The organism is Streptomyces durhamensis, from assembly GCF_000725475.1.
Lineage (GTDB): Bacteria > Actinomycetota > Actinomycetes > Streptomycetales > Streptomycetaceae > Streptomyces > Streptomyces filipinensis.
On the sequence record NZ_JNXR01000044.1, the window covers coordinates 1 to 44,772 of the forward strand.

The following is a 44,772-nucleotide window of genomic DNA, read 5'->3' on the forward strand; positions in this document are numbered from 1 at the left end:
ACGCTTGTGGAGCGCCGGTAAGACGGGCACACCTGCCCGCGCAGCGCGGTGAAGCAGGAAGCCCCCGGAAGGGTCAGACGACCCAGGCCGGAATCCCTGGACTTTAGGCCAGGGAGCACGTCAACTCGCCTGGATTGCAATTGGTGAGCTCGACTTGGTCTGTTCGCAGTGGATCGAGATCAGGTCTGCTCCATGACCACGACGCACCGACACGACCCCGCGGCCACGCCCGAAAGCAGAGGACGCCACCGCGCTGGCTGTCCGCTTCGGCAAGGAGTCCCCGGAGAGCGTCCGGTGGATCCAGGAACTGCGGGCTGAGACCGGCATCCGCTGGGACAAGGCTGAAGTGGTGCCCATGCTGCCGCACATGGCCCGCCCGACAGCGTTGTGCGCCACGCAGCCCACTCCGAAGGGCTGGCGCCTGACGATGGGCGCGGCACGGATTTTGTATCGCCTGTGACGCCACCGATTGCGTGCGCGCTCAACAGCACGCGGCCGGGGCCCGCACAAAGGGGCCCCGGCCGACGAGCCCGACGGCAATGCCATCGGCCGGTCCCGCGGCGGACTGACCACAAAGATCCATCTCGTGTCCGATGCCCGCTGTCGGCCTCTGGTCATTTACCTCACGGCCGGACAGGCTGGCGACGCGCCCGCCTTCCCACCTGTGATGGCCCGCCTGCGAGTTCCACGTCGACGAGGGCGGCCCCGCACCAGGCCAAACCTGGTCCTGACTGACAAGGCGTACTTCTCACGCGCGGTTCGCCTTCATCTCCGCAAGCGAGGGATCCGCGCAGTATCCCAGTGCCGGCCGGTCAACGTAGTCACCGGCTTCGTCGCGCCAGCCGCGGCGGCGGGCCACCGGCATTCGACCGCGACGCATACAAACAGCGGAACACGGTAGAACGCTGCATCAACCGCTTGAAACAGTGGCGAGAAACGGCGACCCGTTACGAGAAGACCGCAACCATCCACCTGTCCGAACTCCCCATCGCGGGCATCTTCCTCTGGTCTGCCCGGTGATCAAACGAAAGGGCTTAGCCAGCTGACCAGCAGCGTTGCAACGCCCCCTCGAATTCGCCGCTGCCCCGGGGGCCGCGTCGAGTGGGTTACCTGAACTTACGGCTGGTCGCCAGGTAGACCTGCTTGGCGTTGGCACCGAGGCGCGGACCGGTGACGAAGGTCCGGCGGTCGCTCAGGGAGTTGTCGGAGACCAGGTACGTACGGCCGTTGTGGGTCATGAACCAGGGACCACCCGAGGCACCGCCGTTCATCGTGCAGCCGATCATGTACTGCGCCGGGTACTTGCTCGGGTAGCTGTGACCGAGCACCGCGCGCTTGGTCGCGCCACGGCAGTCGTAGAGCTTCGAGCCGTCGTACGGGGACTCCGCCGGGTAGCCGCGCACCTTCATGTTCTTGATCTTGTTGGCGGCCGGGGCGTTGAACCACACCGGAAGCGCCGAACCGATCGCCTCTTGGAGGGACTTGTGGCCCTTCTCCGGCTTCACGTGGATCACGGCGTAGTCGTACGCCGAGGCCACCGTCCCTTGATGGGCGCCGCCCTTGATCCATGCCTGGGAGGTAGTGGCCCAGTTCGCCCACCAGATGCCGTAGGGCGAGACGGCGGTGGAGCGGATGCGCTGCCCGGCCTGACGGATGGTGTACCGGCCGGTGTTGTCGAACGACGGAACGAAGGCGATGTTGCGGTACCAGCCGCCGCCCTTGCCCGCGTGCACGCAGTGGCCGGCCGTCCACACCAGATTGGACTTGCCCGGGTGCGCCGGGTCGGTGACCACCGCGCCGGAACACACCATGTCACCCTGCGGCGTGCTGAAGAACAGCTTGCCGACGGGCGCCGCGTAATGGTGGTACGTCGTCGCGACCCGTGTGGCCGACTTCCGCTTCACCGCGCCGTCGGGCGCGTACATGTACGTGCTGCCGCCACCACCGGTGCTGGTGCTGCCCGCCACGGTGACCCCGGGAATGCTTGAGGCGGCCTTGACGACCCGCTCCGGCGTCCAGAAGTCCTTGATGTACGGGTTGGCGAAGTCCTCGGCCTTGGACTTCCAGTGGCTGAAGTCCTTCCAGCCGCCGTCCTTCCACTTCTGCAGGGCCTGGCCGGTGAGGTCGGTGGGCACACCGGCCGGCAGCTTGTAGCCGCCGAAGGACGTCCCGCGGTCCTGTCCGGTGTCGACGCCCGGATCGTTCTGGCTCGCCCCGTCCGACGACGAGGCGGACGCCTTGCCGTCCCCGCCCTTCGTGCTGGCGCAGGCCGTGGTGGTCACCATGACCGCGGCGATCAAGGTGGCAGCGGTCGCAATGCCGTGGCGGCGTATGAATGGCATGGAGCGTGGTCCCCCTGTGGCTGATTCTTGTCATGCTCCAGCTGGCTGGAGCGCACCCCACTATGCACGTGGGCGGACGCGGAATGATCTTCGGGGGGCAGTCGTACACAAGAGCTACATGACCGAAATCGTTCCGTGACGTGACGTCACCTCTCGCGCCGGTCGCATGGTCACGGGGGGCAGGAGAGAGGGACCGGCCTGCCGTTACCCGTCGACGGCCGTACGCCACGTCCGTACCGCCGCACCCTCTCGCCCGAAGCAGCACGCCGCGGCGTGGTATCCGGTCCCGTCCGCCAACTGGCGTCAGGAGGGGCGCCCTTGACCCGCGGGCTGCCCACGCAGCCACTCCACCAGCCTGCGCAACGACTTGTTGGCGGTCGTCACCGGCTCCTCCTGGCGGCCCACAGCCGCGGCGAAGAGCCTGGCCGCTGATCCGGATCGAGAACAGCGCCAGCCAGCTGACCGAGGGCCGGTCGTAGGAGGTAGGCAGCGCCTGGTGGAAGGGATTCGGTGCGACGTGGACGCTCCCGCGACCGATGCTGAGCACTCCCGTAATGGACGCCGCGGTCCGCCCACCTCCGTATGCGTGCACGGGCAGGGCCTGGCGTTCCGCGTCGGCCCGGTGAGCCTGTACCGCCTTGCCGGAAGGGTGCACGGTGTGCTTCTACACACCCGAGGACGTCCGCCGACGAAGTCTCCTGGCCCGCAAGTAGCACCAGCTGGCGGTGCGGCATGTCGTCCCAGGTACGGCCGTCCAGCTCGCGGCCGCCGGCCCTGCGTCGTGCGGCCGCCCTTGCCGCCTGCGCGCACGAGCACGCCTGCGTCCGATGCCCGATGCTGTCGATCAACCCCGAGATGCCGCCTCGGCTCGACGAGCTGGAGGCTGACCTACTGGTCCATCGTCAACGCGCGATCGACGAAGGCTGGCGTGGTGAGGTCGAAGGACTCGACCTCACCCTGAGGTCCTGGCCGGCAAGCGCGTCCGGGCCCACCGGGCCGCCGCGACAGCCAGCGTGGATCGTGGGGTATGCCCCCAGGGTCCGGGGCCCGAGCAGGAACGGACTGAGAACCGGAACAAGTGGGTTCAGGGCCGTGGAAGTGTCTCGATTTGTGCAGCGAGGTCGGGGTGGGTGGTGGTCAGGTGCGGGCGGGTGGCCTCGAGGGGGCGGAGGAGCTCGGCGGGGTCGTCGTGGGCAAGGGCCGCGTGGAGCTGGCTGAGCGGGAGGCCAGCTGCGGGGGGCAGGTCGGTGAGGGCGGTGATCTGGCCAGCGATGCGGCGCAGGTCGGCTGCGTTGCGGCGGGCCCAGGTGGCGGTGGTGCGTTCGGCGGCGCGGCGTTCGCGGGTGGCCTGGACACGTTGTTCGCCGGTGGTTCCGGCGGGGCCGGGACGGCCGCGCAGGTAGCGGCGTTCGGCGGCCTGGCGGCTGGCGACGCCGAGGGGGTGGGCGAGGTCGGCCCAGCTGGCTCCCGCGTCGCGGGCGGTTTCGATCAGGCCGGTCTCCCATCCGGCGAGTCGCTCGCGCACCTGCCGCAGCAGCATCAGGGAGGCCAGCGCCTGCTCCGGCCCGGGGCCAGGCGCATCCGCGGTGTCCGGGGACTCCCGCTGGGCGTCGCGCAGGGCGTCGTCTATGGCGTGCAGAGCCGACGCGGCGGCGAGGAACGACACCGGGCTATGGGCATTCATGCTGGTCGTGGGCGGCTGGTCGGCTGCGGTCACGGGCACCTCCCTCTGTCGTCATCACATAGACGACATCGTGTTTGTCATCCATTGGATGACATGTTACAACGGAGTCAGTGAGGCGCATTGGCAGCAACTGCCTGAACCTGCTGGAGGTGTTTTCACGATGTTGATGCGCACTGACCCCTTCCGTGAGCTGGACCGGCTGGCGCAGCAGATGATGGGCCCGGGCACCTGGTCCCGCCCGTCGGCGATGCCGATGGACGCCTACCGCGAGGGCGACGAGTATGTCGTGGCCTTCGACCTTCCGGGCGTCCCGGCGGACGCGATCGACATCGACGTCGAGCGGAACATGCTCACCGTCAAGGCCGAGCGGCGGCCGGTGGCGAAGGCCGAGGACGTGCAGATGGAGCTGTCCGAGCGGCCGCTGGGTGTCTTCTCCCGCCAGATCGTGCTCGCCGACACCCTCGACACCGAGCACATCCAGGCCGACTACGACGCGGGCGTGCTCACCCTGCGCATCCCGATCGCCGAGCGCGCGAAGCCCCGCAAGATCTCCATCGGCGTTGGATCCGGCCGCAAGGAGATCTCCGGCTGACATCGGCCGGACGGGTGCGGAGGGCGGCCCCTGATCTCCCCCTCATCCTGCTCTCCGCACCCCCTGGGCAGTCCGATGAAGAAGGGGTGGCGGCCGAGATGACTCTGCGACGCGAAGCGTTCCTCGGCCACGTGAAGGAACGCGGCGAGTACGACACTGCGGAGGAAGCCGAGCGGGCAGCCCGTGTGGTGCTCGCCCTCCTCGGCGCACACCTGGTCGGTGATGTCCGCGCCCAGCTGGCGGCGCACCTGCCCGAGACGTTCGCCCTGATCCTGCTCAACCCGCTGCAGAGCGCCGAGCCGCTGTCCCCGGAGCGGTTCGTCCGCGCCACCGCTGCGTGGATCGAAGGCGCCACCGAGCAGACCGCGGCCTGGGACGTCAGCGCCGTGCTGTCCACCGTCGCCGACGCCGTCGGCGGGGACCTGCTGGGCCAGATCCTGCTCCAGCTCCCCGCCGGCTACGACCTGCTCTTCGGCCGCCCCCAGCCCACCTGACCATCCCGCACTCCGGTGCCGAACACCGACCACAGCAAGAAAGGCAACCACCACAGTGTTCTCCGACCGGCACGCACCGTCCCGGCAGCCGTACGGGGCGGCATACGAGCAGATGCTGGAGCAGGTCCGATCCGAGGGCGCCTACCCCTCCCGCGAGAGAGCCGACGAAGCCGTCCGCCTGGTTCTTGCCGGACTGGGGCGCCAGCTGACCGGCGACGAACGCGTCGAACTGGCCCGCTGCCTGCCCCCGGAAGCCGCACGCGTACTGGCCGCGCAGATCCCCGACAGCAAGCCACTGACCGGCTGGGCCTTCGTCAAGGACCTCGCCGCCCGCACCGGCTCCTCCCTGGCCACCACCCGCTGGGACACCGGCTCCGTATTCTCCGCCGTTGCCGCCTACGCCGACCCCGACCTGATCACCCGCATCCTCCAACAGCTTCCAAACGGCTACGCCCTGCTGTTCGGCCGCGCCGAACTCACCCCGGCCGCGTAGACGGCGACGTGTGTACTCGGGGCGGGCGCGTGACCGCTGGTGTTGCCGTCCGCCCTGCGCCCTCCATGGAGAAGGTCTGGTAGGGCTCCTTATGTCTCGGCTCCTTATGTCTCCTTACCTCTCCCGCAAGAGACATCAGTATGCATGTGACACCTTCGTTGGCGTGGGCAGGGGCCACGCGTTTTACGGCGACGGATGTGCCCAGTCCCACCGGGAAGGCCAAGCGCCGGGCAACGGCTTCCAGTTCTGACCTGGCGCGCCCCGCAGTCGTCAGGATGTGACCGCCGACTGTGGCAGTCATCAGGCATCCGTATCCCGCCGGGCCTCGACGATCGGCAGCAGCTCGCGCGCGGTGGGACCGGAAGGGGTGGGGATGTCCGCGAGGCGTTCCATAAGCCGGCCCAGCGCTGCCTGGCCGTCGACGACGGCTGCCCTTTCTTCATCGATCAGAGGGATGGTGGCCTGCATGCGTTGGAGGTTGTCCTTAGCCTCCAGGACCTGGGCCTTGATGAAGTGTTTGGGGCGTAGAAGTCGCAGCGGGCGCAGGCCATGCGGTGCGGGCACTGTTCAGAAGAACGTGTACGTGCAGTAGCCCTGGCCCCGGTCGTGGTGCTGCCACGGTTGCGTTCCGGGACACCTACGGCTCCCGCAACGCCTCCGCCGCGGCCACCTGGCGCTCCCTCGTCTACGAAGCCCGCCAACTTGGCGTCATCCGCCTGGAGCGGCGCCCGTCTCCACAAGAACGACGGCGCCCGCGACACCTACACCTCATGGCAGCCGTTCTGACCCAGCTGATCTGACGCGAGGAGACGAACCACATGCCGTGTCGGCCCGTGACGAAGGAGGAGGGGCTGCGCAGTGGTGTCCGCAGCCAGCTCGAATGGCTCCGGGCACCCATGGGGTGACGACATCGGTGCCGCAACGCACGAGCGCCAGCGCCGTCAACGTTGGAGACGCCTCGGCCAGCAGCTTGCCCGCACCGGGCCGGCCCAGAGCATCGACGGCTCGCGGATCGTCCCGGGAGACGACGTCCGCCAGCACCGTCGGGGTGATCAGCTCGTCGAAGATCCACCGATGTTCGGTGTCGGACAGCCAGTGGGCGTTCGCTGTCGCGCTGCACCGCCACCGCCGGTCCTCGGCCGGTTCGATGTGCACCCGCCGGTCGGTGCGGGCCGGTTCGCGGCGGAACACGGCAGTCTCGGGGTGCGATCCACGGCTGTGATCGCCCCCTACGTACCACCCGCTCACCTCCAGGCAGCCGCCACCAGGGACCGTTCGTGGTGAGCTCGTTGACCTACAGCACGGTGCCGTCGGACTGTCCGACGGTCATCCGGTCGGTGAGCTGCTCGGCTTCGATGACGGCCAGGCGGACAGCATGTTCTTTGCGCAAGTGTCGTGGTGCTCCCACGACACGTACCGCTCCTCTGTGAGGAAACGGCGGTGAAGCCCAGCCGGCTGAGCGCTTCGGCGGTAGCCAGGGCGACCACCTCGCGAGGATGGCGCGACTGAGGATGTCGGCGTGTTCCTGCTCGGACAGCAATGCCGCCATGTTGCCCGATTCCGCCGCTGTGTCCACTCCGGCATGTCCCTGCCCGCCTGATGAGGAGGCGTCAAGGTCAGTCCGAGATACCTCTGATCGGGTTAAAGGAATGGGTTAAATGGCAAGCCGAGTGCTGGTAGGGTCCAGGGTGGAGGTAGACGGATATGGCAACCGAGGAAGAGCTGTTCGCGTCGGTGGACGCACTGCTGGAGGAGGAGGCGCAGCTCCCGCCCCCGCCGGAGCGCGCCCGACTTCGCGAGGCCGCCGGCATCACTCAGGCCCGCCTCGCCACCGCGCTCCAGACCACGACCCAGACCGTGAAGAACTACGAGAACGGCCGCTCCGAGCCGAAGTCGCCACGTCTGGAGGCCTACCAGCGACTCCTCAAGGGCTGGGCAGCGAAGTACCCTGCGCACGGCGCCCCTGCTCCGCCGGCCGCGGTCGCCGCGCCTCTGCCGGAGGTGCCGGAGCAGTTCACCGGCTCGGCTGCCCCCGAGACGGAGACCGCGGTGCCGGTGGAGGCTCCCCCCGTCCCGGCCGTGCCGGAGAGCCCCGCCCATCCGGCCGCGGGTCCGGCGGCGCCGCGCCGCCCTGCAGCGCAGAAGGCCGCGAAGCCCGCCGATGATCCGCGCTTCCCGCACGGCCCGCTCGCCGTGCTGGACGGCGACGGCTCCGCGTACGGCGTCGACGGCATCGTGCTCGACTGCCCGGCCACCACAGTGGTGAAGCTGGTGGAGTGGACGCTGCGCGAGTCCGGCCTCGGCGCCCCTAAGCTCAACCGCTACGGCAAGGACAGCGACCCGCTGATCGTGCTCACTGCAGCGGCCGCCGTGAAGCTCGGGCTACCCGAGCGCCTGGAGGGCCACGAGCAGCGCCGCTCCCTGCGCCTGGCGGAGGACCACCCGGTCGTCAAGCAGATCGCGAAGGCGAAATGGCAGCTCACGCAGCGCGGATTCGGCCCCTGGGCGCGGATCTACCGCAAGGCGCAGGGGCGCGAGCGACAGTGTGTGCAGCTGGCAATCCTGCCCTGGGACGCCCTCGACACCCGGTCGTGGCCCGGCGTCGCCGATATGGAGCCGGCCGACATCGCCCGCGTCCTCGGGGTGTACGCCCAGCGGGTCATCACCCCGCGCGGCTCCACGGCCGTCTCGGGCCTGGAGCTGATGACGGCACTGCGCCCGCCGACGAAGCCGGAACGCGACGAGGAGACCGGCAACTGGGTGTCCGGCTACAACCCGGGCTCGCTGGGGACGGAGCCGATGGACCCGGCGCCGCCGGAGGCCACCCCGGAGCACCCCGTGGTGGTGAACTCCGGCTGGACCGGCGGATTCCTGAACGAGGAGGCGTACCAGTGGGTGCGGTCGGTGGACTCGCTCAGCGATGAGGAGTGCATGCTGCCGTTCGCGGTCGGCCTGGACCTCAACACCGCGTTTCTCGCTGCCGCGGCCCGCCTGGTCGTGGGCCTCAGCGCGCCGGACCACTTCCACGCCCCGAAGTTCAACCCGAAGATCCCCGGGTCCTGGCTGGTCGACCTGAGCCACATCGAGCTGGACCCGCGCCTGCCCTCACCGTTCACGCCGGACGGCACCCGGCCGACGGGCCCGGCCTGGTATCAGACGCACACCGTGGCCTACGCCCAGGAGCTCGGCTACGACGTGCATCCGATCGAGGCATACCTGCGCCGCGAGACCGGCGCGTACCTGGACCCGTGGCACGACCGGCTCAAGAACGCGTACGTCGACACCCTCGCCGACCTCGGTGTCACCCGGGACCTGGACCACCGGCGGTTCCTCGCCGCGATGGAGCAGCACAAGCACGTCGACCCGGCCTTGTCCGCCGTCCTCTCCGCAATCAAGGCCACAGTGAAGGGCGGCGTCGGCAAGCTCCGCGAGCGTCCGCAGGGCAGGTCCTACAAGGCGGGGGAGCGGTGGCCGGCCTTGGAGCGGCCGACCTGGCGCCCGGACATCCGCGCCGCCGTCATCAGCAAGGCGCGGGTCAACATGCACCGCAAGCTGCTGAACATGTCCAGGCTGACCGGGCTGTTCCCGCTCGCCGTGCTGTCCGACTGCGTTGTCTACCCCTCGCCGGGCGACTCGCCACTGGACTTCCTGCCATACGCGGCGTCCGGCAAGCCGCAGCCGGGCGGGTTCCGCCTCGGGCCGACGCCGGGCTTGGCGAAGCTGGAGGGAGTCCAGTCGATGCTGTGGGCCGTCGACCTGATGGAGAAAGGCCTCAACCCGGCCCGCCACATCAAGGGTGGCGACGCCGTCATGGACGAAGGGGAGTAGGCCGTGGAGATCCATGACGCGATCGAGCGGGCCGACCGGGAGGCGTTCACCAAGGAGCCGCCGAAGACATTGAAAAGCCAGATCGGATACCTGCTCAAGCAGTTGGGCAGTGCGAAGGCCGTCGCCCAGGAAATCGGCGTCACCGCCGACTCCGTGAACCGCTACCGGCGCGGTGCCCGCAAGCACCCCCGCGCCGACGTCGCCGCGAAGATCGACGAAGCCGTACGGCAGCGGTGGCAGCCGCTGGTGCGCAAGCGCCGGCAGCGCCAGGCCGCCACCACAGGCGGGATCACGGTGGAGACCCGGGCCCGGTTCGGTTACACCGCGCCGGTCGGCACGACCGATGACGGCAGGTTCCGGCGGCTTACCGTGCACCTCCCTCCGGAGTACGCTCAGCGCCTCTTCGGCGCCCGCGAGGCAGGGGCCAGCGACCAGCAGCTGGCTGGAATCATCGCCGAAGGGTTCAAGGAGGTCTATTTCCAGGACGGCGGCGGTCGCGCTATGGGACTGTCGCAGGTGGAAATCAACGACATCGACTACCTGGATCTCGAATATTAATCCCGGAGCCCTTTATGGCCGGCATCAGTTACTGTTGAATCGTACTGGTGGATTCTCACTGCGTCGCGCGCTGAGCGACGACGTTTGCCGGAAATTCGCACGCCCGGCGGAAGCCGGGTGAAGAACATGTGAGGGGCCCCACGCACCGGGAACGGTGCGTGGGTCGCTGTTTGTCTACGGCTGCTTCAGCAATGGGGCATGGACGTCCAGTGGAACCTGTATGCGCCGTCCATGTACGGCGCGAAGGTCCATATCCACTGATCTGTGTCAACCGTCGAGCCGTTCACGGTTACCTGGGCGGTGCGGTACCAGACGTCGCCCATATTTCCGACGTAGTTGGATTGTCATCGGCTCGGAGCCGTGGTTTTTCGGGTTCGGGTCGGCGGACGCCTGCGAGGTCACGCACAGGATGGATGCCCCGGCCATGGCGAGCGCGGTGAGAATTTTGACCGCTCGGGTCATAGTGTGTTTCCCCCTGATTTCTCCGGCCCCCCGAAGGACCTGTATGCACTGCGAAGCGGCCCTTTCAGTACCGGTCTACACGGGAGGCTGTCGGGCCGCTTTTGACATGCTGACCCGCGTCCTACCCTCTGGCCAGGCCTTGGGTAATGTTGGCCAGTGCCGTAACCGGCGCTCTGACCTCGATGATGCATGACGGCTCGTTGAGGGGTCGTTGTGCAAGATCGAAGCTAAGGGCTGCTGTCCTCGGTCCGTCCTTGCATCCTTCGTACACACCACCAGACTGCTTCGACCGTTGGGACTTTCGCAGGCCGCATGAGACGGCGCCGGGGCGCGGCCACCGAAAATGTGGCTCGGGCCTTCGTCCTGCGTGCTATCCGGGAGGGATGCTGCAGACGGCGGGGGCCTGGGTCTCAGCCGTATGTGCTCTCGACGCATAGGGGGCTGGCCACGAGGGCGGATGCGGTCCCGTGACGCCCGTTCAAGTTGACGGGTACCTGTAGCCCGAAGGTCACCCTGGCGTAGCCGGTGAGGCGAGCGGCGGCCTGGCGCGGCGTCGACTGGTCGAGTCTGAGCAGCAGGTCCGACAGTGCCGAGCCCGGGTCCGTGCCGTCACGAGGAACGCTGCCGTACAGGAGGTCGACTAGAAGCCGCTGCACGCACGCCCAGGCGTCGACCCGCCCGGGTCGCCGACGCGGCGAGCCGTACCCTTGGCCGGCCTTGGGGACAATCCTCTCCAGCCTTGCCCGGAACCCGTCGGTCCGCGGCGCAATGGCTGCCGAAGGGACACCGCGAGCGTAGCTGCGGCGGCCGGGTGAACCCGGATGCCGAGCGCACGGGCGCCAGGTTCGGCGACGATCGCCGGCGTGGCCGTGTAGGTCAGGCAGTGATGAACGCATGCCTTGCGGCCGTCGGCCATGCCGTGGACCGTCTTCTGAACTTCATCGGAGTGTGACCGTCAAGATCCGCAGGACAGCCTATGAGCCACCCGGCCCCTAACGGGCTGACCCGCGACGGATCCCGTGGCGTGTGGGCATGCGGGTTCGGCTGCGTGGTGGATCAGCAGGCGCGGCCGTCTCTGTGTCCCCGCACTCACTGACCAAGGTCAGCCGCAGGTCGGCCCATTAGGGTCAGTGGCATGACAACATCTCTTGCCAGCAGTGCCTTCGACTCGCTCAGCCTCGACGCCGTGTCCGATCAGGAGGCGTTGCGCCGGGTTTACGAACTTCCCAAGGATACGGCCATCCGCAAGCAGATGACCGAACTCACCGAGCAGACTCGGCGGTTGATCGGCTGCTCTTCGCTTGTCCTGGTCGCCAGCGCGGACGCCGACGGCAACTGTGACGTTTCCCCCCGCGGCGGCCCCGCCGGGTTCGTCGCCGTCCTGGATGCACGGACGGTGGCGATACCGGACGCGACCGGCAACAAGCGTCTGGACACTCTCCAGAACGTCGTCGCCACCGGACGGGCTGGGCTGCTGTTCGTCATCCCAGGGCGCACCACGACGCTCAGGGTGAACGGCCGGGCCTGCGTCTCCACTCGCCCTGAGCTGCTGTCGCAGCTGACCGCCGTGGGCAAGCCGCCGGCCAGTGCGCTGGTGCTGGGGATCGAGGAGGTCTACCCGCACTGCCCCAAGTCGCTTCTGCGCAGCGGGGCCTGGAAGCCGGAGCAGTGGCTGTCGGCAGACGCCCAGCCGACCTCGGCCGAGGTGACGCTGGCCCAGCTGCGGATGCCGGAGCTGACGATCGCTGACATCGAGCAGGCGGAGGCGGATTCGCTGAAGTACCGATACGAGTAACGGGCGAACCAGCGACGGCGGCTGCGGTGGCCGTCGGGGGATTCGGAGGCCGCGAGCAGCAGGGCGGTTCGAGCGCGCGCGGGTCAGGTCCGGCCCAGATGAGGCTGGACCAGGAAGCGGGTGCCCGTGCCGCCGGCGTAGGGCTCCGCGGTGACGAAGTGCGGCTCACCCTGGGCGAGCTGGAGCACGTCCTCCTTGATGAACTCGGCCGGGCGCTGGAGGGCGATGCGGTCCGGGTGGAAGTCGCTCAGGTTGACGGCGTGGGTGCGCGTGCCGTGCTGGCGCAGGCTCCAGAGCCGATTGCGCACGATCGTCCCCGGTCGATGCCCACAGCGGCACCGGGCATGGCGTGCGGCTCAGGAGTGGCGGCCTGGGGTCGTCCACAAGGAACGACACAAGCCACCGGCCGCCCTTTTGGGACACCGTCGCTGAACCGATCTCCGCCGAGTGGGTGGGACCAGCGGAAGCGGACCCAGCCCAGCTTGGGCAGCTTGATCCGGCCCCACTTGCGTCCAAGCCGCTCTACCCTGATCTGCTGGGTGTCGGGGAACCGGGCCGGTGGCGACCAATGTGCCTTGGACCGCCACCGCACCTTGAACGTGCCGTGATCCCGGCAGGCCCGGTCCAGGTCCTTGAGTGTCTGCTGCAATGCATGCGACGGTGCCGCCTTCAACCACGGGTGGTCACGCTTGGCGTCGGCCAGCCCGGCGCACTGGGGCGTGTAGTTCATCCACGCCCCGCGGCGCTCGTATTCGCGGCGCTGCTCCAGGGCTGTGTTCCACACCGAACGGCAGATGTCGGCGAACGCCTCGCACACCTCCTCTTGTTCAAGGCGGAGGGCAGCCGGGTGGGACGCTGCGGGTAGCGGGTCCGGGACGCTGTGGACGGGGCAGGCCGATGCGGCGCGAGCGGGGGATGGGCACGAGTGCTCTCCTCCAGCAGGTTGGGAGCGTCACACTGCGCCCGCCGACGTCGGTTCGTCGGCGGGCGCGGGAGTGGGTGAGGCGGGGTGGCCGGGCAGGGCGTCAGGTCTCAGCAGGCGGTACGGGTGCGGAACAGCCGTGCGGCCCTCTGCCGTAGCCGGTACCAGCGGGTGGGGCCGCGTGCCGTAGGGCGCTGCGGTCGCAGTCGTGCACCGTGCTGAACTTGTGGGAGGAGCTGCAGGTGCACGCCCAGGCGTAGGGCTCGGGGCGGGTGCCGTCGCGGGTGGCGGTGATCTTTGCCTGGGTGCCGTCGTGGCGTCCGTGACAGGTGCCGACCCAGTACTCGGTCTGCTGCGGCGTCATGGGGTTCCGTTCGCGTTCGGTGGCGCGCCCTGGTCGGGCGCGCGATAGGGCGGGCGGCACCCGGTGGGGCCGTCGCGGCCGGCGGCGAACTGCACCACGGGATCCGAGGCAAAGGCAGGCAAGCCCGGCGGGTGAGCGGTCGCCGGTGCGGCAGTCGTCGCAACAGAACCGGCGCCCGTCGTATGACGGGCGCCGGTTCTGTGGGAAGAAACCTGTCGGGGTCCGGCGGTCAGGGAAGCAGCGTGGTCGAACGCAGGGCGTGGTGGTCTGAGCCCCAGCTGTTGGCGGAGACCGCGCAGGACGTGTGGCCGGCGCCGAAGATGTAGTCGATCTTCGAGTTGTTGACGGTGTTCTGGCCGTCGCGGGCGCTGGTTGCGTCCTGGAGTTGGGTGCACTCGCGGTAGGTGTCGTAGACGGGGTTCAGGACGTGGTAGCCGTCCCAGCTCCGGGCCGGCGGGTTGACGTTCAGGTCGCCGCCGAACACCACGCGGTAGCCGTTGTCCTTGGCCTTCTGCTCGTCCGTCGTCAGCTCGTCCCGCTGGTACCCGTGGTACGTCCAGGTGGGGTCGTCATAGTTCGTGCCGCCGGTGCTGAAGTGCGCGCCGCAGTACATCACGGCCTTGGAGGTGATGGCCGCGCACAGGGCGGCCCGCTGCTCGACGGGGTAGGTCCCGGACGAATCCTTGGCCGTGGCCGGGGACTTCAGGATGTGCGCCCGGTACCAGGTGTTCTCGTCCGGCACCGCGACGCTGACGCCGTAGGCGCCCCGGTCGCCGTACCCGGTGGCGTCGGCGCACTCCTTCTGCGCGAGGACGGCCGCGCCGCCGCCCGTGCTGACGTTGTAGTAGATCGGCGCGAACCTGACGTCCCAGCCGGTGCCGGTGCGGTTCTCCAGCGCCGTCTCGATCGGCTTGGTGAACTTCTCGCAGGACTCCTCGAAGAAGAGCGCGTCGGGGGTGTAGGTGGAGCCGACGTCGTTGAGCTGGCCGATGACCTGGTCGGCCATGTGGTCGGGCGTGGAATGGTCGTTGCCGCAGCTGGAGTTCTGGTCCCCGCACAGGTTCCAGGTCATGGCCTTGACCGAGGTGGAGGTGGGGGCCGACGGGGCCGGGGGAGTCCCCCAGTGCGTGTAGTCGTCGCTCACGGCGCCCACGTGGCTGCTGGAGTCGGTGACGGGCACCAGCCGGAACTTCTCCCAGGAGCCGAGGGGGGTCGTCGTGGTCCGGGCCCGCAGCACCTCGTAGTCGGGGTAGGTGCCCAGCTCGGCGGCGATGTACGCGTCGGCGGTCACCGAGTGCAGGGCGTAGTAGGCGCCGCTCGTGTCGGTGCCCTGGTACTGGAGCGTGAAGCCTTCCCAGGAGCCGATGTGGTCGCCCTGGGCGCGGAGCTTCTGGCTGTTGTTGGCGTCCGCACTGACGAACAGGCCGTTGCTCTCTGCGCGCAGGCTGATCTGCGTGCCCTTGTCGTCGGTGTGCAGCGTGAACCGCTCGGAGGCGGTGATCGACGTGGCATTGGCGTAGAGCTTGGCGTAGTCGCCACCCGAGCCGGTGTCCGGGGCGGAGACGTACTTGCCGTTCCCGACGTTCAGCAGCGCCCATTTCTGGCCGGCGGACTTGGCCAGCTGATCGGACAACGTGCTGGCACTCGCGGGCGCGGGCCACTGCCACTGGATCCAGATGGTCAAACTGAACAGCACGGCCAGTACGGCCACGAGTCTACGCATGGGCGCCCCTCCCGGTCTCACGGCGCACTCCCCGCACACCGCTTGTTCGTTCGATTCGAAGCGCAGACACTACAGCACCGGATGATCAAATTCCGGTCTCAAAGCTGCTCGGGCAGCACGGCCAGACGCACGACGTCCCAGGAGCTCGCCGACGAGGGCTTCACCGACATCCGCACCGTCCGGCTGCAGATCGCCTGATCCGCACCCGCCCCGGCCCGGTCGCACCATGGCGCCCGGCCCATCCACAGGGCCGGTCATGCTTCGCCGCGATCGGAAGGAACCCTCGCCCATGGCCGGCACAGCCTGGCTACAGACCTCCAGGGCCCGCCTGGTTCGCGTCGAGCGGATCACGAGATCTGCCTGTGGGGTCCGCCGTTCTCGGGGGCCGACGCCCCTCCGGCCCTGGCCGGGGCAGCCGGCGCGGATCGTTGCTCGTCCGGACGGCGATCGGTACACCGAGCTCAGCCGCGCATGTCGCGGTCCTCACGCCGAGGAGGTGCGGCGACGTGAGGGCTTGATCCCCAGCATGCGTCCGAGGTGGTAGGCGCTGACCGCTCCCGTGGCCCGGGGGGCTCCGGAAGCGCAGACCCGGTGCGTGCCGCCTCGTGGGCGAACAGCCGCACCCGCTGTGAGGGCGGCAAGCCGTCGTAGGGGCGTTGGCTGGGATGATCTCCGGTAGACAGGTCCCGGAATTCCCGCCGGGCGTTGCGGATGTCCGGACCGATGTCCTCGACGATCCACAGCGACCAGTCCAGCAGCGCCTCCATGGTCGCGGTGGCATCCGAGGGGTGGCGTTGGAACGGCCCCGTCCCGGCATGTCGGCCGGCTCGGCAAGGGACAGGCGGATGAACCCCTCTTCACGGTTCCGCAGCCTGCCTGGTCGTCGGTCCGTTTCCCGCTCATCACGACGGGGTGAGGGCAGTCCAGGGCCGCGAGGACGAACGCCTTGAACCGCCGGACCAGCGCCTTCGGGGTAGGTGCTCCACAGCAGGTTGATCGCCGGGCTGTGCGAGTCGGTACGGGCAGGGGGCAGAGGCCACACGTCATCGTCGAAGCAAGCCAGCTCGCGGGCGGGAGTGCCTGCGCGCACGGCCCGGTTGGCCCGGACGCCTCTGTCGCCCGCCAGTTACGCCGTCTTCTCGGTCTCGGCGGCTTCGGCCACAGCGTCACGGGACATCATCGAAAGTCCAGCCTTCCGTCCACGAGGTCGTCCACCATCTGCCGTTGCCGGTCGGTGAGTTGCTGCCTCGCCTGCTCCCGGTCGGCGTCGTTGTAGTGCCCGATGAGGTCGGCCAGCTGCGCCAGCGGCCGTTCGAAGCGCAACCGCCACACGGCCGGGTCCATGTGGGAACGCAGGGCGCCGAGCTGCTCCTGCAGTGCGTTGATCCTCTGCCGCAGCTTGTCCGGGATCAGCCCGGCACCTCGGCCGCCGCGATACGGTCCGTGCGTGCCTTGGCGACGAGCGGGGGCGGTGATCACGGGACTCTTGCGGCGGACCCGCGTCTTGCCCACCTCGGCGCGCAGTGCGTCTCCCCCGACGGTGCGGCTCTCGCGTTGCACATCGGGGCTGCGCTTGAGGGAGTAGTCGTTCATCGTGCGCCGGGTCTGCGCGACCGGGCAGCAGTTGTGCTCGACGCCGGCTGTCAGATCCTCCGAGCCTCCACCGGCGGCGAACCCCTGGGGGAGACTCCCCGGTGGGGAAGCCATGCCGAACCGCTCGCTTGCCGATGCAGGACGCGTGCACGCCTTGCGGCCACAGGGGGCTTCGAGCCGGTGGGCCGCGGGGTGAACCGGCTCAGCGCCAGGGTGCGCCCGCCAAGGCGCGAGCAATTGTCAAATCTTGTGGCTGGGCAGTGTCTGGTGAAGAGGTAGCTGCCGCTCGGCGAGGAGAGTCGGCAGCTCGCGCATGTCGTAGAAGACAATGGTGTCGCGGCCTTCGAGGCGTTCGGCCGGGGTGAGCCCTCCTGCGTAGCCGAAGGCTCGCATGCCGGCGGCGCGGGCAGCGTGGACGCCGGGTTGGCTGTCCTCGACGACCACGCACGCTTCGGGATCGACGCCCATCTGCTGGGCGGCGTGCAGGAACAGGTCGGGCGCGGGCTTGCCGCGGGAGACTTCGGTGGAACTGTAGATGCGGCCTGCGAAGCGTTCGTAGAGCCCGGTGCGGCCCAGGGTGTGCCGCATCTTGTCGTGGGAGCCGCTGGAGGCGACGCATGTCGGCAGAGTGAGCGCATCGAGTGCTTCCGGCAAGCCGTCCACCGGGGCAAGCCCTGCGTCCACGGCCTCCCGGTGGAGGTGCTCGAACCTCTCCGACCAGATCACGGCCGTGTCCGGGCCGAGTTGAGCGGCGACCTGCTCGTGGATGGCGGCGTGCGAGCGCCCGATGAACCGGTCCACGACCTCGTCCTCGGTCAGCGGCCAACCCAGCTCGGCTCCGAGGGCGACCTGGACACGAGCGGCGATGCGCTCGCTGTCGACCAGCACGCCGTCGCAGTCGAATATGACGAGCTCAATGGGCTTGATCATCCCAGCAGCATAGGCCCTGCTCTTGACGCTGCGGCGACCTCCTCGCGCTCGACCAGGACGCCGTTCTTGAACGTGGCGCCGGAGCGAAGCAGAGCGACGAGGGAGGCTCCGGTGATGGCCCGTCAGCGTTCCTGGGCGGATTCGACCAGCTTGAACACCATCGCCAGCGCGGCGGCCGGGCTGCCTGCCCCGCGGGTGACCTTCGTGCGGAGCTTGACGGTGGAGAACGTGGACTCGATCGGGTTCGTGGTCCACAAGTGGATCCAGTCCTCTGCCGGGAAGTCGTAGTACGCCAGCAGTTCCTCCTGGTCCTCGGTGATTTTCGCGACGGCCTTGGGCCACTTCACCCCGTATGGCTTGGCGAACGCCTCGATTGCCTTCTCGGCGTGGGCACGGTCCTGGGCGTTGTAGATCTCCCGCATCGCCTTGGTCGCGCCTGGCTGTGCGGACTCCGGAAGACAGTTCATCATATTTCGGGTCTTATGGACCCGGCGGCGCTGGCGCTGAGCGGTGGGAAAGACCTCGCCCAGAGCCTGCCAGAGCCCCATCGCGCCGTTGCCGACGACCAACTCGGGGCCGCGCATGCCACGTCGGCGTCAGTCTCGCAGCAGGTCCGCCCACGACTCGGTGGGCTCGCGCAGGCCCTCCGCGGGCGCGATCAGCTCCTTGGCGCCGTCCAAGCGCACCCCGAGCAGGACCAGCACGCAGCTGTGTGCCTGGCCGAGCCGTACCTTGGGGTGAACCCCGTCGGCCAACACGTAGACATAGTCGCGATCCGCGAGGTCGCGGTCCTGGAAGGCGGCGTGGTCATCCTGCCACTGCCTGGTCAGCCGGGTTACCGTCGCCGGCGACAGCCCGGCCGTGCCGCCGAGGAACTGCTCCAGCGCCGGAACGAAGCCCCCAGACGACAGGCCGTGCAGGTAGAGCAGCGGCAGCACCTCCGAGATCTTCGGCGACTTGCGGCACCACGGCGCCAGGATCTTCGAGGAGAACCGCTTGCGCTCGCCGGTGACCTCGTCGACGCGGCGGTCGTTGACCCGCGGCGCCTGCACCTCGACCGGGCCGGCCGCAGTGACGACCGTGCGGGGCCGGTGGTGGCCGTTGCGGACCGCTAGACGGTGCCCGCACTCGTCGCGCTTGGAAGCCAACTCGCCTAGTACTCCAGCCGTAGATCGTGATCTTGCTCGTTAAAGCCGATGCGGAGACAGGTGCGGTACCCCGGTGATCATCGTGAGTTGTGTGGACAAGCGAAGATCCGGCGGTGGCCGCGAGCCACAGTGCAGCCCCTGCCCGGTGGCGGTCGATGTTCGATCAGACGATGGAACGCGTCGCAGGACGGTTCGCCCGAGTCGAACCACGACGTCGGACGCGGGCATTGGTGCTCGGTCTGCTGTCGGACCTGCCGAGAAAGAACTGTTGGACCCTCGCTGAGCACGCCGGTGACGCGACCCCGGACGGGATGCAACACCTGCTGCACCGGGCGAAGTGGGACGCCGACGCAGTCCGCGACGATATCCGCACCTATGTGGTGGAACATCTGGACGACCCCGAGGCGGTGCTCGTGGTCGACGAGACCGGGGACCTGAAGAAGGGCATCGCGACCGTCGGTGTCCAGCGCCAGTACACGGGCACTGCTGGCCGCATCGAGAACGCCCAAGTCGCCGTCTACATGGTCTATTCCGCTGCCCGCGGGCACGCCGCGATCGACCGGGCCCTGTACATAGCACGCTCGTGGACTGAGGACCCGGACCGCTGCCGGGCCGCTGGTATCCCAGAGAACCTCGCGTTCGCGACCAAGCCTGTTCTCGCCGCACGGATGGTCGCTCGGGCACTGGACGCGGGAACCACAGCGCGCTGGGTGGCGGCCGACGAGGTCTACGGCAACAATCCTCACCTTCGCTCCGCCCTGGAAGGCCGCCAAATCGGCTACGTCCTCGCGGTCTCCAGCACCCACCAGGTAGTTATACGCGCAGGTCGTATGCAGGCCAAGGCGCTGGTCAAGCATTTCCCCAAGCGGGCTTGGCAGCGTCTGTCCGCCGGGGCCGGCGTGAAGGGGGAACGATTCTACGACTGGGCCGTGACCGACATCAGCGGCCCAGCCGAGCGTCCGGGCTGCTGGTGGCTACTGGTCCGTCGCAACCGACGTACCGGCGAGCTCGCCTTCTACCGCTGCTTCTCGCCCCGCTCGGTACCGCTGCCCGACCTGGTACGCGTGGCTGGCCGGCGCTGGGCGGTGGAGGAGACCTTTCAGTCGAGCAAGGGCCTGGCCGGACTCGACGAACACCAGGTCCGCCGCTGGACCTCTTGGCACCGCTGGGTCACCCTCGCGATGCTTGCCCACGTCTTCCTCGCCGTGACCGCAGCCTCCGAGCGCCTCCATCACCCAGAGCCGGACGATCTGATCCCGCTCACCTGCAACGAGATCCAGCATCTGTTCGCCACACTGATCGCGCGCCCGGTCCATGAAACGACCCACCGGATGCGCTGGTCGCAGTGGCGACGACGACATCAGGCTCGCGCCCGCCGCGGCCACTACCGGCTGCAAGCATCCGCAGGGCCTTGATCGTCCATGAAGTCAAAGGCCGCTCAGCATGGAATGTCCTGTTCCACGCGATAGCGCACGAGACGTTCCACGCCCCAATCGGTGTGGCGCTGGCGCAGGTTGGCGGGGGTCATGTCGGTGCGGCCGAGATCGCGATAGTTGGTCTGCCAGGTTTCCACAGAGCGGTGGGAGTTGGTGAGGGCGAACAGGTCCCACAGCAGCATGTCGTGCACCTCCTCTCCTGCTGCTTCCTGGTATGCGGTCAAGAACACTTCGGCAGCGCCCGGGCCATGGAGGAGAACCAGATCGAGTCGACACCAGCTCACGTCGAAGCCTCGCGGTGCTCGCGATGCCCCCGACCAGTCGACGATGCCGGTGAGCGCCCCTTCCTGCCACAAGACGTTGCCCGACCAGAAGTCATAGTGCGTCAGAACCTGTGGCTGATCGGCAAGGCGATGGCCGTGGGCAGCCAGGATTGGCGCAGCGGGGCCCGCGTCGAAAGCGGATGAAGCGGCCGTCGCTGCCATACCGTCGCGAAGCCCGGTCAGCCCGGAGAGCGGGACGTCGTGGACGCGGGCCAAGGCGCGTCCCAGTTGGGCCGCTGCAATGTCCGGACAGGCCGGTGTGATGTCGGCACGACCGGGCAGGCGGGTGATCAAAATGGCGGGCTCACCGAACCGGCGTCCTCCGGGGTCGACATCGACAAGCTGCGGCGCCCAGCCATCCAAGCCCTTGAGAGCTTCCAGTACACGCGCCTCGAACGCCACCGCGTTATCGCCTGGGGGGAAGCGCCGCAGAACCATGTCCCGGCTTGGCAGCTGTGTTCGCAGCAAATGCGTGGCGGCATGAGCACCGCCGGTAAGTCGCCTCACGGTGCGCGCTGCGGCAACAGAGCCAGCGACCTCAGCGGCCCAGGCAAGGGCCTCTGCGGGTGGGTTCGATTCGATCACCGGGCCATACTGCACGATCCGCCATGCATGGACCACGGAGTTCTGTAGCTTCCAGGACGCTCAGGCCACCACGCCCGGAGATCACGATCTACGGCTGGAGTACTAGGTACTGGTTGACTTCCGCCTCCAACGCGGCGGCGAGCATCCGGTGAGCGCCTTCGCGGACGATCTCGTCGATCAAGGAGCCGGACTCGATGCTGCCGTCGGCGTTCACTACGCTCAGCACGGGCGTACCTCCCGAGGCCGATCCACAAGTCTTGAGCACTGCCCCAGGACGCGTCCAGTGCGGCTATCCATCGGCCGCTCCGTCCCAGGGGCGTTTCAAAGTCCAGATGATCTTGGAGGTTGGCGGCGCTCAACAGACGGGCGGAGGGTGCAGAGCGGGCGAAGACGCCCGCCGCCCACCTGCTGGCCGTGTTGCTGCGGCTGCGGGTTCCTGACGAGGCGGAGAGTGTCTTGTCGGCGCTGGCATCTCTAGAAGGCAACTGCAGACAGGTCAGCAGCTAGTTCGACCGCCTGGTAGCCATAGGTGTCTGCCGAGTCGACCCGCAGCATGAGACAGAACCGATCAAGCGATGCGACTGTCTTCGACAGGCGACGGTAGTCGCGCTTGATGAGGTACACCGCCGCCCGGTTCGCGATCGACGACTGCCCCATGATCACCAGGACTGGCTGTGTGGACTGAGGAGGGGTGAACTTCGCGACCAGAGCATGGTCTTTCCGCCCGTAGTCGTGCAGGAATCGCTGCTCGCCCACGGTGAAGTCACCGTCCAGGTTGACCTTCACGCCCGGCAGGTGCGAGGCCACATACTCGACGTTTCGCTGGTTCGATCCCAGTCCGCCGATGCTGAGCTCGGTGCGATCCCCGTTGAGTTCACGCGCGTCAGCCGCGACAAGGGTGAACGGGCACCCAGCCTCCTCGGCAAGCATCGCAAGCTCGATGATCGCGTACACGTCGCTGTGGTCGGTGACAGCGGGCATCTGCCAGTGACTGTTCAAGATGATGACGCACGGCACGCCAGGACGCAGGCCGAGGAACGCCTGTTTCCGGTGCAGGAGGCGGGCACTGCTCACCCGATTCCAAACCCATACGGATCCGCCGCTGACAATGCTCGTGACAAGCCCGATCACGATATTCAGCACTGCATCCGACACGAACGCCCCCAAGCCTCGTCGTGATGGCACGATCAGAGCTTCAGCAGCTCAGCGTACTGATCGACTGTCCGTCACGGCGGGCGAAGGGCGGTATGTATCGGTCAGGGCGGTTGGCGCAGCCCGCGAACGGATCCTGGCGGCGAGCCGGCGGATCGAGGCCGAGAGAAGATGCCCTCCCACAGTCCACCAGGACGTCGGCGACCTCATGCGCCGCGTCGCCCCGCCGAAGCCACAACTCGACGCCGACGAGCAAAACAGCCTTCCGGGCTGGCACGTCGGCGCAAACCCAGCAGCGTCTGGGTGCGGAGTGCCTCAGCCGGGCTGGCGACCCGAGGTGTCCCACCTCGCAAAATTCCACCGAGGCGGCCGAGGTTGGCTCTCCAGCCTCGCCTCATGACGTGGAACGAGGACAGCGGCAGAGTCAACCGGGCGTTCGATGACTGGAAGCGGAACGATCGGGAGAACCGGGCCTTCCTGAGGCTGTCCGACGAGTGGTCTGACAAGGCCTACCAACTGAGACGAGGACCCGGAGCCACTCTACGGGGACGAGCACCTCGACATCTTCGAGGATGCGGTAGACGATCGGGGCGTCGAGACGCGGCCAGTTGCTGACGTCGACCGCGCGGACCAGGTGCCCGTCGGCGGCCCGCGGCATGGGCAGACCGGCCAGCACCTGGCGCAACCCGGGCGCACGCACCGCCCGCGGTTCAGGGCGCCGTACGTGGCGCCGCGCCCGCGCCGGTGCTCGGCCACCAGCGTGAGGTCCACCGGCGAGGTCACCGGACCGTCCGCGCACAGCAACATATCGGCGGGACCGCCCCCCGCGCGGCCGACCTGACGGTAGCGTGATCGACATGACGGCGGAGGGCGAGACGGCGGAGGGCGAAGCCCTGGTCGGCGGCATGGTGAACGTTGGCGCGGTCTTCCGCCACGGTGCTCTGGTGGAACGCCCGGCGCCGCGCACCGCGCACGCCCTCCACGCCCATCTCCTCGCTCTCAGAGAGCAGGGGTTCGACGCGGCTCCGAGACCTATCCGTCTCACCGCCGACGGCCGCGAGCAGCTGACCTTCATCCCCGGCGACGTCGCTCTACCGCCGTTTCCACGCTGGGCGATGACCGAGACCGCGTTGAGATCGGTGGGCAGCCTGCTGCGACGCCTGCACGACGCCAGCGCGGCCATCGCGGTTGACGCATGCGTCGACTGGCCCCGATCCCTGGCCGACCCGGCGGGAGGAACGATGCTGTGCCACAACGATGTGTGCCCGGAAAACGTCGTCTTCCGCGACGGCCATGCCGCAGCCCTGATCGATTTCGACCTGGCGGCCCCCGGCCGAGCAGTTTGGGACGTTGCCATGACCGCCCGCTACTGGGTTCCCATGCTCGATCCCACGTCCGTGGCACATTTCTATCCCGCGGGGCTGGACGCTCCGACACGACTGCGGATACTCGCCGACGGCTACGGCCTCTCCCCGCAGGAGCGCGCTGAACTGCCCGGCGTCGTCGAACAGGCCACCGCTTCCTGCCGGTCCTTCGTCGCTGATCGAGTGGCCGACGGCGACCCCGTCTACATCCAGGCGCTGTCCGAGCGCGGTGGTTGGCAGCGTTGGGACCGCATCCAGGAGTGGCTGGTGGCTCACCACGAGACGTTCACGGCTGCCCTGTTGGGATGACTGGCTTGGGACTCCTGACAGAAGTGGTGGGCCTGACTGGTTAGAGGTCGGTGTCGTGCACGACGCCGCAGGCTAGTGGGAGGCGGTCAGCCGCGTAGTCGCAGGCGAAAACCCGGCGACGTCGGCGATCGTCCCCGGGATACTGGTCGCCCATGGATGAGGTCAAAGTCGTCGTCGCCCATTCCGAGCGCGCGACTCTGCGCGTCGGCGACGTGTTCCTGAAGGTGGACGCCGATCAGACGCGCATCGACGTCGAGGTCGAGGCGATGTCCCTGGCGCCGGTCCCGACCCCGGAGGTTCTCTGGCGCAAGCCACCTGTGCTCGCCATCGCCGCACTTCCGGGGACGACGCTTGGGCGCCTCGGTGGGCCGTCGACCGGGTCGCCGGAGGCGTGGGCCGCGGCCGGCGCCGCCATCCGGAAGCTGCACGACGCGCCGCTGCCGTCCCGGCCCGGCCGGGCAGGCCGGAGCATCGTCGCGCTGGCGGCGGAACTCGACGACGAGTGCGAGTTGCTCGTGACGAACGGCGTCCTGCCCGCCGACCTGGTCACCCGCAACCGCCAGGTCGCCGAGGCGGCACTCCGGCCGTGGACTCCGGCGTTCACGCACGGCGACCTGCAGATCGCGCACGTCTTCGTCGACGGCGACGAGGTCACGGGCATCATCGACTGGTCCGAGGCGGGCCAGGGTGATGCCCTGTACGACCTCGCCACCTTCACGCTCGGACACGAGGAGCACCTCGACGACGTCATCGCCGGCTATGGCGCCGACATCGACCTCGACGTGATCCACGCGTGGTCGTCGCTGCGAAGCCTGCTTGCGGTTCGCTGGCTGATCGAGCACGGCTTCGACCCCTTCGCACCGGGCTGTGAGGTCGACGTGCTGAGATCCCGGATGTGAGGCTGCGCGGGCCTGACCACCACGTATGCGTGCTGACGGTCGCGTAGGCCATCCCCTTGGGGCGCATCGCCGAAGGCCAGCGAATCAGTGGGCCCGTCCCTCGTGGTGATCGACGTCCGGTCCGCGGGCGGCCGCCGGGGGGTCGAAGGCCACCGGGCGTGCGAAGATCTGACGATCGGATAGGCGTACCTCGAAGGATGGCTATGTTCGCGATTTCCCTGGGAGACGGGGCCGAGCTGCGGCCTCTGGAGCCGTGGCGGGCCGAGGAGTTCCTCGCGCACATGGACCGGGGGCGTGACTTCATCGGTGCGCACATGGAACTGCCCGACCTTGCCACGGACTTGGACTCCGCCCGCAGCTATCTCCAGCTTTACGCCGACAAGGCGGCCTCCGACACGGGCCGCCTGTATGGCATCTGGCTCGACGGCACCCTCGTAGGTGGCGTCTCCTTCCCGAAATTCGACGCCGCCACTGGTATCTGCGAGGCAGGCTGCTGGCTGGAGCCGGCTGCCACAGGCAGGGGTCTGGTCGGACGTGCAGCACGGCTGATCATCGACTGGGCGTTCAACGAACGCGGTATCCACCGCGTGCAGTGGTTTGTGTCGCCGAACAACACGCCCAGCATCAACGTGGCCAAGCGACTCGGCATGACCTGTGAGGGCGTCCTGCGCGAGATCTACCTCTACCGTGGCGTCCGCCACGACGCCGAGGTCTGGTCGGTGCTGGCGCCAGAGTGGCAAGCCTCGGGCAGCTGAGCGGTCCTTTGGTTCGCCGTTTCTCCACGTTCACAGCTGTCGAGAATTCGGCACTTGAGCCTCCCGGCGGGTGGGCGGCTCGGGCTTCACGGACGGAAGTCGCGCAGGCCATGCCGCGGCGGGCGCGTGGGGCGAGCCGGCCGCCGGAACCCCGACAGCTTGAGGCGGTCCACCGATGCACGCCCCTGCATCGCCCTCACCCTCGTCCCCTGAGCCACACCCCTCGGGTTCGGGCAGCGACCAAACGGCCTCGTCCGCAGCGGCGCACGAGGTCGTGGGCGCCGTGCTCGCCTGGTACGACCGGCAGCCCCTGGTTGCCCAGCGCTCGGGCGACCACGAGCGCCGTGGAGGAGCCCACAACACAGCGGCAGCGGTGCATGGATGATCAGAACCGGCTCCATGACGCCGAGCCCGAAGAGATCGCCCGTACCGTGGCCGAATACGCCGCACGCCTTGAGGCCGGAGCGGAGGCGCAGACGGCGAGCTACGCGCTCGGCGAGCACCCGCTCCGCCGCCTCTGCGAACATCCCTTCCCGCGTGGAGCGACACGCTCCCAGCCTTTTTGACTGACTATCAGGTCCATTGGGATTCCTTTGGGATTCCTTTGAGTTGCGGACGATCAAGCCGCATTCCCAGAGAGGAAATCCCTATGGCCGTCAAGCCGACCGACGAGCAGGGGCTGCTCGGGACGTTTTCGTTCAGGGGTGGGACCTGGCGCTGATCGCCGGGGCCGGGACCGGCAAGACGAGCACCCTGATCCTGGTGGGCGCGTCCGTTCTGAAGAAGCGTGGCATCTACGTGTCCTTCAACCGGGAGATCACCGAGAACGCCTAGACCAGGGTCGGGCCGAACGTGCAGTGCCGCACCGCGTCGCCGGTCGTGACCAACGACAACCAGGGACTGCCACACCAGGAGTAGCCCCTCAAGTACATCCAGTAAGGGCCGCTCGACCCGGTTTGCGCTGGGCCCTCGCTCGGCACAGCCTCCGCCTCAGACGTCGGCGCGCGTTTCCGCACCCGGCTCGCACGGCTGGCCGTCACTCTTGACAATAGGCAGGTAAATGCCTGCATAATCTTAAGCGTGAGCCTCGAAGCAACAGCGATCGACTCGGTGTTCAAGGCGCTGGCCGACCCCACCCGGCGGCTCCTGCTCGACCGCCTACGCGAGCACAACGGACAGACGCTGCGCGAACTGTGCCAACGCCTTGACATGGCACGCCAGTCCGCGACGCAGCACCTGGACATCCTCGTGCGGGCCAACCTCGTCACCGTCGTACGACGCGGCCGGGAGCGGCTGCACTACCTCAACCCGGCCCCGATCCACGAGATCGAGGAGCGCTGGATCTCCGGCTTCGACAAGCCCCGCCTCCAAGCGATCAGTGCCATCAAGCACCAGGCAGAGGAGTACGCCATGACCAACGCACCCACACCGGTGCCGGACTACGTCTACGTCACCTACATACGCGCCAGTGCGGAGCAGGTGTGGCAAGCCCTGACGGACGCCGACCTGACGGCGCGCTACTGGGGACACGCCAACGTCTCCGACTGGCAGCCGGGCTCTGCCTGGGAGCACCGGCGAGCCGACGGCTCGGGCAAGATCGACGTGGCAGGCCATGTCCTGGAGGCCGAGCCCCCGACCCGGCTCGTCATCACCTTTGATGACGCCCCCGATGCCGAATCGCCGAGAGAGCCGTCGGTCGTCACCTTCCTCGTTGAACCGCATCAGGACATCGTTCGCCTCACCGTCACCCACGAGAGGCTCCCCAACCAGGAGATGCTGGGCGGCATCTCGGCCGGCTGGCCGGCCGTGCTGGCCAACCTCAAATCGATGCTGGAGACCGGCGAGGTCCTGCCGCAGGCGCCCTGGGAGATGTCCCGCGCCCACACCTGAGCCGCGCCTCTCCGCCCCTGGTTCCTTCCACATACGGCCGCACAGAGAGGTGCAAACATGCTGCACGCTGCCCAGCTCCAGGACGCCTACCGAGCACTGCTAGACGCCGCTACCACCGTGGCCGGCGCCGACGACCCCAGCCCCGCTCCGCCGGACGGCGAGTGGAATGCCGACCAGATCCTCGCGCACGTCTCTCTCGTCAGCGCCGCCACCATCGCCGCCGTCGCAGGTATTTCAGCGGGGACCAACACGACGTACGACAACCGGATCGCCCTCGACGCCTGGACTATTCGGCAAACCATCGAGCACGCTGGCGGCAACGCCGGGCTCCAGGACCGCATCAGCGGGCAAGCAGCCGCCCTGTGCGCACTCGCCGGAGGTGCGGCGCTCAGCGACGCCGAACTCGGCACCGTGGTGCCCGCCCGGCTCCTGTCCAACGACACACTCCTGGTCGATCAGCCCATGCCGCTGCGCGACATCCTCACTGGACTGGCGGAGGCAGAACTGCCCGGCCACACGAAACAGCTCCTCGCCCTCCTCCCCGACCGGGCCGTGGCCGAGGCCATGCGGTGACCACGTCACAGCGATACTGACTTCGGCTCGTCAGGGAGATGTTCGCGGAACCTGCTCACATCGGTGGGATGTTGGCTGTGATCCGCGGCGTGTGAGGTATGCGGACGCGGGCGGGTTGACGCCGGAGGCACGCCGACGCCGAGAGGTGGTGCGGAAGCAGGCGGCGGAACTATTCGCCCAGAAGGTGAAGCCGCCCGAAGTCGCGCGGCGGTTGCGGGTGAGCCGGAAGTCGGCCTACCAGTGGCGCCAGACTTGGCGGGACGGAGGCGAAGAGGCCCTCGCCTCGCGGTCGTCGGCCTCGATCACCGACAAGCCGAAGTCAGTATGTGCCTGGGGTAGTGCTTGGCCTCGGTGACCGGCCGGTTCTGCCGTGGCCGATCGGCGCAGGGTGGTCATGCCGCTCACCGCTGCCGATAGCGGGTGCCGGCTGTGGACGTGGCCGCTCAGCGCGCCGGTAAGACCTGGTCAGAGCGGCGTAGAGAGTGACCGGCCAGGGGCGGCCGTGGTGCGTGCGACATGCAGGACGGGGAACCGTCTACAGCGCGCGCGTGCCCATCGCCCGGATAAAGTAACTCATATTTTGTGTGCTTGTAGGACTGAAGTAAGGGCATCCGGTGGCCAGGAGGTTGATAACGATGGTTCCCCTGCTTCTGGTTCTTCTGCTGGCTCTGATCCTCTTCGGTGCAGGCTTCGCCCTGAAGGCGTTGTGGTGGATCGCGGTGCTCGTGCTCATCGTGTGGCTGCTCGGCTTCGTCGTCCGTAGCGCGGATGGCGCAGGCCGCAAGGGCCGCTGGTACCGCTGGTAGACCGAAGGCACCGGCGCGAGGAGCGCGCCACGCGAAAATCAGGGGTGGCCCGGCCGACGCGGTCGGGCCACCCGTGTAGGAAGACATCCTCCCAAGGGGTTGGGAGGGATCTGGCCTATCGGAACCTTGCACCTGCAAGCCCCTGTCGGCGCACCGTCGCCACGGGGCCGGCCATCGCTGCCGGAATGTCGATCCGGCGCCCACGCACCGCGTGGAGCGTTTCCGGGCCGCCGCCACCGGGGACTCCGTCGTGAACTCGCACGCTCTCCCTCTGGCCGTCCGAGCCGTGGGAACGAGTCGAGACTGTCGTTCGATACTCGGTGTGTATGGGGACTGCCCGGATGCCATCGGCTTGTCGCAGGTGCGCCGCCGCTGGGTGCGGCGGCATGTCGGCCGGGACGTGAGCGTGGGAAGCGGTACTCGATGAGGCTGCCGCTGGAGCCGCCGTCGGCCCAGATCAGCTCCAGCAGCCGACCGCTGCCGGAGGAACAGGTTTCGACCTGCGAACCGACCGGCGACGCCGAGGTGCACGAGTGCCCTGGCTGAAGCAGAAGGCTGCCACGAAGAAGACCCGGAGGAGCCGTCGTCGGCTGGCCGAGCTTGGCCCTTCTGGCCAGATAACCCGCGGGCTTCTGCGGGCCCGGTAAGTCTCCAGGGTGAGGCTCGTCGTCACGGTGCTGCACAGCATCGGGCGCCTTTCACGTCACGGGGTCCAGGCTGTGCCTTGCCACTGTTCCGGTCCGCCGCCGTGCCACTCGATGATCGGTGACTCGGCCACGTCCAGTTCGTCCATGTCTGCAAAGCCTGCCCGGTGCAGGAGCGCCGTGAGCTCGCGCAGACTGAAGGCCGTGCCGGAGGTCTCGCCGTCGATCTGGATACGGCGTCCGCCGTGTTCGTTCGGTGGGAACACGATCACGTGGCGCTCGGCCATGTCCGAATCCTCTCCTGGCTCACCCTCGCACTCGCAGACCGCCTGCCGACGCTATTGGGTGGACGATCCGGGGTGCGAGCGGAGACACACCACACCAGCCTTACCTGGGACGAGGTCGGGTGCATCCTCGACTACTCCAGGTCAGGCTCCTCTTGCCGAGGCTGGAGCGTGTCCTCTTTGACATCCGGGGCTGGCATTCGGCCCTGGCGGTGGGCCAGAGGAGCACGGGAGGCTGGAGAAGCGTATCCCCGTGGTACGGAGGCCGATGTCCGCTGGCGTGCGGGGGATCTTTGTCCGGTCACCGTGTTGTTGCTCCGTGCCTGGTCGGTCAACCGCACGCTCGCGGCTCTGACGCCGGCGCATTCCGATGCTCAGCGCTCATGCAGGCGGGGGTGGGCAGCCCGAAAGGGGCTGCCAGGTCCTCAAGGAGGTATCGAGGCAGATGGGCCTCACACTGCGTGACGTGGCATCGCAGATTGTGCAGTGGCCGCGCTCCAGGTTTCCCAAGGAGATCCACGCCGACGTCGACGAGGCGCTCGAGCGCTGGAAGGCGCATGCCCTCCAGGTGCCGCGCCTGCCTGACGACACCGTGTGGCACGCAGCCGGCCGCCCGCGCTGCCGGCCTCTACGCGTGAGGCGGCGCCGGCACTGCTCCACCCTGCCTGCTGCGCTGCTCGACGGCGGCTACCTGAAGCCACATGTTCTGTGTGGATGCCTGTCCCGCTGCCCAGCGTGCCCGCTGCGCTCGTGGTACGTGCACAGTGCGGTCCGCCGGTGGTCAGGGGTTGTCGTGGAGTTCCTGGTGCATCTGGGGCTGGTCGTCCTTGTCGTGCTTGAGGGTGTACTCCTCGACCTTGTTGAACGCCTTGGAGGCCTGGCCGAGGATCGCGTCGTATGGGTTGGTTCCGGTGGCCTTCTGGGCGGTGCCGCCGAAGAGACCGCCGAAGGTGTTGCTGGCGACGGAGTGGCCGGCCGCGGCGATCTTGGCACCGGTGTCGAGGGCCGCGTTTCGGGGGATGCCGGCCATGTCGGCGTACTTGTCGCCGAACGCGGCACGCACCATGGCGACGAAGGGGTCGTAGGCCGGTGGGGGCACCATCTCCTGCTTGTAGAACTTCAGGGCCTGCGCGGTCATGAACTTGCCGTCGTCGGACTCCCTCCACTCCTTCTCGCGCTCGACCCTCCAGATCCGGTCGACCAGTTCGGCGTCCTTGGGCATCACCCCCTGCTCCGGTGTGCCGAGGCAGTGGTTGACGTAGTGCCAGGCACACATGAAGCCGTGGCGGTCTTCGTCGGAGACGTGTACGCCGAGGTTCTTCAGTGCCTCGAGGATCTGGACGCTGGAGTCGCAGATGGCGCCGGCGGTGTACTTCTGCGAGACCGGCTCGCCCCACTTGGCGTAGTCCCACTCGCCGCTCTTCTCGTGCGGCTGGCGGACCGAGGCGTGGACCAGGCGGACCTTGGTCACGTCGCCTTCAGGGTGCCGTTGCGCAGGGCGCCCCTGTCGCCCATGCCGATGTACAGGCGAGAGGACTGGGACAGACGTCGGCCCGGTCCGTCTACTCCGCCCAGGCGCCCGGTGGAGCGCAGGGTGAAGGCGCCGGTGGGGGACAGGTACGTGCCGATCAGGCCGACCGTACCCTGGAGCATGGACGCCTCGCCATGGTGGTGGTCGAAGAAGCCTTCTGCAGCCTTGACGCCCGCCTCGCTCCAGCCGGGCGGCTCGGCGGTGGCCTCTTTGAGGAAGTTCGCCAGCCTTGGGGGCAGGTCGGAGAGGTCCTGTCCTGGGTGCAGGGTTCCGATCGTGCGGAACAGGCCGTTGACCCCGTCGATTTCCTGGTTGTCGATCAGGTCGGACACGAGGGCGTCGGCGGGTGGGTCGCCGGCCTGTTTTGCGGCCTCCATTTCGGCTTGGACGGTTTCGGCTGTCATGGCCATGGGTGTTCTCCGTTCTTCGAGGTGGGCAGGGCGGCAGGGCGGCAGGGCACTCGGAGCCTGTCCCACGGCAGGGTTATGGGGCAGGCGGTCCGGCAGGCGAACGGTGTGGTGCACCAAGATCGCCGAAAGGAATCCTTTCCCTGTGTTGAGGGGCCTGGCGCGCGCGTACGGGCGGCGTCCGGGAGCATCGGGTATCCGTCCCCGTGCTCCGAGATCACCTTTTTGGTCCCGGGCGCGAAGACGTGGACGAGGTAGCGCCGCGTCCTCGACCACCTGGTCAAACTGGGGCATACCTGGCACTCGCTGGTCGGGCAGGCCCGCAAGGCACTGGGCGGCAGGGCCGGGATCATGAGGCGCCAGCCGAAGCCTTGACGTCCACATCCGTGGGCGCGCCGGGCAGTTCGCGCATCGTGCGCAATGGCGAGAGCAACACTGGGATAACCGCGAGCAGTTCACCAAGGGCGCCGACCCACATGGCCTGCCGCGCCCCAATGCTCTGCCCCAGTGCGCTGCCCATGAACGCGCCCACCGGCATGGCTCCCCAGACCACGAAACGGACCGACGCCGTCATCCGGCCCAGTAGCGGTCTCGGGCACAACTGCTGTCGGAACACGACCGAGTTGATCTTGAACGTCATGTACACCACCCAGCCGAGGCCCTGGAGCACGACGCCGACCGCGAACCGCCAGTCGGACTGGAACATCGGCAGTGCCAGCATCCACAGCAGGCCGCTCAAGGTCACCGACAGGCACATGGCGGGCCCCTGTCCGAGCCGGGCGGCGATCCTCGTGGTGAGCAGGCTGCCGAGCAGGCCGCCCACCGCCTCCGCGGTGAAGACCAGTCCGCACAGGAACGGCGACAGCCCCAACTCGCCGTTGAGCAGCACCAGCAGCATCGACGCGCCGATCGTGGCGGCCAGGTTGGAGATCGCGGCGGTCAGGGTGATCGCCCGCAGCAGCGGGTTGCCAAAGACGAACCGGAGCCCCTCGGCGATCTCGGACCGCAGGCTCGCCTCGGGGTGGGCCTCCGGCTTGGCCTCGCTGCCACGGATCCGCGACAGCAGGAGCGCCGCGGTCACGAAGCCGACCGCGTCGACGACGATCGCCACCGGCGCCGTCAGCGCCCCGACCAGCACACCGCCCAGGCCCGGCCCGCCGACCTGGGCGATGTTGCGGGTGGTCTCCAGCTTGACGTTGGCCTCCAGCAGTTGGCCGTCCTCGACGAGATGCGGCAGATAGCTCTGATAGGCCACGTCGAAGAAGACCGTGCACACCGACACGCCGAAGGCGGCGACGTACAGCTGGCCTATCGTCAGGACGTCCAGCCAGTACGCGACCGGGATCGAGCCGAGCAGGACGGCCCGGGCCAGAGCGCAGACGATCATCACCGGACGGCGGCGGACGCGGTCCACCCAGGCGCCGGCGGGCAGGCCGATGACGAGGAAGGCCAGGTACTCGAAGACGACGAGCAGGCCCGTCTCGAACGGGGTGGCGTCCAACGGACCGATGGCCACCAGCGGAAGGGCGACGAGTGTCACGGCGGCACCGGCCTGGCTGACCGAGTCCGCGGTCCAGAATCTGCGGAAGTCTGGGTGGAAGAAGAGGCTGGAGCGGCACGGCTCGAGGCCGGGCAACCGGGAAGGCGTCATGGCGGGAAGGATCACCAGCGTGGTGCCGCGGACACCATTGTTTTAGTCTGGGCGAAAACATCGGTGACCGGCGGGGGAGACGCGGCATGGGCGCGGTGCGGTTCGGCGTGGACGACATCGCCAACGTCAGGTTCGCGATGTCACCGCTGTGGGAGACGGTCGCCAGCTACCGGGCAGCCCTGGACCCGGGCCTGCACGTGGTCCATCTGCCGTGGATCCGCTCCGCGTTGGCCCTGCTGCGGGACACGGACCTGGCCGAGCGGACCGCGCCCCTGAAATCGCTGGTCCGCACGCCACCGCCGCGCTGCCCGCTCGCCGAGATCGAGGAGGAACTGGCCTTGCTGTCCCCGGCCCTCGGGCTCGCGGACGCAGTACGGGCCTGGTGGGGGGCCGCGGTCCAGCCGTACTGGCCGCGCATCCGTGCGGTGCTGGAGGCGGACATCGCCCACCGGACCCGGCAGTTGGCGGAGGACGGTATCCGGCAGGTCTTCGCCAGCCTGAACCCGGCACTGACCTGGTCCGGGGACACCCTGCTCTCACCGGACCTGCCCGAGCCCGCCCCCGGTCTGGGCGGCGCCGGGATCACCCTGGCACCCACGGCGTTCGCCGTCCGCTGTCACTTCCTCACCGAGGACGGCCCGGCCCAGCCCGCCCTCGTCTATCCCACCCGCGCCGTCGGCACCCTGTGGGAGCGCCGGGATCCGACCGGCGACAGCCTGGCCCGCCTCCTGGGCCGCAGCCGGGCCCAGCTGCTGACCTACACCAGCTCGCCCGCCACCACGACACAGCTGGCCGCCCGCACCGGTCTGAGCCTGGGCGCGGTCTCCCAGCACCTCACGGTCCTGCGAGAGGCCGGCCTGGTGACCAGCCACCGCTACCGGCGCGAGGTCAACTACGCGGCCAGCGACCTCGGTATCGCCCTCCTCGAACGCGGGTGAGCCCTCGTCGCTTTCCCATGGCTCGATTCCCCGAACCGGCTCCGGGCGGTGGAGCCCCGTATTGCGAATCGGCACCGTCCTGCCCGCCGCGGTGGTACCCCCGCCTCATCAAGGGTGTTGTCGCCAAGACCAGGCTCGACCTCCAGCCGCCGTAACCCCGGCCACCAAGAGGTCGTCTCGATTGGTACGTGTGACCTGGGGCGATGGTCCTATGGTCCTGGTCTGCCGACCTGCCGTGATCATCTCGATGTGTTCCATGGCGGGAGGCAAGAGATGGCGATACTGCTGCCCGATGGGCTGGCTACGCCGGCACTCGTGATCGATATGGATGTGCTGGAAAGCAACATCGCGCGGATGGCTGAGGCTTCGCGGGCTCAAGGGTTTGCCCTGCGTCCGCACGACAAGGCCCACAAGTGCGCGCAGATCGCGGATCTTCAGCTTCAAGCTGGCGCGCCCGGGCTGTCGGTGGACACGATCGGCGAGGCCGAGGCATTCGCTCAGGTCGGCGTGGACGACCTGTTCATCGCGTACCCCGTGTGGCTCGATGCCGACAAGGCGCACCGGCTGCGCCGCTTGGCTGACGACGCTGCTCTGAAAGCCGGCGTCGAGTCGGTCGACGGCGTGCAGCGGCTGGGGAACGCCGTGCGTGGCAGTGACCGGCCGGTCGAGGTACTTGTCGAGGTAGACAGCGGGAGCCGTCGCACAGGAGTGCAGCCTCACACGGCTGGTCAGGTCGCGAAGGCTGCCGCCGATGCGGGACTCAGTGTTGCCGGCGTGTTCACGTTCCCGGGGCACGGCTACGGCCAAGACGCGCGCACGTGAGCGCGCCGCACGAGACGAGGAGGATCTGGTGCTGGTCGGTGGGGCGACGGTGATCAGCGTTTCCGTCCCGGACTGCTCCGTGCTGGACGTCGGTAGCAAGGTTCTTGGCTCTGACCGGTCGTCTTGGGTGACGGGCCACGGCTACCTGCCCCGGTTCCCGCGGGGATCCATCACCGGGTTGTGGGAGCACCACGCCGTGGTCCGCCTTCCAGAGGGAGTGCAGGGGCCACGTCTTGGGTCGGCGGTCGCGGTCGTCCCCGATCACATCTGCACGCCGGTGAATCTCGCCGGCGAGCTGCTGGTCGTGCGACACCGCGAGGTGATCGACCGCTGGCAGGGCATGGCACGAGGTGCCCCTACCTGAGCATCACTTCAGGCGGGAGAGACGGCGGTGCCAGACCAGAGTCGCGGCTATCTGGGCGAAGGCAAGGAAGTGTCCGGCCTTGTCGAGGTCCGGCTGACGGGCGACGGCTCCCGCTGGAGAGCGACCGTGTTCACTCTCGCCGAGGTTGAGCGTCTGATGGAGAGGTGGTCCCGAACGGACGAGGCGCTGGGTGGTCGCTACTTCTGGTGCTCCGACGGACTGATCGTCCGGGACCCCGGCATCGACAACATGGCCCTGGTGCTCGCCGGCCTGCTCGACTCCGGTGGCGCAGGCCCGAACGACAGGCACCGCAGGACGCGCGGTCGCCGCGGGCGCACGGGCGACGCGCACCGTGGTCGGGGAAGGGCGCCCCGCACCGGTGTGACCTTCCCGATTCAGGCACCCTTATCGCGGCGCCGGAGCACGCGGCCAGGGCGTCCGCCGTGGTAGGAGCCGGAGCGCCCCGTCCGGGTACTCGTGCAACACCGCCGCACGCGGGCGGAGAGAAGTGAGGGCACGAGCCATGACGACACCCATGCCGGGCATCCGCCCGCAGAGCCGTGGGGTCCGCACGGACCTGCTCGGGATCTACCTCAACGACCATCTGGCAGGTGCCACGGTCGGAGCCGGACGCTCCGTGTTCGCGGCCCGGTCGCATCGCGATCCGCCGTTCGCGGAACCACTGCGGGACCTCGCGGGCGAGATCGGCGAGGACCGTGCGAGCCTGCTGCGCATCATGCGGAGCCTGGGCGTGCCGGAGCGCCGCTACAAGGTCGCGGCATCCGGTGCGGCCGAGCGACTGGGGCGCCTGAAGAGCAACGGGCGCCTCTTCAGACGTTCACCGCTGACGCTGGTGATCGAACTCGAGTTCCTCCGGCTGGGGGTGAAAGGCAAGGAACTCGGCTGGCGCACACTGCGCGCCCTGGCCGAGGCGGACGACCGCCTTGACGAGCAGGAGCTCGACGGACTGATCGCACGGGCCGAGCGGCAGATGAGCACGCTTGAGGAGCTGCGTGTGAGGGCGGTTCAGGACGTGTTGCTGACCGGCTGACGCGGCCGCGCCCCGGGGACTGGACGCGAGCGGCCGAGGGGGGAGGCGACCGGCATGCTGTTGCGCCGCCGGGACATGTCCAGTCCGGCACATCCATGACCCAGGACGCATCGGCCTGGTCAGCCAGGCTGGTTCTCCGGCTCGCCATAGGAGTAGCCCGTTCCAGGGCCACGAGCAAGCGTCCGGAGCCGGTGCGCAGCGCCGCCTGCTCGGTATCGAGTGCGCCGGGAGAGGCCAGGATCTTGAGGTTCCCGGTGGGCCCGGCGTGCGGAGTCGAGCCCGACCGACGCGCCGGGGTCAGCGGGCTCGTCGTGGGGACCGCTCATCGCAGCGCGAGGGCGCGCAGACGGCCAGCAGCGGACCGAGAGCGGCCGCCGGAAGGGGGTGGGGCGGGTCTGGATGACCATGAGCCGGTCCGCTCGTGATCCGTGCGGTGCCGCATCGTCGTAGGGGATTGAGCCGAAGGCTCTCGTCGGACCAGTGGCGGGCCGCCCGCAGATCGGTCAGGACATCGCCCAGCCAGCGGGCCCGCTCGGCCCAGTCAACCAGCGGGCCCGCGCGCCCCAGTCATCCGGCACGTCCGCCCCTTCCCCGGTAGCCAGCCGGTTCGCCGCGTCGGTGAGCAGCCGGTCGCTCTCGACGGACAGCTGGTGGCGCAGCTGCCCCGCGCGGCGGTCGTGGACCGGGGGAGACACCAGGGCGTTGACGCACGGGCCCACCGTGGCGCCGAGCGCGGCCTCCAGCAGCCGGTGGACGACGTCCATGGGCCCCTAGGACCCGTTGACGATGACGAACGGGCGGCTTCGGGGGTGCGAGACCTTGGGCGCCGAAGCGGGCGGACAGCGCCCAGGCGAGGACCGCGGCGGTGCCGCGGCTTCAGCGCCTGCACCGTCCTCTCCCGCTCCGGACCCGGCTCGGTGACCGAGCAGCGGACCGAGCGGCCGACCGCACGCACGCACGTCGCCAGGGACGTCGCCCGCTGGTCGCATGAGCACGCCGGCGCATGGCGCGGGCTGCCGAATCGCCGGGTCTGAATCTGGCCGGCGCTGCGGACCACGCGGAGCCGAGCCCGCTGGCAACGGTGCGCGAGACCGTCAGTCCGGGCTCTCGGCCGGCAACGCGCTCCCGGCCTCCCCTACTGCGCGATCTCGACCTCACCGCCGCCTGCAGCCCCGGACCCTCCGCCATCTGCGCTGGACCAACACCATGATCAAAACGCTGTCACCGAAGCCGCTCACCAGCCTGTGAGTCACTCCTGGGCGACCACCCGGATCGTCTTCAGCTGCGTGTCGGCCGCGTCGGGCAGGTTCATGCCTGCCGCCACTCCGCTGGTGAGGTACCGCAGGACCGATTCGGTGAGGCGTTCGCCGGGGAGCACGGCGGGGATACCGGGCGGATACGGCGTGATCATCTCGCCGGCCAGCCGCCCTGCCGCGCGGTGCATGGGTACGTCCTCATGTGTGGGAACTACCGATCCGATTTCTGGTCGCCGACCCTGTTTCCAACGTGCCGATGCCGGAGTCCGCCAGTCACCCGCGGTACATCCGGCCCAGGGCCACGCGGACCTGCCGGCCGCCGTCTGGTGGTAGGTTCTCACATTCCGTGTCATGCAGCGGCACGGAGGCACAGTCGGCTGATTGAGGCGCTCGGACCAGACCACGCGCCCGAGTCGCGGGGCGCCCGCTTTGGGCCAGCCCATAGGGCGGACGGATGCTGCGCGGCATCGTCACCAGCGGGAGAGAGCATGGAGCTCTCTGGCGAGACGGGTGTCGTCGGTGCCGATCTTGCGGTAGACGGAGGAGAGCAGTCGCTTCACGCTCTGTTCGGTGATGTGCAGTTGCTTCGCGACCACCGCTGCTGGATGGCCTTGGGCCGTCATTTCGGCTACGCGTCGTTCATGAGCGGTGAGTGTGTCCCTCTGCGCGTGGCGCAGGGGCCGCAGTCCTGCTGCCATGAGTTCCTCTCTGGCGTGGGTAGCCAGTGCCTCGGCACCACAGTGGACTGCGGTTTCCAGGCCACGATAGAGGCGGTCCGCGGCTTCTTGCAGTTGGCCATTCCGGGACAGGGCGGCGCCGTATCCGACCAGGGCCCGAGCCAGTTCGTACGCGGCGGGGGACCGTTCCAGGTAGTCGACGGCCTCGGCGTACAGGTCGAGTGCCGCCGGCCCGCTGGTCACTTCGGCCTCGGTGTGGAGTGCCTGGCCGATCGCGGACGCCGTACCGAAGTGCCGGGCCCGTTTGCCGGCTTCCCGGGCGAGGCGGACTGCCTGGTCGGGGGCGGTGGGGGCGACTGCGGACGCCAGATGCAGCTGCCAGGGGCACCAGGTCGGGTTGCGCCAGTTCCGTGAGTCCAGCCGGTCCCCGGCGTCGGACAAGAGTCGCTCGGCCTCGGGCTGCCGCCCCTCGGCCAGGAGCAGTTCGGCGTACACCGTGCGGGGATCTGCGTAGATGGCGGTGCTCGGAACCACCTCGCCATAGCGGTAGGAATCGGCGAGCTCGCGCGCGTCGGTCGTCCTCCCGCGGGCGACAAGGGTCTGGATGAGGGCGCCGATGGCGAACCATTGGGCGGGCACTGCGCCTTTCACCCGGTCGGCAGCGGTGAGGCCCTTTCGTGCCATTTCCTCCGCTTCGGGAAGGCGGCCGCGCCGGAAGAGGGTGTAGGCCAAGAGGGCCTGCCCGACAGCCAGGTGGGAGCCGCGCCAGCCTTTGGCCTCGCACTCGGCCATCCCTTGGGTGAACAGCTCCTCGGCCCGTCGTGGCTGGTCGCAATACATGAAGACCAAGGCGACGGATGCGGGCACCTCGAAGCCGCGGTTCTCATCAGTCCAGCTCAGTCCGCCGCGCAGGGCCTCCTCGGCATAGGACAGAGCGATCTGCTGCGGCTCGCCGCGCATCATGGCGTCCCAGGCTCGCAGGCCCAGGATGGACCGCTCTTCCAGACCGCGTCCGGTCAGGCGCTCGGCCAGCCGCGCCAGCCGGCGCGAGCGGGCGGACGAGTCGGGCTCGTCGGTGCGGAACGCGCTCCATACGAAGTGATCGGCCTGCATACGCAGCCGGATGCGTGGGTTGGTCGCCTGCCGTGCCTCGTCCTCGGCCAGAGCTGCCGCCTCGGCCACTTGGTCGGTGTGGGCCAGCGCCTGCGTCAGCCGATGGACGATGGAGGCCCTCAGTGCGGGGGCGACTCCGGGTTCTGACAGAGCCGCCCGGAGATGACTGATCGTGGCCCTGGGATCGATCAGGAAGGTCGAGCAGGCCAGTTCATGGAGGAGCGCCGCACGGTCCTCCGGGAGGGGCGGCTCCAGCAGCGCCCGGCTCAGGACTCGTGAGGCGGCCTCCGGCGCCCCCGCACGAAGGTACTCCCGCGCGGCATTCCGCAGACACTCGACTACTTCGGGCCTGCCTTCGCAAGGCACCTCCAGCAGGTGCCGGGCTGCGGCGGTGGGACCGAACCCGGCAGCGCGGACGGCTTCCGCCGCGAAATCGTGCAGGGCGGCTCGCATGGCCCCGGGAATGCCCCGGTAGATCGCCGAGGCGATGAGCGGATGTACGAACTCCAGGTCACCGCCCTGTCCGGGGGCGTCTGCCAGGATTCGCGCGGCGCGCAGTGTTCCGATCGCCGCGGCGGCCTCCTCGCTGTCGATGACGGCGACGGTAGCCACGAGATCCGGTGAGATGGGGGTGCCCAGAACGGCGGCGGCCCACGTGAAGCGGACGGCCGCCGCACCGAGTTCCTGTAGGCGTTCGAGCAGGCCGGGGCCCCTGATAGCCGAGGCCAGATGCCGCACCACAGTCAACTCGTCGTGCGTGCCTGATACTCGCCGTTCGCCGAGCCGAATGGCGAGTTCGGCGACCTCCAACGGCGTCCCTCCGGTCACCATCCAGCATTCCCTGCAGAACGCGTCGTCGGCCGCCTCGCCCACCTTCCCCTTGATGATCCGTGCCACGCCGGATGGCGTGAGTGGCTTCAGGGCGTAGGGACGGTTCCTGTGGCTCTCGATGAGCGCGCGGAAGGTGGTTGCATCGCGGGGCAGTTCGTCCGGCCGGTAGGTGACGACGATCAGCAGTGGGAGGTCCTCGGCTCGTGGAGCGAAGGAAGCGATCCAGTTCAGAGACTCGACGTCGGCCCAGTGGATATCGTCCACGAGCAAGACGACGGGTGCCTTCGTGACCGTGAGGCGGGTCATGACCCAGTCCAGGCCGTCGCGCACCCCGGTCGGATCCGGTGTCCGAGCGGTGTCCGGCGCCGTGAGTCCGAGCGCGGCGGCGACGATGTCGTACCAGCCACCCAGGAAGACACGGCGCTCCGCCTCGTCCATCGCGGCCAAGGCAGGCTGCATCAGCTGACGCACCACGCGGAACGCGTTCCTCTGCTCCGTCTCGGCGCCCTTGCCTGAGAACACCGTGAACCCGTGTGTCGCGGCCCGGGCGCGCACCTCCGCGATGAGGGCCGTTTTGCCCAGTCCGGCCGTGCCGGTGAAGGCGAGCAACCCGGTGTGCCGCGATCGCCGCACACCCTCGATGGTTCTGCCCAGTTCCGTCAACGCTTCGTCGATCGCACGGAATTCGCCCTGGCGCTCCAGCAGGCAGGCCTCGGTGGTCGGCTGCAGCAGCTCGTGAGTCACATGTTCTACCGCATCAGGCCGCTGATCCCGGGGAAGGAGCGGCGACCGCTCGAATTGCTCCTGGGGGGACGGCCTCTCTTCGGCCATCCACTCCCTCAACTCATTCCATCCTTCGATGGCACTCTGCGTCGGAACCTGTGCATCCTCTACATGGTGGAGTTGCTTGAGAAGGTCGTCAGCCCTGACGGACCCGCTGGACGTCGACGGGGGGGTCGGCACGTCTGACCAGTCCTGGCCGTTCCTCATACTGCTGCCTCCTCTCCTGGACCGTCGTCCCTCCACTCGGATGGAAAGACAACCTCGTCCCCCAGTTCCGTGACCAGCGTGTTCCGCGCGTTTCTCAGGTGGACCCGTACGGTGCTCGGAGCGATGTCCAGGTGTGCGGCGATCTCACGGTTGGTCCACTCGCCCTGCCACTTCAAGAGGGCCACCCGTCGCTGAGCACAAGGCATGCTGTCGATGACCTTCCAGCACTTCTGCAAAAGGAGATTGGAGATCGCCGTCCGCGGCGTCTCCAGGTCGGACACCATCTCCTGGCTGCTGACGCTCCCTGCACAGCCTCGGGCTGCTCCCCACTGGTCGAACACCTTGTTCTTCAGCACCCGGTACAGCCAGGCCCGTTGAATTCCCTCGCTGCGGGTACGCAAGGTCTCCCACTGCAAGGCAGCGGCTTTGAACGTCTCCTGAACCAGGTCGTGAGCCATATGGCGATCACCACCGAGCAGTCGGTTGGCGAACTTGACCAAGCCATCGCGGAGCTGCATGTACCGGACCGCGATCTCATCCCAGTGCATTGGCGGGATTCGGGGCGTCATGAGTCCCGCTCCGGAGGCGATACCGCCCTGCCTCCGACCTGAATCAACATTTTCGGGCCCCCCATGCCACCCTCCTGTCTCACTACGGTGCCGGGCGGCGCCTGCGTGGTGATGGCCAGCAGAGTCTTGCGGCGCGACCTCTCCGCAAGGGTTTTCGTCACTCCACCGATGAATAAGACGCAGCAGGCTGACTGCCACGGCAACGTGTGCCGCACGAAGGATGCCCCCTCAACTGCCCACCCCTGCACCAGGGCTGTGATGGCGTTCATGCCTGTTCATCTCTCGCCCCAGCAGAAGTGTTTAGTCGACGTCAACGGCTGAGCCAACGCGTTACGGCAGGCTTCATACCAGGGTGCAATCAAATTCGAACACCTGTTTTTCGATAGGCCGTCAGTTCGCATATATAACGGACAACCGCGGGGGCAGATGGTGCTGTGCGTCTACGGAAGCGTGACCTTCCATCGCAACGCCCAGAATCGGTCGGCGCCGAGTGGCCGGGATCCCCGTCGACGGCCCCCGGATGGTCAGGTCAGCTCAAGGAAGTTCCATCGGGCGTCCGGCTGGGCGCCGCTCAGCCACTTGCCGCAGTTCTGGAGCACGACCGGGCTCGACGTTATGTGCTGCGCTCCCGTCCCGAGGTCGCGCAGGAAGCGGTCGATCGGGCCGCGGCGGATCGCCGCCGAGCCGGCCCAGCGGTGTACGGTGCGGCCCACCTCGTACACGGTCGAGGTCGTGTGGTTCAGGACGAGACGGATCAGAGTGTCCTGCTCCGTGCTCGGCAAATCGCCCTGGTCCAGCGACCGTTCGACGTCCATCCAGACGTCGTTCACCCAGGCCCGGGCTGCCCGAAGTCCGGCCTCCGCCGTCGCGTACTCGGCGTGGAACTGGGAGGTGTCGACCGCGGCACCCCGCGAACCGGTCCGCGCCGCGGCCACCCGTTTCAGCTCGGTCAGCAGGCGCCGGCCGACACCGAGGGCCCAGCCAGTGTGCCCAATCGCTGACATGTTGACCAGGCCGAGACGGTAGACGGCGCCGCCGTTGACGGGGGTGTCCGTGGTCGCGACGTAGGTGTACTCGTGCGGTACGTTCACATCGGTGCAGTGGTAGTCGATGCTGTGCGTCGCACGGAGCCCGAGCACGTCCCAGTTGCCGTCCAGGGTCACCTGCGACTTCGGCATCGCGAGGACCCGCAGCTCACCGGTGCCCTCGACCTGGACCGCGCTGTGGATGTGGGTGGCGTGCGCCATCCCGGAGGCGAACTGCCACTGGCCGCTGACCTGGTAGCCGCCCTCGACAGGGACGGCCCGGCCGGGGCGTGTGCCATGCCCCGAGAGCAGCGCGTACTTCCCGTTCGGCACGTCGGGGAACAGTTCGGCCGCCGCGTCCACGGCGAGGTACGCCGCGGTGGTCCCAGTCATCAGCTGCAGCGCGAACATGGTCCACCCGGCCGCGGCGTCGTGGTAGCTCACCCGCTCCGCCGTCTCGATCAGCTGCCGGGGCGCGAACTCGCATCCGCCAAGGCTCAGCGGGAGCTCGGCGCGTACGATCCCCGTGTCCAGCAGTGCCCGCGCCGTGTCTTCCGGCAGCCTCCCCAACTCCTCGGCAGCATCAGCCCGTTCATCGAGTACCCCGCCGAGCGCATCGATCCGCTCCAGCACCCCCGCCAGTTCCGCACTGACATGCAGCTGACCCTTGCCCCCCATGAAATTCCTCTCCTCGTGGTCTGTTTCCAGATCGTCTCACGTACCCGCCCCGCCGCCCGGTCCGGAGGCTCCAACCAGACGGAACCGTCCGGCTGTTGAAATCGGCGTCGTCCGCCCGACTCATCTGGGTCTCGCCGTCGATCTGGATACGGCGTCCGCCGTGTTCGTTCGGCCGTAACGCGATCACGGGGCGCTCGGCCAAGTCCGAATCATCGCTGCTCAGCCCTATGCTCCGGCCGCACTCACAGACCGCTTGGCGGGGCTTTGGTAGGCCCGGATGCAAGGGACGCTGAGCCGTCTCGCCGACCACGTTGACGAGCTCCGTCTGCGGACTCCGTGAACAGTCCGCCTGGCTAGAGGAGGAGCAGGCCTCCCGGAAGTTCCTCCTCAATGATCTCGACCAGCCAGTCGAAGGCAGTCGGTCCACGGCCAGCACAGGCTTCCGCCAGCCTGGCGGTCATGCGTGCCTTGTTCGTCGGATGACAGAGGGCGAGCCACATCTCGAGCTGACGAGCCGTTTCGGCGTGCCCGAGATTCTGGCGGGAGGCTTCGTGATCACGCCACTCGATCACGAAGTCACCGTCGTCGGGTGTCCCGAAGCCGCCGCGGAGGCAGTCGGCGAAGGCATCGAGGTTCCGGCCGAAGTAGCCGCCGCAGCCGATGGTCTGGCCGGCGACCCGCCAGAAGTCCTCCAGCGTTCCGATCTGGCTGCCGTCCAGCACATATCTCACCGTCACAGTCCGCAGACTACGTCCGGCCTGGCAGCCTGCCTATTCGTTTTGAACCTGTGCTGTCCAGGCAGGACCTCGCACGAGTTCGCCGGAACATGTGCGTTTTCGAGCGAGAGTCGTTGGAGGCGCTGGCGACGCTGACGTCCCCCTCGCGTTCGGTCAGGTAGGTGTGGGCCGACGGGGCGAGCCC

General features: G+C 68.5%; 41 protein-coding genes and 6 pseudogenes. 22 read left to right on the plus strand and 25 right to left on the minus strand.

The genetic code is table 11. The features are described from left to right. Positions 1 to 541 precede the first annotated feature (541 nt). Positions 542 to 1,020 (plus strand): annotated as a pseudogene (locus IO33_RS48475) (IS5 family transposase); the annotation flags it as partial. A gap of 86 nt (positions 1,021 to 1,106) precedes the next feature. Here IO33_RS48475 and IO33_RS0139385 read toward each other — a convergent pair. Both IO33_RS0139385 and IO33_RS0139390 read right to left on the minus strand, forming a co-directional pair. Beyond that, entirely contained in the window at positions 1,107 to 2,342 is a 1,236-nt protein-coding gene (locus tag IO33_RS0139385) for a trypsin-like serine peptidase (RefSeq protein ID WP_031173922.1), read from the minus strand. A 1,084-nt stretch (positions 2,343 to 3,426) separates the two neighbouring features. Continuing rightward, a complete protein-coding gene (locus tag IO33_RS0139390) occupies positions 3,427 to 4,059 on the minus strand; it encodes a hypothetical protein (protein ID WP_031173923.1) in 633 nt (210 codons plus the stop codon). Between the two features lie 127 nt (positions 4,060 to 4,186). Here IO33_RS0139390 and IO33_RS0139395 point away from each other — a divergent pair, with 127 nt between their 5' ends. From IO33_RS0139395 to IO33_RS0139405, 3 genes are all read left to right on the plus strand, one after another. Then, positions 4,187 to 4,618 (plus strand): Hsp20/alpha crystallin family protein, encoded by a 432-nt coding sequence (locus IO33_RS0139395; protein ID WP_031173924.1) that lies wholly within the window; start codon positions 4,187 to 4,189, stop codon positions 4,616 to 4,618. Between the two features lie 98 nt (positions 4,619 to 4,716). Next, positions 4,717 to 5,112, plus strand: a complete 396-nt coding sequence (locus IO33_RS0139400; protein WP_031173925.1) for a DUF2267 domain-containing protein — start codon at positions 4,717 to 4,719, stop codon at positions 5,110 to 5,112. A gap of 55 nt (positions 5,113 to 5,167) precedes the next feature. After that, positions 5,168 to 5,605, plus strand: coding sequence for a DUF2267 domain-containing protein (locus IO33_RS0139405; protein WP_031173926.1), 438 nt, complete (start codon positions 5,168 to 5,170; stop codon positions 5,603 to 5,605). Positions 5,606 to 5,905: 300 nt separating this feature from the next. Here the strand turns inward: IO33_RS0139405 and IO33_RS53110 are convergent, their stop codons facing one another. Then, positions 5,906 to 6,073, minus strand: a complete 168-nt coding sequence (locus IO33_RS53110; RefSeq protein ID WP_245236023.1) for a hypothetical protein — start codon at positions 6,071 to 6,073, stop codon at positions 5,906 to 5,908. A gap of 1,236 nt (positions 6,074 to 7,309) precedes the next feature. On the opposite strand from IO33_RS53110, the gene tap reads away from it, so the two are divergent. Both tap and tpg read left to right on the plus strand, forming a co-directional pair. Continuing rightward, positions 7,310 to 9,433, plus strand: a complete 2,124-nt coding sequence (tap, locus tag IO33_RS0139420; RefSeq protein WP_031173927.1) for a telomere-associated protein Tap — start codon at positions 7,310 to 7,312, stop codon at positions 9,431 to 9,433. Positions 9,434 to 9,436: 3 nt separating this feature from the next. Next, positions 9,437 to 9,991, plus strand: a complete 555-nt coding sequence (tpg, locus tag IO33_RS0139425) for a telomere-protecting terminal protein Tpg (RefSeq protein ID WP_031173928.1) — start codon at positions 9,437 to 9,439, stop codon at positions 9,989 to 9,991. A gap of 267 nt (positions 9,992 to 10,258) precedes the next feature. Here tpg and IO33_RS48495 read toward each other — a convergent pair whose 3' ends face one another. Continuing rightward, entirely contained in the window at positions 10,259 to 10,453 is a 195-nt protein-coding gene (locus IO33_RS48495) for a hypothetical protein (RefSeq protein ID WP_245236024.1), read from the minus strand. 1,135 nt (positions 10,454 to 11,588) lie between these two features. Between IO33_RS48495 and IO33_RS0139440 the strand changes: the two genes are divergently transcribed. Beyond that, positions 11,589 to 12,248: an MSMEG_1061 family FMN-dependent PPOX-type flavoprotein gene (locus IO33_RS0139440; RefSeq protein WP_031173930.1), complete on the plus strand. Its 660-nt coding sequence runs from the start codon at positions 11,589 to 11,591 to the stop codon at positions 12,246 to 12,248. 83 nt (positions 12,249 to 12,331) lie between these two features. On the opposite strand, the gene IO33_RS0139445 is transcribed toward IO33_RS0139440, so the two are convergent. The 7 genes and pseudogenes from IO33_RS0139445 to IO33_RS44995 form a co-directional block, all read right to left on the minus strand. Next, positions 12,332 to 12,556: a hypothetical protein gene (locus tag IO33_RS0139445; protein ID WP_031173931.1), complete on the minus strand. Its 225-nt coding sequence runs from the start codon at positions 12,554 to 12,556 to the stop codon at positions 12,332 to 12,334. Next, entirely contained in the window at positions 12,496 to 13,065 is a 570-nt protein-coding gene (locus IO33_RS54330) for a transposase (RefSeq protein ID WP_209438999.1), read from the minus strand. The genes IO33_RS0139445 and IO33_RS54330 overlap by 61 nt, the downstream gene beginning before the upstream one ends. Positions 13,066 to 13,273: 208 nt before the next feature. Further along, a complete protein-coding gene (locus tag IO33_RS44990; RefSeq protein ID WP_078964100.1) occupies positions 13,274 to 13,534 on the minus strand; it encodes a hypothetical protein in 261 nt (86 codons plus the stop codon). Positions 13,535 to 13,763: 229 nt separating this feature from the next. After that, the gene (locus IO33_RS0139455; RefSeq protein ID WP_031173932.1) at positions 13,764 to 15,257 is read right to left on the minus strand and encodes a fascin domain-containing protein; all 1,494 of its coding nucleotides are present in this window, start codon (positions 15,255 to 15,257) and stop codon (positions 13,764 to 13,766) included. Positions 15,258 to 16,433: 1,176 nt separating this feature from the next. After that, the gene (locus IO33_RS0139465) at positions 16,434 to 16,964 is read right to left on the minus strand and encodes a hypothetical protein (protein WP_031173933.1); all 531 of its coding nucleotides are present in this window, start codon (positions 16,962 to 16,964) and stop codon (positions 16,434 to 16,436) included. Between the two features lie 126 nt (positions 16,965 to 17,090). Continuing rightward, positions 17,091 to 17,780, minus strand: a complete 690-nt coding sequence (locus tag IO33_RS0139470) for an HAD family hydrolase (protein WP_051927242.1) — start codon at positions 17,778 to 17,780, stop codon at positions 17,091 to 17,093. After that, positions 17,777 to 18,964, minus strand: a pseudogene (locus IO33_RS44995) (IS256 family transposase); the annotation flags it as partial. The gene IO33_RS0139470 and the pseudogene IO33_RS44995, both read right to left, overlap by 4 nt. 134 nt (positions 18,965 to 19,098) lie before the next feature. On the opposite strand from IO33_RS44995, the gene IO33_RS0139480 reads away from it, so the two are divergent. Beyond that, a complete protein-coding gene (locus tag IO33_RS0139480) occupies positions 19,099 to 20,343 on the plus strand; it encodes an IS701 family transposase (RefSeq protein ID WP_078964104.1) in 1,245 nt (414 codons plus the stop codon). 23 nt (positions 20,344 to 20,366) lie between these two features. Here IO33_RS0139480 and IO33_RS0139485 read toward each other — a convergent pair whose 3' ends face one another. From IO33_RS0139485 to IO33_RS53115, 4 genes and pseudogenes are all read right to left on the minus strand, one after another. Beyond that, positions 20,367 to 21,272, minus strand: a complete 906-nt coding sequence (locus IO33_RS0139485) for a phosphotransferase family protein (RefSeq protein ID WP_209439000.1) — start codon at positions 21,270 to 21,272, stop codon at positions 20,367 to 20,369. Between the two features lie 88 nt (positions 21,273 to 21,360). Next, positions 21,361 to 21,498 carry a hypothetical protein gene (locus tag IO33_RS50810; protein WP_157858025.1) on the minus strand — a complete coding sequence of 46 codons (138 nt, stop codon included), beginning with the start codon at positions 21,496 to 21,498 and terminating at the stop codon, positions 21,361 to 21,363. Positions 21,499 to 21,746: 248 nt separating this feature from the next. Further along, a complete protein-coding gene (locus IO33_RS0139495) occupies positions 21,747 to 22,427 on the minus strand; it encodes a hypothetical protein (protein WP_031173937.1) in 681 nt (226 codons plus the stop codon). Between the two features lie 583 nt (positions 22,428 to 23,010). Beyond that, positions 23,011 to 23,237, minus strand: a pseudogene (locus tag IO33_RS53115) (transposase); the annotation flags it as partial. 44 nt (positions 23,238 to 23,281) lie between these two features. On the opposite strand from IO33_RS53115, the gene IO33_RS0139500 reads away from it, so the two are divergent. The 9 genes and pseudogenes from IO33_RS0139500 to IO33_RS0139535 all read left to right on the plus strand — a co-directional run bounded on the left by IO33_RS0139500 (position 23,282) and on the right by IO33_RS0139535 (position 29,020). Continuing rightward, the gene (locus IO33_RS0139500; protein ID WP_031173938.1) at positions 23,282 to 24,097 is read left to right on the plus strand and encodes a phosphotransferase; all 816 of its coding nucleotides are present in this window, start codon (positions 23,282 to 23,284) and stop codon (positions 24,095 to 24,097) included. A gap of 152 nt (positions 24,098 to 24,249) precedes the next feature. Beyond that, positions 24,250 to 24,996, plus strand: coding sequence for a phosphotransferase family protein (locus IO33_RS0139505; protein WP_031173939.1), 747 nt, complete (start codon positions 24,250 to 24,252; stop codon positions 24,994 to 24,996). Between the two features lie 203 nt (positions 24,997 to 25,199). Further along, entirely contained in the window at positions 25,200 to 25,751 is a 552-nt protein-coding gene (locus IO33_RS0139510; protein WP_031173940.1) for a GNAT family N-acetyltransferase, read from the plus strand. Between the two features lie 377 nt (positions 25,752 to 26,128). Continuing rightward, the gene (locus IO33_RS51475) at positions 26,129 to 26,317 is read left to right on the plus strand and encodes a hypothetical protein (RefSeq protein ID WP_031173941.1); all 189 of its coding nucleotides are present in this window, start codon (positions 26,129 to 26,131) and stop codon (positions 26,315 to 26,317) included. Positions 26,318 to 26,360: 43 nt separating this feature from the next. Next, complete coding sequence (locus IO33_RS50815) at positions 26,361 to 26,585, plus strand: hypothetical protein (protein WP_157858027.1); 225 nt, start codon at positions 26,361 to 26,363, stop codon at positions 26,583 to 26,585. A 267-nt stretch (positions 26,586 to 26,852) separates the two neighbouring features. Next, entirely contained in the window at positions 26,853 to 27,641 is a 789-nt protein-coding gene (locus IO33_RS0139525; protein ID WP_037687158.1) for an ArsR/SmtB family transcription factor, read from the plus strand. A gap of 57 nt (positions 27,642 to 27,698) precedes the next feature. Next, on the plus strand, positions 27,699 to 28,214 hold the full coding sequence (locus IO33_RS0139530; protein ID WP_031173943.1) for a hypothetical protein: 516 nt from the start codon (positions 27,699 to 27,701) through the stop codon (positions 28,212 to 28,214). 91 nt (positions 28,215 to 28,305) lie between these two features. Beyond that, positions 28,306 to 28,503: pseudogene (locus tag IO33_RS48515) on the plus strand (helix-turn-helix domain-containing protein); the annotation flags it as partial. A 346-nt stretch (positions 28,504 to 28,849) separates the two neighbouring features. Continuing rightward, positions 28,850 to 29,020: a hypothetical protein gene (locus IO33_RS0139535; protein WP_031173944.1), complete on the plus strand. Its 171-nt coding sequence runs from the start codon at positions 28,850 to 28,852 to the stop codon at positions 29,018 to 29,020. A 703-nt stretch (positions 29,021 to 29,723) separates the two neighbouring features. On the opposite strand, the gene IO33_RS0139545 is transcribed toward IO33_RS0139535, so the two are convergent. From IO33_RS0139545 to IO33_RS0139560, 4 genes are all read right to left on the minus strand, one after another. After that, a complete protein-coding gene (locus tag IO33_RS0139545; protein ID WP_031173945.1) occupies positions 29,724 to 29,951 on the minus strand; it encodes a hypothetical protein in 228 nt (75 codons plus the stop codon). Between the two features lie 778 nt (positions 29,952 to 30,729). After that, on the minus strand, positions 30,730 to 31,419 hold the full coding sequence (locus IO33_RS53120; protein ID WP_031173946.1) for an oxygenase MpaB family protein: 690 nt from the start codon (positions 31,417 to 31,419) through the stop codon (positions 30,730 to 30,732). Beyond that, positions 31,416 to 31,889 (minus strand): hypothetical protein, encoded by a 474-nt coding sequence (locus tag IO33_RS53125; protein WP_245236025.1) that lies wholly within the window; start codon positions 31,887 to 31,889, stop codon positions 31,416 to 31,418. The genes IO33_RS53120 and IO33_RS53125 overlap by 4 nt, the downstream gene beginning before the upstream one ends. Positions 31,890 to 32,235: 346 nt before the next feature. Continuing rightward, positions 32,236 to 33,537: an MFS transporter gene (locus IO33_RS0139560; RefSeq protein ID WP_051927244.1), complete on the minus strand. Its 1,302-nt coding sequence runs from the start codon at positions 33,535 to 33,537 to the stop codon at positions 32,236 to 32,238. 86 nt (positions 33,538 to 33,623) lie between these two features. On the opposite strand from IO33_RS0139560, the gene IO33_RS0139565 reads away from it, so the two are divergent. The 5 genes and pseudogenes from IO33_RS0139565 (at position 33,624) to IO33_RS0139580 (ending at position 36,712) form a co-directional block, all read left to right on the plus strand. After that, on the plus strand, positions 33,624 to 34,475 hold the full coding sequence (locus IO33_RS0139565; RefSeq protein ID WP_031173949.1) for an ArsR/SmtB family transcription factor: 852 nt from the start codon (positions 33,624 to 33,626) through the stop codon (positions 34,473 to 34,475). A gap of 273 nt (positions 34,476 to 34,748) precedes the next feature. Continuing rightward, positions 34,749 to 35,297 carry an alanine racemase gene (locus IO33_RS53130; RefSeq protein WP_245236026.1) on the plus strand — a complete coding sequence of 183 codons (549 nt, stop codon included), beginning with the start codon at positions 34,749 to 34,751 and terminating at the stop codon, positions 35,295 to 35,297. Positions 35,298 to 35,325: 28 nt separating this feature from the next. Beyond that, on the plus strand, positions 35,326 to 35,661 hold the full coding sequence (locus IO33_RS53135) for a type III PLP-dependent enzyme domain-containing protein (protein ID WP_245236027.1): 336 nt from the start codon (positions 35,326 to 35,328) through the stop codon (positions 35,659 to 35,661). 87 nt (positions 35,662 to 35,748) lie between these two features. Next, a pseudogene (locus tag IO33_RS53140) lies at positions 35,749 to 35,943 on the plus strand (hypothetical protein); the annotation flags it as partial. A 241-nt stretch (positions 35,944 to 36,184) separates the two neighbouring features. Beyond that, positions 36,185 to 36,712 (plus strand): hypothetical protein, encoded by a 528-nt coding sequence (locus IO33_RS0139580; protein ID WP_031173951.1) that lies wholly within the window; start codon positions 36,185 to 36,187, stop codon positions 36,710 to 36,712. A gap of 503 nt (positions 36,713 to 37,215) precedes the next feature. Here the strand turns inward: IO33_RS0139580 and IO33_RS0139585 are convergent. The 6 genes and pseudogenes from IO33_RS0139585 to IO33_RS0139615 form a co-directional block, all read right to left on the minus strand. After that, positions 37,216 to 37,476, minus strand: coding sequence for an aromatic acid exporter family protein (locus IO33_RS0139585; protein WP_031173952.1), 261 nt, complete (start codon positions 37,474 to 37,476; stop codon positions 37,216 to 37,218). 485 nt (positions 37,477 to 37,961) lie between these two features. After that, positions 37,962 to 38,168: pseudogene (locus IO33_RS49925) on the minus strand (Orn/Lys/Arg family decarboxylase); the annotation flags it as partial. A 270-nt stretch (positions 38,169 to 38,438) separates the two neighbouring features. Then, positions 38,439 to 41,333: a helix-turn-helix transcriptional regulator gene (locus IO33_RS0139595; protein ID WP_245236028.1), complete on the minus strand. Its 2,895-nt coding sequence runs from the start codon at positions 41,331 to 41,333 to the stop codon at positions 38,439 to 38,441. A 242-nt stretch (positions 41,334 to 41,575) separates the two neighbouring features. Continuing rightward, positions 41,576 to 42,127 carry an RNA polymerase sigma factor gene (locus tag IO33_RS0139600; protein WP_031173955.1) on the minus strand — a complete coding sequence of 184 codons (552 nt, stop codon included), beginning with the start codon at positions 42,125 to 42,127 and terminating at the stop codon, positions 41,576 to 41,578. 545 nt (positions 42,128 to 42,672) lie between these two features. Next, positions 42,673 to 43,851, minus strand: coding sequence for an acyl-CoA dehydrogenase family protein (locus IO33_RS0139610; RefSeq protein ID WP_031173957.1), 1,179 nt, complete (start codon positions 43,849 to 43,851; stop codon positions 42,673 to 42,675). A gap of 353 nt (positions 43,852 to 44,204) precedes the next feature. Beyond that, complete coding sequence (locus IO33_RS0139615) at positions 44,205 to 44,588, minus strand: barstar family protein (RefSeq protein WP_031173958.1); 384 nt, start codon at positions 44,586 to 44,588, stop codon at positions 44,205 to 44,207. Positions 44,589 to 44,772: the final 184 nt, after the last annotated feature.

Coding starts and splice junctions, on each gene's coding strand:
- IO33_RS53125 (WP_245236025.1), bottom strand. CDS start 31,889: ATGGCCATGACAGCCGAAACCGTCCAAGCCGAAATGGAGGCCGCAAAA.
- IO33_RS0139510 (WP_031173940.1), top strand. CDS start 25,200: ATGTTCGCGATTTCCCTGGGAGACGGGGCCGAGCTGCGGCCTCTGGAG.
- IO33_RS0139610 (WP_031173957.1), bottom strand. CDS start 43,851: ATGGGGGGCAAGGGTCAGCTGCATGTCAGTGCGGAACTGGCGGGGGTG.
- IO33_RS0139440 (WP_031173930.1), top strand. CDS start 11,589: ATGACAACATCTCTTGCCAGCAGTGCCTTCGACTCGCTCAGCCTCGAC.
- IO33_RS0139530 (WP_031173943.1), top strand. CDS start 27,699: ATGCTGCACGCTGCCCAGCTCCAGGACGCCTACCGAGCACTGCTAGAC.
- IO33_RS0139560 (WP_051927244.1), bottom strand. CDS start 33,537: ATGACGCCTTCCCGGTTGCCCGGCCTCGAGCCGTGCCGCTCCAGCCTC.
- IO33_RS53130 (WP_245236026.1), top strand. CDS start 34,749: ATGGCGATACTGCTGCCCGATGGGCTGGCTACGCCGGCACTCGTGATC.
- tap (WP_031173927.1), top strand. CDS start 7,310: ATGGCAACCGAGGAAGAGCTGTTCGCGTCGGTGGACGCACTGCTGGAG.
- IO33_RS44990 (WP_078964100.1), bottom strand. CDS start 13,534: ATGACGCCGCAGCAGACCGAGTACTGGGTCGGCACCTGTCACGGACGC.
- IO33_RS53110 (WP_245236023.1), bottom strand. CDS start 6,073: ATGCAGGCCACCATCCCTCTGATCGATGAAGAAAGGGCAGCCGTCGTC.
- IO33_RS0139470 (WP_051927242.1), bottom strand. CDS start 17,780: ATGATCAAGCCCATTGAGCTCGTCATATTCGACTGCGACGGCGTGCTG.
- IO33_RS0139480 (WP_078964104.1), top strand. CDS start 19,099: ATGGAACGCGTCGCAGGACGGTTCGCCCGAGTCGAACCACGACGTCGG.
- IO33_RS0139385 (WP_031173922.1), bottom strand. CDS start 2,342: ATGCCATTCATACGCCGCCACGGCATTGCGACCGCTGCCACCTTGATC.
- IO33_RS0139545 (WP_031173945.1), bottom strand. CDS start 29,951: ATGGCCGAGCGCCACGTGATCGTGTTCCCACCGAACGAACACGGCGGA.
- IO33_RS0139500 (WP_031173938.1), top strand. CDS start 23,282: ATGACGGCGGAGGGCGAGACGGCGGAGGGCGAAGCCCTGGTCGGCGGC.
- IO33_RS48495 (WP_245236024.1), bottom strand. CDS start 10,453: ATGACCCGAGCGGTCAAAATTCTCACCGCGCTCGCCATGGCCGGGGCA.
- IO33_RS0139465 (WP_031173933.1), bottom strand. CDS start 16,964: ATGGCTTCCCCACCGGGGAGTCTCCCCCAGGGGTTCGCCGCCGGTGGA.
- IO33_RS0139580 (WP_031173951.1), top strand. CDS start 36,185: ATGACGACACCCATGCCGGGCATCCGCCCGCAGAGCCGTGGGGTCCGC.
- IO33_RS0139535 (WP_031173944.1), top strand. CDS start 28,850: ATGGTTCCCCTGCTTCTGGTTCTTCTGCTGGCTCTGATCCTCTTCGGT.
- IO33_RS0139565 (WP_031173949.1), top strand. CDS start 33,624: ATGGGCGCGGTGCGGTTCGGCGTGGACGACATCGCCAACGTCAGGTTC.
- IO33_RS51475 (WP_031173941.1), top strand. CDS start 26,129: ATGGATGATCAGAACCGGCTCCATGACGCCGAGCCCGAAGAGATCGCC.
- IO33_RS0139395 (WP_031173924.1), top strand. CDS start 4,187: ATGTTGATGCGCACTGACCCCTTCCGTGAGCTGGACCGGCTGGCGCAG.
- IO33_RS0139400 (WP_031173925.1), top strand. CDS start 4,717: ATGACTCTGCGACGCGAAGCGTTCCTCGGCCACGTGAAGGAACGCGGC.
- IO33_RS0139455 (WP_031173932.1), bottom strand. CDS start 15,257: ATGCGTAGACTCGTGGCCGTACTGGCCGTGCTGTTCAGTTTGACCATC.
- IO33_RS0139585 (WP_031173952.1), bottom strand. CDS start 37,476: ATGGACGTCGTCCACCGGCTGCTGGAGGCCGCGCTCGGCGCCACGGTG.
- IO33_RS0139600 (WP_031173955.1), bottom strand. CDS start 42,127: ATGCACTGGGATGAGATCGCGGTCCGGTACATGCAGCTCCGCGATGGC.
- IO33_RS0139505 (WP_031173939.1), top strand. CDS start 24,250: ATGGATGAGGTCAAAGTCGTCGTCGCCCATTCCGAGCGCGCGACTCTG.